The sequence below is a fragment of the Neorhizobium sp. BT27B genome, from assembly GCF_050455485.1.
In the GTDB taxonomy this organism is placed as follows: domain Bacteria; phylum Pseudomonadota; class Alphaproteobacteria; order Rhizobiales; family Rhizobiaceae; genus Neorhizobium.
In genome coordinates, this window is record NZ_JBCIYT010000020.1 from 1 (window position 1) to 47,962 (window position 47,962).

Here is a 47,962-nt window from a genome sequence, read left to right on the forward strand (position 1 = left end):
GACGCGCGCCGGCCGAACGAATATCCGACTCCGTCTAAGCCAACAGAATGGCGCAGATTAGCTGCGACACGCTCTAGGTTCTTCGCGATTATTTTTCATGCAGTTCGGCAGGTCGGACAAGCAGCGTTATCACGCACACTCAAGCATACAACGGCCTGACCGGCAGTGCCCTGCGTGAATCGACGGGAACGGAACTGGCCAATCCCGCCATTATAAAAAACAGCAGGCCCAGATCAACTGTCGAGGCAGATACCGCCGCACCCACAAGCAGACAAACGCAGCCTACTCGCGCCGCCAACCGGGTGTCCGCCTCAAAATTGCGTTGCTGCCCGCGGGGCATAATGATCGCAGAAAAAAAGAAAAGAAGAAAAAACAACGTGCCGGGTATCCCGACATTCGACAGCAGCGCCACCACGAAACTGGAGGTACGCGAGGTACCGAGACCGACACCGAGACCAAAAGAGTCGATGAAGTTGGCGATGCCGTAGCGGTTCCACATACCGCGCTCTATCCCCGAGGATGTGGTGCCTTTGCTGAAGACCAGAAGATCGAAATAATCGTAGATCTGCCTGAACAGAGTATCGTTCATGACGATCGCCATGCCGGTGATTATTATGGCCAGCGGCGCAAATATCACAATTCCTGCACTTGTCTTGGTGCCGGACGGGCCACCGCAGCGCAGGAGGCACGCCAAATAGAGAAGCACCAGGCAAACTGGCAATCCGAACAGCCCGGTTGATGAGGTCGATCGCACGACAAGGATTGAGGACATGAGAAACAGAATGAAATTGATCCGGCTATGCCGTTCGCAGATCCACATTGTTCCTGTGAAACCGATCGCACCAAGGCTGACGCCGGCAAATGTGGAGGCCTCTGGCCACGAGCCCACGACACGTTTCACACCGGCAACGATGTCTTCGTCGTGAAACGCATACGGTGCATTACGAATATAAACCAGCAATTCCTGCACCGGCGTACCATAGCTGACCAGATCTATGATCCCGAATGAAATATTGGCCGCGACGAAACACATGACGCCCGCACAGACGGCGCGAAAACCGGCAGCTGTCGATCCAAGCGCAACAACCATGACGAAAGTCACGAGATCGGCGATCAGATAGACGGCCTGGGTAAAATTGCTCGACACCGGCCCGAGAGGAACCGCACCCAGGGTCTCGGGATATTCCGTAGAACCGAGAGGAATAATATCCATGGTTCGCGCAAGCAGTCTCGGTGCGAAATAGCCGGCCAGGATCCCATATACGATCAGACAAGCAAGCCAGAATGCTGCTTTCGGAAATGCCATAGCATCAAAAACCGCCGCCAGCTTCTCGCGATATGAAACGGTGGTCAGCACCAAGAAAGCAACGAACAGATGACCAGGCTGGATGCCGGCCGAACCGATCAGAAACGCCGCCGCACCTCCAAAAACCGTCATCATCGAAAACGCGATGAAGGTTGCCCGATAGCCCGCCATCATACAGGCAAACCCAACGATCAGGGTGAAAATCCCGACGGGCTCAAGGCTCATGCATGCCACTCGGCGAATGGTTGCACACGATCGCCCTGCATCGGTTTATGGCGTGTGGTAGTGCGGCGTCGATAGAAGTGAAAAGATTACGCAATCTGAGATCAGCCCTCTCGCAACAATCCGAAAATCAGCCCTGACACCACCGTGCGCAGTACGAAGTGGCGCAATTATTCCTTGCCTGTGGCCCGATTTCCTGCACGCCCGACGGCACCGTCATCGCGCATCTTAAGCTTGTGACGCCAATTCAGCATACGTCGAATAGCGTCTCGTTGCTCAAGACTGAGGGTTGACCGCAAGAGGCTTCGAAGCGCGTGTAAAAGGTAGTCGGGCAATAGGCTTGCCGTACCTCTCCAGGTGAGCGAGGTGCGGTACTTAAGCTGCGCACTCGTGGAATTGCCCCATCGTTCCTTGTAGTCCATATGGAGCGGCCGCATGTCGAAGTCTAAATTCCGCTCAAAACACCAGCGTGTCACATTCTCCATGAGCAACATGCCGGGCGAGGATCGTGCATGCTCGGGATCGAAACTCATAATCATCCCCTCTACGCGTGTTCTGTCGACCGTTGTGACGAACGCCGCAACAATTTTTCCCGACAACATCAGGCGAAAAATGCCAACTCGCCCGAACTCAGTGTCTTCCGTCGAGATCTGAGAGAAAAACAGGGAAGCCTCGATTTTTTGAAGCCATTTGCTTTTCTTATTATGTTGCAACAGCCATCGCCGTTTCTCAGCAAGGACCCACTCAACGGTTTCTTTGCAGGTTCGGCTATCTTGAGGGCATTCAAACGAAACGTCCCCAAGTGACTGAAGGCGTTTACGGTTTTGTTTCAGCTTTGCGCGAAAATTTCCAGAATAACCACGCATCAGTGCTTCAAAGCCCTCGAAGCCTTTTCTTTCGACGACATAGGCATCGAACGGCTGCACAACATTCAGAATGCCCGCCTGCGCAAGCGCAACCTGCATCGGGGCACCGATTTTCACAAAGGGGATCTCAATTAAGTCGGCACGAGGCACCAGTAGTTGCAGGAGTTCACTGCATACGCGCGCCTGATCAACATCTGGCGCCATCAGAGGATCGCCATATTCCTCGTGCATTCCGCATCCCAACGGTTCAAGTCGGGATGAGAAACCCAATCGGGTGCGTTGAAATGGCCAGACGGCTATCAGCCGGTCGCCGGACCAGACCGTGGCGCAAAGGATCATGTCCCCGCGAAGAGGCGTCTTAACCGCCCATCCCAGCCGCGCCCATTCGAATGTCTGCGTGAAGCGCACGCCATCAACCGATCGCGCCAAGTCATTCCACGCGCTTTCCAGCTGAGCAAAATCATCGATGCCTTCAAAAAGAACGGCGCGCAGCATTCGCTTTCCCTTCGGCGTTTCTTGATCGAGTATGAGAGGCACTGCTAAAATTAATCTAAGATTGAAAATATTGGGAAGTCAATTGCCCTGCATTCATTATATTATTCTCGGGATATGTTGGTTTCCTTGATCGGAATATTATTCGGATTTGAATATACCGAGCAACGAATACCCATACCTAGAAAAAAGGGCGGCGACGTATTTATCGATCCCGATTGCCTTGCACGGCAATTTATTTTTACGGACATTCATACAAACGGTTTGAACAAAATTTATAATTCATTAATGTGTAATCTGTGTGTTACTAGGGTCGCGATCCATGAATAGTCAGTGCATCGCCTATGTTTCGGATGAAAATTACTTCTTTCCCACAGCCGTATCAGCCTTGCAGGCAAGGGCACATGCAAAGCCATCGACAGATGTGGTCATTGTGCTGGCTGACGCATTCAAGAATGCCGAAAATGCCCGGAAATTCTGCGCGGATCATCGCATAAGGCTGATCGACGCATCTGCATTGCTTTCGGAGCACTTCAAGCGGCTCAATGCCGGTTCCTTCTCTCATCGCATCACAGTCTCCGCCATGGGCCGGCTACTGTTGTCCGAAGTGCTGGCGTCGGATTATGATCAGGTGATCTACATAGATGGCGACACCCAGATCAACGGAAGCCTGGATTACCTCGAAGAATTGACGATCGAGCCCGGCAAGCTTGCAGCCGCTCTCGATTATCTTTCGCTTGTGGAACGATTTAATGGAACCGAGCAGACGGTAATTTTCAACTCTGGTGTCTTGAAGTTCAATCCTAAAGACTGGATCGGTCATGCCGCCTTCGATCACTTCGTCGCGCATGGTGGACACTTGCATGATCAGGGAGCATTGAACGCCGTTGTCGGCGATGCTCTGGTCCTGATATCGAATAAGTGGAATTTCCCGAAACAGTTCCTCCATCTCATCGACGGTTACCGCCCGACGATCGTGCATTTCATGGCTCACCCGAAGCCATGGGACGGGCGCTTTTTCCCGTGGACCAATGCCGAGACACAGGTTTATCGCGCCGCTTTGCACGCCAACCCTTGCCTGAAACCTTTTGCATCCCGGATCTCGGCATTGCGGTATTGGACCTACAGGTTCCGCTCGCTTCGTGACGAATTCCGATTTCGGTTTGGCTTCGATGGCCTCCCGTGGAACCGAAAAAACATCCAGAAAGTCCTCTCCAGTTGACCAGGCCGGGGCCAAGCAGAGCACCGATCGGTCGTGGCAGGGGCGCTGTACGCTGTAGTCTTTAATCCAAGCGAAGACATGGACTGCCCCCACGGTTCAAAACAGGTGCGACAACATTAAGCGAGGCGCCACAGGTGGGTATGATGTTCAGGAAAACCACTCTTGCCAAACTAACATTCCTTCCAATGGCGCTGCATCTGGCCCTTGCATCACCTGGGCGCACGGAACCTGTTCAAGCGCAGGCCACTTTGGATTTTCTTGAAAGCGTCGGTGTCGTTTCGACATTTCCAGACCGCGGACAGCCGATCGAACGTACTATCGAGATGCTGCGATACGTCGGTTTTCGCTGGGTCAGAGCCGGAATCGAGGGCGTGACGGAGACCGGGCCGACCACGATGGACACTTTCCTCGAATTGCACCGTTTGCTCGGTGTCAAGTTCGCATGGGGCCTGGTGAGCGGCGGGAGCGATCTCGATCAATTGATCCGAACTGGTGGCATTCTGGCGCAGCACGATGCCCTGCTTGCCATTGAGGGCAATAACGAACCGAATAACTGGCCGATCCGGCACAATGGCGAAGAGGGTGGCGGCACAGGCTCATGGCTCCCTGTCGCACGACTTCAAGCCGACCTCTATAAACGGGTGAAAGCGGATCCGCTTCTGGCGGCATACCCGGTATGGTCCCTTTCCGAGCCCGGTGCGCAAACCGACAATACAGGCCTGCAATTTCTTCAGATTCCGGATAATTCGGAAACACTGATGCCGGCGGGCACGCGCTTTGCCGATTTCGCCAATGTTCATAATTATATCTATCACCCCAACTCTCCGCATCCTGCTAACAATAAGACCTGGAACGCGGCAGACCCAAGCAAGGACTCGGCGGTGGATGGCCTCTATGGCAATTTCGGTCGCACCTGGAATAAACATTTTCGGGGTTATACGGATGAGCAGTTAGCCGTTTTGCCGCGTGTCACGACCGAAACCGGGGTTACCATCGGGGGTAAGATAACAGAGGAACTCCACGCTTCCCATCTCGTCAATATTTACCTTTCACAGTTCGCGCGCGGATACGCCCATACCTCGGTCTACCTTCTCCGAGATCGCGAAGATGAAGAGGGCAATCAGGCATTCGGCTTTTTTCGGCCAGACTACACGCCGCGAAAGGCTGCCATATACCTGCGACACCTGATGCGCGCACTGGAGGATAACGGGCGCCGCAACAGCTATGATACGCTGGATTATTCGATCCCGTTCAAGGCCGACACCGTTCATGACCTTCTGTTGCAACGAAGCGATGGGAAGTTCCAACTCGTACTTTGGGCAGAGCGTCTGGACGGTGATGAAACCGTGGAAATAATGCTGGCCCAGCCCGCTTTGCAGGTCACAATCGATGATCCCGCGACCTCCGACGATGCCGTTCGGATACTGCAGAACGTTGACGGCATCACCGTATCTTTGCGTGACAGGCCGATTGTTGTCCTTATTGAGTAGTGTTTGACGCCAAGCCGGTATCCTCGCTACTCGCGGCAATGAGCTCGCTCCCAAGTTTATCCAGTTTCGATTTCGCTCCAGCGGTTTTGGCGCTGCCGTGAAGAAATTGGCCCATAGAGTGTCCCTCTGTGATCGCGACAATAATACGCCATTACACTGTGGGACTAAACACCTCACAGATGCGTTGGCCTATCGTTCCGTGAGGAACGGGCCCATTACTCGACCTGCGCGTGCAATCTCAAAAAAGTGGAACGACCTACTGTTGAAGGCAGCTCATCTTCAGGGCGTTGCCTTAAGGCCCCTCAATCCTTGCCCCAACAAAGGGGGACTATGTGTCTTCCGATCAAAACAAGCCCTATGATATCTCATCGAGAGTTTTTTTCTGCAAACTAAAAGACTTCAAGCGCATCGCAATGAGAGCAGACAAGACAGACGAAAGCTTCTCAGCAATCATCCATCTCGCGGTAGCCGTCATAAATTCAAGATGAATACCCACAGACGTTAGATAACCTACGGAAATCGCCAATCGGGCGTCGGGTCAAGATGATGGTCGGTGGCATTGCATAGCTTCATTCGTAAAGAACGCCGGTGATCTTCCTGTTATCAATCAAGCGTATGCAGAAGGTCGGCGATAGGGATCGTCGAGAAACTGGAAAACGTATCACACACGGCATAGGGCAGAACGATCAGATCGCCGTGCCGCATACCTCCGCAGGTATAGACCACATTGGGAACGTATCCTTCGCGTTCGGATGGTTCAGGCCGAACCAGCGGCTCTCGTGAGCGAGCGATGACCCTGGAGGGGTCATTCTTGTCGAGCAGCGCCGCTCCGATGGCGTATCTGCGCACCGGTCCCACACCATGTGTGAGCAGCAGCCATCCCTCATCCAGCTCGATGGGCGAGCCGCAATTTCCCATCTGCACGAATTCCCATGGGTATTTCGGCCGCAGGATCGGCTCTCCACCATTCCACACATGAAGATCATCAGAATAGAGAAGATAGAGGTTTTCGTTATCCTGCCTGCCGATCATCGCGTATCGCCCGTCAAATTTTCGCGGGAAAAGCGCCATCCCCTTGTTATGGGAGGCCGTACCGGTCAGCGGCGTCATCGTGAACGTCAGGAAATCGCCGGTCTGCAACAGCTCTGAGCGGATCGCCTTGCCGTTATAGGCCGTGTAGGTCGCATAAAACGTCGTCTCCCCCTCGTCTTCGAACGCAACGAAGCGGGCATCCTCGATGCCGTTCGACTGCGCAAACGTAATGGGAAAGATGACACGTTCGCTGATATGCTGACCAGCACCAAAGCTCAGCCTCACCGGCTCGTCGGCCAAAAGGGGTAACGGCGTGTGAATTGTAGGTGTCGCCGCAAGCCTTGCTGTAGGCTCGATCTCGACACTGCCATCGGCGTCGATCACACCCGTTCGGAATGTCAGCGAGGAGACATGCCCCTCCCCCACCGCGCGCAGGCTCAACACGAAACGCCGACTGCCTGGTGCCACGCCGGACTGATCCGGATGCGCAACGATGCTCGGATTGAAAAGAGCAGACGCCTCGAAAGAATATTCATTAAGGAAATACGCGCCGACCAGTTGCCGTTGCGTTTTACTGAATTCTGCATGCGCCGAAAAAGCTTCTTCCATCTCGTCAGCGCGCGCTTCAAAGGTCGCCAGCAGGTTACGGTGACGCCCCTCGAAGTGTTCAAGCACATCCGCCAGCAGCGCTTCGGCTATTTGCAGATCAAGCGCCAGAACCCGGTCAGCAATATGGTTGGCCCGTGTCTTGTCGGTCGGATTGAGGTCGCGTGGCTCGGTCGCAGGTTTGAATGGTCTGACGACCACGCGTGAGGGGTCTGGACGCAGCAAGAGTGACTGACGGTTGACGATTGTGCCCTTTGACAAAGCGATCTCATTTCAATTTGATTGGAGACGAATTTCAGGCGCTCAACGCGTGCGATGGCGACGCTGTCGTCAAATGACTGTTCGCCCGCATCAGCTTGCGGAACTCAACAAGTCCAAGAAGGTAGGAAAGCAGGGATTCGGCCCCTCTGTTTTCGTTGGCGCGCGCGCGGTGCAACCCGTCCCGGCAGCTTCCGGTCTCTGTATCCACGAGCGACAGAGACAGATCGTTTTTTCCGAGGAACCAGGCCAAAGCGAGTTCGGCATGATCTTTCCATTCGGGGTGACGATCGGCGTACGAAGCGACAAGGCATGCCGAGATCGTTGCCGCCGCTTCCAGTGGCTGCTGGTCGAAACGTTGTGGCGGCATGCCAATATCACTGAACCCGTCACTCCCGATTGGACGGAAATGACCTTCTTTTGCTGTCTGGATAGTGATCAGCCACCGCAGCGTCCTCAATCCCGCAGACACGTAGTCCGCCTTTCCAGCCGCGAGGCCAGCCACCAGCAGCGCCTGAGGCAGACGCGCATTGTCGTAGGACAACCCGTCTTCGAACCATGGCCGACCCGGCTTCTCCACCTTCGCGAGAAGCGCCATCAGCCGTTCGGCAAGGCGCAATCGGACCCGCCTTGCATTGATGTCGTCAACACGATGAGCGCAGTAGCCGTCGAGCCCGAGGAGTGTAAACGCCCAGGCTCGCGGCGATGAAAAGGTCTCGACCACCGGCATGGCTTCGGCAAACAGCGCTCCAGCCCAGTTGCGGACGGAGGCTTCAGCAGCGCCCCGCGCGCATTCCCCCAGCGCCCACAAGGTTCTACCATGACTGTCCTCCGAGCCCGTGTCTTCAAGCCAGCGCCGATCAAAACTCATGAAGTTTCGAAACCGCTTGGTGTCAGGATTCCAGGCATGCTGAACAAAGGCGGCAAAACGCGTCGTTAAAATCCCAGGCAGCGGAATCTCCCCGCCGGCATCGAGCGTCACCGCCAGCAGCAAACCTCGGGCATTGTCATCGACGCAATAGCCATGTGACCGATCGGGTATTGAATGCACCGCATGTTGAAACAATCCGGTATCGTCACACATCGCAATGAAGGCGTCGAAGTTTGGCGCTGGTGATGTGTGCGTGACAAGGGCAGATAGCGCGCCTCCAACGGGGGCGATTTCGCCGGGACCGGTTCGTGGGTGGACGGCCTGCTCGAAAAGTTCCAGATAATGCTCGGCTGTGCGCTCCCAGGTCATCGATCGACTTGCCGCGTAAGCCCGAGCGCGGATAGCGTCTCGCCGAACATCGTCGGTCAGAAGTGCCGCGATCTCCGAACCGATCGCCTTCGCATCGTTGAACGGCACCAGCACCCCAAATCCGTCCACCAAAAGCTCGCGCGCATGCCAATAGGGCGTGGAAACCACCGCCTTTCCTGACCCGAAACTGTAGGCAAGCGTGCCGGAAGTCATCTGCGCCTCATTCAGATAGGGCGTCGCATAGACATCGCACATCGAAATGAAGTCCAGGAGGGTTGGCAGATCGACGAACTGGTCGAGAAAAACGACGTGGTTCTCGACGCCCAGGTCTCTGGCGCGTGTCGCAAGACGGTGCCGATAGGCTTCGCCTTCGTTGCGAACGAGATTGGGATGCGTCGCACCAAGGACCACATAGACCGCATCCTGCTGACTTTGCAAAATAAGCGGCATGGCATCGATCATCACCTCGATGCCCTTGTTCGGTGACAACAGGCCGAATGTCAAAATGACCGATTTCCCCTGAAATCCAAGCTTGGCCTTTGACGCTTCCGGTTCGCAGAAGGCGATATCGGGAATGCCATGTGCGATCACTTCGATTTTTGCGGCTGGGACTTCATAGATGTGGCGTAAAAGTTTTCGTCCATGTTCGGCCATCACCACAACTTTCGAGGAAATGTCGATAATGGTATTGAGGACACGGCGCTGCAAAGGAGTGGGCTCAGCCAGAACGGTGTGAAGAGTGGTGACGACCGGCATTTCCAGCCGTGACAGCAGTGCAAGGATATGACTGCCGTCGATGCCGCCGAAGATACCGAATTCATGCTGAAGGCAGACAAGGTCGAATTCCTCGGCATTCAGCGTGTTGGCCGCCGCGACATAGTCATCAATGTCCTGATCGGCGATCTCGATATGCACGACCTTGGGATATTGATAGGCATGTCCATGATCGGTCATGGCAACGATGGCGGTTTCGACGGATGCAGCGGAGGCCGAGACGGCCTGCTGCAAATCGGTCGTGAAGGTTGCGATGCCACAGCGGCGCGGCAGCGAGTTTCCTATAAAAGCAATTTTCCTAAGGTGGGTCATGACATCTCCTGCATTGAGCGGGACGTCGAGGCGACCGGCTTTGATTGAGTTACATCCGTCTGCCGACGGTCTCCCGCATTCCAGCGGGACGGTTGCGAGCCAAGATCGCGCATCATTCCAACGTCGCCCGTGTAGGCCAGCAGAACGACCAGCTCACTATCTCCCACGGTGAAAGAGGTTCGTCTTTCATCGAAAAAAAATGCGTCGCCGCGTTTGGCCCATGGTTTTGATGCTGTGTGCACGCTGGCATATTCGAGCATACGATATCTCCCGGATCTGCCGCTAAGACCGGAGCGATCTGAGGTCGGAACAGCGAGTGCCTTGAGGATCGAGTTGGCCGGATCGAGGCTGCAAGGAGTAGAATTTCGAGCGCTCTCGAACAAAAATCGGCGAACAAATTTTATTTCTGAAATATTTTCTATACAATTATAAATACAAGATGGTATTTACAGATCTAAATTCAACAGATTAACGATATAATAATAAATTATCGAACGTTTTTTATTCTGAATAATCGATTTATATCTCATGATATCAACGATACGGAGATGAATAATTCTCCCGATAATGGCGTCAATATTGAAATTTATTATATCGTAACGACATGAGGGCGAAGCGGTTGGCTTTGAACGCTGCAGCTTGGCGGTGCCTTGGCATGCCGCGCTAACGCCGCCCAGCCAACGAGAGTATGTTCATGACCCTGGCCTTCCCCAACAATGCGCGAAGCTATGACGAAGCGCGAAAGCGCGTACGCTTTTGTGGCCACGACGGAATGTTCGAAGTGTATTTTTTCGTGGCGGGAGAAGTGCTTGGAGGCAACTTCACCAGTCGGACGGCCAGCGAGGCGGAGTATCTTGCATCATTTGATGCCCTGAAACCGAGAATCTTAAAGGCTGCCCAAGCGGCCTACAAGGCAAACCGCAGCCAGACGATCCATCTGGATCTCGACAACTTCCGCTGAATTGACCGCAGTTGCCGGGAGGCCAAGAACGCGCATTTCACTTTGCCTCCCGAGATCTTGTTCCCAGGTACAAGACAGAGCCATGAAGTGCGTGGCGGTCCTCCATGACCGCAGCTCCGTTTAGCACTCGCCGGTGATCTTGAGGGCGAGCGAGGAGCCCAGGCCGTAAATCTGGATCAAATCTGTTCCCGTGAGGCCGCATCCCCCTGACAGCATTCGTTTGAGATCCCTTGCCATAGGTTCGGGCTCTAAGCTGTTTGTGGCTTCCGCTCCAGCCGCCCTGAAAGCCGAACTGCCGGCAGAAGGATTACGAGATAGATTATCGCCGCCAGTGTCAGCGACGAGGTGTTGAACGTCACCGAGCGTATGGTGCTGGCCGAATAGAGAAGGTCGTAAACACCAACAATCGAGACGAGTGAAGTCGCCTTCACAACCTCGATCGTATTGGACGCAAGGTCCGGCAACACGTTGCGCAACGCTTGCGGCAGGACGACATAGCGGAGGGAATCCCTGTATCCGAGGCCGGTCGAACGGGCAGCTTCCATTTGCCCTGGCGAAACCGAGCCGAGACCCGCTCGAATTATCTCGCAATAATAGGCCGTGTTGTTGAGCAGCAGTGCGATGATCGCGCACATGATTGCTGGCAGCCTGACGCCCAGAAATGGCAGAGCGGAAAATGTCACGATGATCAGCACCAGCGGCGGCATGGTGCGAAAGACGTTTACCCATGTCCTGACGATCCAGCGCAGGACCGGCGAGTGTGATTCAGACACGAGCGCAAACCCGAGGCCGATAACGAAACCGACGGGCGCCAGAACGGCCGTCAGTACGAGGGTGATCATCAGTCCGCTCATGAGATAGGGGAGCGCTTGGCTCATGATGTCGAGATTGAAGAATTGTTCGATCAGATCGTTCATGTCCGCGCCCCCCAGGCCATGCGTTTTTCAAGACTGCCTGCCAGAGCCATCAGCGGCATGAAGATGATCAGGTAGAGGATCGCCGCCATGATCAGCGGCGTCGCATTGCCGGAAAAGGACAGTGCGGTCTGCGCTTCGTTCAAAAGCTCCGGCATGCCGATTGCGGTCCCAAGCGCTGTATTCTTGGAAATTGCCAGCGCGCGGTTGGTCAGCGGTGGGATACAAAGCCGCATCGCCTGCGGCAAGACCACGTAGCGAAGGGTCTGAGCATTGGTCATGCCGGTCGAACGGGAAGCCTCCCATTGCCCTGGGCCGACCGCCGAAATCCCCGCCCAGAAAATCTCCTCGGCAAAGGCCGCAAGAATAAGGGAAAGCGTCAGCCAGAGAACCCACGGCGCAGAAAGATTGATACCGACACTTGGCAAGCCGAAATAAAGCAGCAGCACGACCGAGAGTGGCGGAACAGCACGGAAGCAGTCGACGAAAAGCCGCAGGAACCAAACGACTGCCTTGTTCGACACAAGACGGATCAGCGCCAAGGCGAGCCCGAACACGAGGCCTGCGATCACGATCGCCAACGATAGATAGATCGTGATCCAGGCGCCTCGCAGCAGATCGGGCAGATATGTTTGCGCGACCGCCCCGTTGAAGAAGAGATCGACGAGACCGGTTATATCCATCGCTCAGTGTCCGTGCGAGAGGAATTGACAAGCGCGGCTTTCTGGACCCCGGGCCAGAATTTCGGCGGGCGTTCCGATCTCGACGATCTGCCCCGCCTCCATGAAGGCGACCCGATCCGCAGCCTCGCGGGCAAAACGCATCTCATGGCTGACCACCAGCATGGTCATGCCTTCCTTTTTCATATCCATCATCGCCTGCAGAATTTCGCCGACAAGCTGTGGATCAAGCGCGGAGGTTGGCTCGTCGAGAAGCATGACCTTCGGCCCAAGCGAAAGCGCCCTTGCAATCGCCACGCGTTGCTGCTGGCCGCCGGAAAGCTGCGATGGATAATGGGTCAGGCGGGCGCCGAGCCCGACACGGGTCAACTCGCGGTGTGCGATCTCCCGCGCCTCGGTCGCGGATTTCTTCTGCACCCTCTGCAATGCCAGCATCACATTCTGTTCGGCCGTCATGTGCGGATAAAGATTGAACTGCTGGAACACCATGCCGATGCGCTGGCGCATCTTGTTGATGTCTGTCGCCACCGCTGTGATATTGATCCCGTCGACAATGATCGCGCCGTCCGATGGCTCTTCCAGCCTGTTGCAGCACCGCAGAAGCGTGGACTTTCCGGATCCCGAGGGTCCGATCAAGAACACCAGTTCACCCGGCATGACACGCAGGTTGATGTTGTTGAGAACGTTCACGCTGTTGAAAGACTTATACAGAGCATGAATGTCGAGCATGGGCTGCGCGATCGATTGCGACATGGTTCTAGGCCTTAATCAGTCTGTCTTTTTCACTTGCAAGCGAGTTCGTGCGGCGTCGCATCGTAATTTCCAAGGCCGACCGGGCCGAAACCTGCCTGCGGGGTCACTTCCAGCGATCCAGCCTCCGGCGTCACGCCAAGCCATTTTTTGTAAAGCGATGCCGCCGTGCCGTCCGACTTTATGCATTCGATGACGGTTTCGATCTGCTTGCGCAGTTCCGGCGAGGACTTGGGGATCGTATAGGCGAAATAGCGGCCTGTGGTTTCCTTCAGGTCTGCAGCCTTCAGCGCTGGGTTCCGCTTGGCGAAGGTCAATGCAGTCGGCACATTCATGATCGCAGCATCCGCCCGTCCGGCCTGAACCGCCTGTGCGGCATCGCTCAGCGACGCATAGGATTCGATCGTCCAGCCGATTTCACCGGCCTTCTCACGCGCCCACTTCTCGTCGGCATTTCCCTTGTTGGCGGCAATGACCTTGCCTTTCAGCTGGTCATAGCTTGTCAGTGCCGGCGCGCCCTTCTTGGTCACAAAGGCCAGATCAGCGGACCAGATGCCTTCCGTCAGGAGAAAGATATCAGAGCGTTCCTGTGTCACCGTCATCGGAACCGACAGCATGTCGTAAGTGCCTGCCTGCAGGGCCGGGATCAGCGCCGAAAATGCCATGGCGTCGACGGTAATCTGGCGGCCGAGGCGCTTGGCGATTTCTGCCGTCATGTCGACAGTCAGACCTTCGATGGAACCGTCCATCTTCGGTTGGGCGAACGGCGGCGCATTGCCGTCAAGCGCACTCTTCAACGGTTCCTGAGCGAAAGCGGACCCACCCAAAATGGCGAGCACGGCAGTGATGGCGTAGAGTTTCTTCATGGTCGTTCCCCTTTATATTTAGACAGGCTACAGAATTCGAATGGACATTTCAAATGGATGTTTCATCCGTCTTTTGTTATTTTTTAGAGTTCCAGATCGCGGCGCGGTCCGACCAGCGGCTGGAAGGTTTTATCCGTGACGCGTGGGATCTTGCGCCCCACTTCGAGCGCCTTGCGAAAGGTAGTCGCGGCTGCGGCCAGTTCATCGCCGGCCGGCGCCGTCTCGCCGCAAGCGGTCCAGAGGGCCTGCACGGCAAGGCTCAAATCCGTGGTATCCTGAGACATGCGACTTACTCCCCTGCCCTGGCGGCGGTTGAAAGAATATGCTGTGGCTCTGCCCGCATCGGGTTGGGGGTCAAAACCTGTTCCAGCGCCCATGCCGCCCGCATCAGCAGCGCCTCATTCTTGAAACCGGCCGCCAGCTGCACGGACAGCGGCAAGCCCTCCGGCGAAAATCCTGCTGGCAGTGCCAGCGCCGGATGCCCGGACAGCGAGAACGGGCTGCCGGCAGAACCCGCCGTATAGGAAACCACCGCCGGATTATCGTGAATAGGCGGCGCCACCCGGTAGGTCATCGGCAACAGGAGGACATCGACTTCCGCAAAAATCTCATCCGTGCGGGCAACAAGCGCACGCCGCTGGCGCAGTGCAGCCAGATAGTCCGCGGCCCGCAGATACATTCCCATGTCGAGCTTTTCGCGCAGCGAACGGCCCATAAGATGCCGATGCTCCAGATAGTCGCGCTCGTGAATGGAAAAACTTTCCGCGCGATTGATCGGCATGGCGATGGCGCGATATTCGGATGGCGCGATCGGCAGGTCGATTTCGATCACTTCGGCGCCAAGCTCGGCAAACGCCGCAGCACTTTTGGAGAGCGCATCGAGAATGGCCGGCTCCGGCGCCGCGCCACCCGGATCGAGATTGCGCACGAAGCCGACCTTCAGGCCTTTGACTCCGTTTTTCAGGCCCGGCAATGTCGGCTCCACCGGCGCGGAAAGACTGACCGGATCGCCGTCGTCGAACCCGGCAATCGTATCATAGATGAGCGCCGTATCTTCAGTGCTCAGCGCCAGCGGGCCGGGCGTATCGAAACTCCAGCAGTTCGGCATCACGCCATGACGGCTGATGCGACCGAAGGTCGCCTTCAGCCCGACCAGACCGCAGGCGGCGGCCGGGAGGCGCACAGAGCCACCAGTGTCTGTGCCGATTGCAAACAACGCGGTACCGGCCGCAACGGCTGCAGCCGAGCCGGTCGAAGATCCGCCGGTAAAATGCGCGACATTCCAGGGGTTGCGGCTCGGCGGCGCATCAAGGTCGAAGTGTACGGCACCGGTGCCGGTGCCGTATTCCCAGGTATTCAGCTTGCCGACGAGAATGGCGCCGGCCGCTTCCAGCCGTGTCACCAGCGTCGCCGTCATGTCGGGATCGTGGTGCTGCGGCACACGCGAGCCGCCGGTCGTTTCCAGCCCAGCCGTATAGATGTTGTCCTTGACCGCAAACGGAATGCCGTCGAGCGGCCCAAGGAGCGTACCGTTTGCCGCCCGCTCGTCCGATGCGGCAGCGTGTTTGCGCGCGGCATCCCGATCCATACGCAGATAGGAATGGATCACGCTGTCAACAGCGTCGATGCGGGCAAACACGGCATCCAGCAGCGCCGATGGCGTGATCTCGCCACGGGCAATCCGCCGCGATGCTTCAGCCACCGACAGCGCGGCAGGATCCGTGCCTGCCTCTGCCAAAGCTCCCATCTCTTCTTCATTTTGCATTTGCGTCAGCTCCTTGCACTGTATGCCTTGTGGCGGCTGACGTCAGCGCCATCGGCATGTTGTAATCCGAGGAAGAACAGGCCGGACACCGCAGTCAGGCCGGCAATGATGAAGATCGAAGCCGAGATCGCCTGCGCGGGCACACTCACGCCCATCGCCTGGATCTGCGCCACCAGCACCGCCGCAACGGAGATGCCGAGGCCCATCGACAATTGCTGGCCGACGCCGCCAAGCGAAGTACTGGCGCTTTGCCGCACTCTTGGAATGTCGGCGAACAACAGCGTGTTGGTCGTGTTGAACTGAAGCGAGCGCACGACGCCGAACAGGAAGACGACGCAGACGGTGATCGCAATTGGTGTATCCGGTCCGATCAGGCCGATCAGCGCGATCATCACTGCACCCAGCATGGCGTTGCCAAACAGCGTCACCTTGAAACCGAATTGCGCCAGCACCCTCCGCATCATGGGTTTGAGAGCAATCGCGCTTGCGGCGACAATAAAGACAACCCAACCGGCATCCGCAGCGCTCCAGCCAAAACCGATCTGCAATTGCAGCTGGAACAGAAAAGGCAGGGCATTGAAGCCAAGGCGCGACAGCCCTCCGCCAAAGAAACCGACCCGGAACAGACGCAGCTTCAAGAGCGTCAGGTCGAGCGCCGGCGCTGCGCGGCGGCGCATATGGCGCGCATAGGAGAACGCACAAGCCGGCAGGAGTGCCACCATGGCAATGATGACAGGCATCGGCAGGAAGACGTGAACCAGCTGATCGAGCAACAGCTGTGCCGCGCCGAGAAACGCGGCACAGACCACGAAGCCCCAGAGATCAAAATTGTAGCGTTCTCCCGGCTCGTCGGGCGGCAGCAGCCGCGCCGCGAAAAACATGCCGACAATGCCGAAGGGCATTTTCACAAAGAAGATCCACTGCCAGGACAGGTAGGTTACCACATAGCCGCCGATCAACGGACCGAGCACCGGACCGATCAGTGCCGGCGTCGACATCCAGGCGATCGCCGAGGCCAATTGATCCTTCGGCGCGGCGCGAATGAGAAGCAAACGTCCGATCGGCGTCATCAGAGCGCCGGCCACCGCCTGCAATGCGCGCATCGCGACAAGCGTCGGCAGGTCCTGCGCCAGTGCAGCGCCCACCGACATCAGCATGAATGCGCCCATCGCCCACAGGAAGATGCGTTTCGCGCCGAAACGATCGGCCAGCCATGCGCTTGCCGGGATCACGGCCGCCAGCGTCACCAGATAGATAGACAGCGCCAGATTGATGCGCAGAGGCTCGATACCGAAGTCCGCGGCAATCGCCGGGATTGCCGAGACCATGATCGTGCTGTCGAGCCCTTCCATCAGAAAGGCGGCCGAAATCGAAAGGGACAGCAGCATGAGGCTGCGCTCCCCTGAAAGGCGAGGCGTTGAGACCATCTGAATCTATCCGTTGCGTGGCGTAATGGTCGGGCGTTAAAGCCCGATCGTCGCCTCGATAATTTCGGGAACGGTGACGCTCCTGGCGCCCTCGATCGCGAAAATTTCGTCAAGTATCCGTTCGAAGGCGGCTATTCTGTAAGGTTGCCCCATGATCCAGGGCGAAAGATTGATCGTCAGAAGGCGGCCATGACCGCTTTCCTTCGCCTCTTTCGCCAGACGCCTGGCCGCTGCCACAAAGCTTGTTTCCACATCCTTGAGAGGCTGCTTGCGCACGGCAAGCATCTCACGGTCGGAAAGCTCCATCGTGGAGGGCAGAGCGATGATGGAACCAGCACCGGTATCGAAACGATAGGGCACTTCGTCATTGACCCAATCGGCCATTGCCGTCATGCCCGCTTCGAGCAAAAGACGCGGCGTGCGCGTCGATTGCGACCACGACGGCGAATGCCAGGCGACCGGCGTCACACCGAAGCCATCGAAGATGGCCAGTGTCTCGGCGATCATCTCGGCTTCGGTTTTTTCGTCCAGTCCTTCGTGGTGGATCGAACCGGCATCAAGGCTCGCCGCCACGATTTCCCAGCCTTCGCCTAAAATCTCGCGCATCAGGATCGGATAACGCTGTGCCACACGGGCATTGAGGAACGCGCTCACGCTCACGCCCCTTGCCTTCAGCGCATCCATCATCCGGTAGATGCCGATACGGTGACCGTAATCGCGCTGGGTATAGGTCTGCGTGTCCGGCCAGGCCCGGTTCGGTGCACCGACCGGCAGGAAAGGCTTGCCGGAGATATTGAGCGGAAACCACTCGACGGCGATCTGGATCCAGACACCGAGCGTGGTGTCGCCAGACCATTCAAGCCTGCGCTCGCTCCAGGTGTCGCGCCAGGCGTAAAAATCCTGGTCCATCTGCCGGTGGCGGCGCAGCGGCGTTTCGAGATAGGCGGGACCGGTCGGATGGATCATCACTGCTCTCCCTCAAGCCCGGAAAGCCAGGCGGACATCCAATCGTAATGGTTCTCGTAATACCAGTCGGCGATTTCGCGCGCCGTCGGATACCAGACCTGATCATGCGATTTGACGTAATCAAGGAATTCGGCGAATGCGTCGATGCGGTGCGGATGCCCCAGAACCAGAGGATGGATCGCAAAGCACATGACGCGGGCGCTGTCGGCGCCTTCGATATAAAGCCTGTCAAACTGCGCCTTTAGTGAAACGAACATTTCGTCCACCGACGTATTATTCCAGGCGACCATCGGAATGTCGTTCATCTCGATGGAATATGGCACCGAAATCAGTTTGCCGCTTTTCAGGTTCAGCGGCATCGGCTGCTCGTCATGGAAATAGTCGAGCGTGTAGCGAATGCCTTCCTGCGCCAGGATCTCCTGGGTTTCGAGACTCGGCGTGATGGCCGGCGTCAGCCAGCCGTCCAGCCGCTGACCGACCTTTGCCAGCGTTTCGCGGGAGTCGATGACCACCTGGCGCTGCTCTTCCGGCGTCATGCCGTAGAAATAGCGACTGTTGTAGACCCCATGGCTGAACAGCTCCCAGCCGAGATCGTTACAGCGCTGGATGATGTCCGGATAGTGGTCGCACACGGCCACCGAAAGCGAGACCGATCCGCGAATGTCGCGCTTGGCCATCTCGTCTGCAAGACGGCGGAAGCCGATGCGGTTACCGTAATCACGCGACGAATAGTAGAGAACGTCCGGCAGGGTACGGAACGGATAGCGATTGGGATTGATTGGCGGCTGCCATTCGTAGTGCTCGATGTTCGGCGCCAGCCAGAAGGCGAGGCGCGCTCCGCCCGGCATGGAAATTTTCGGCCTGCCCCGCATCGGCGCATACCGATACTGTCCCGTATCGACGCTTGCTTCCATCATGTTTTTCCCGTCACGTTCCCAGCCTCTTGGACAACATGCTTGCATCAAACATATTGTTGAAACATTTGTTTTGAACGTTATATTCAAACATCTGCTGGTGCAAGCCTGTTTTTTTCGCTAGAGCATCCCTTAACAAAGAAGACAGAGGAGACAGGGATGGAGACCTTCATGGACGAAGAAGACGCGACGAGGCGACCGAGCGAAACGCGCGATGCGATCCTGAGCGTTGCCAAAGAACTCGTCGCGCGCAAAGGCCCCAAGGGTACGACCGTGCGCGACATCACCGAGGCGTCTGGCGCCAATACGGCAGCGGTCAATTATTATTTTCAGTCGAAGGATGCGCTTGTCCGTCTTGCCACGCAGGAGATCACCGGCGACGTCAATCAGCAGCGCCTTTTACGCCTTGCCGAAATGGAAGAGGCAGCGGGTGGCACGGCTCTGACACCCCGCCAGATCCTCGAGGCTCTGATAGAGCCGATCCTGACCGCCTCCCGGTCCAACGACGGCGGCAGCCTTTACGTTCGAAACGTTTTCCAGATGCGCGTCGATGCCCGCGCCGGATATAACAATTTCACGATCAACAGCCATGCTGCACATCGCTTTATCAACGCGATGCAGAAAACCTTTCCTGAACTCGACCTGGAAGATGTCATCTGGAATTACGAGTTCGCCCGTGGCACGTCCGTCCATCTTCTAGCGAACCTCGATCCCGTCTCGCGTCGCTTCGAACAACTGATGACGCCACCCGGTGAAACCTTGCCGCAAACACCTCGGTTCGAACTCAACAAAAGCGCGGTAGAGCGCGTAATTGCAGTCATACTGCGCGGCTTCGGAAAGCCTCTCTGAGGCCAAACGAATATAGACGCGCCTAGTCTGCCTGCTTGGGCGAACCTGCTACCCTGGCGCGTGGCCGGTTGCATTCGATATATCGATAAGCTCGGGTGCAGGGGGATGATTTGGTCAACCACAGATGCGCTTCCCGCAGTGACAACGAAGCCGCCACAGACCGACCACTCGCACCGATGACGGCTTAGCTCTTGATGGGAGGAACCATAGTTCTCATTGGCAGCATCTACAACCGAGGCCGAAAATACCGCCAGAACCGCCACGCTCAGCGCGCACGCCAGTCCGATTAGCTTGTTGAATTTCATTCTAAAAAAATGCTTTTCTGTAGAGACTTGTCCTCGAAGCTGGAATCGAGTGCGACGGCCATCACATTATTCGTATCGATCGCTAAAAATCGGCGACTTGCTTTTTGATGTCAACTGCCCTTTAGTGATCACTATGGATAAGATTGTTCGGAAGCGGCGCGGCGGTCCCCGCACCTTTGACAGGAACGAGGCGGTCGATACCGCCATGCGCCTGTTCTGGCGCAACGGCTACGAGGGGGTGTCGCTCAACGACCTGACCTCGGCAATCGGCATTGCTCCGCCGAGTCTCTACGCCGCGTTCGGCAGCAAAGCAGGACTGTACCGTGAGGCGCTGGACCATTACTTCCGGATGCAGGGCGCACTGACCGATCTCGGCCTCGCGACAGATATACCACAAGCTGTCGAAACCATTCTGCGCAATGCAGTCGACGCTGTGACATCAATTGAGGGGGAACGAGGCTGTATGGTGTCGAGTGGAATGCTGCAAAGTGCGCCAGCACATTCCGAGCTGGCGAGGGACTTGACCGCGCGGCGGGATGATATGCGGCACTCAATCTCCCAAGCCCTGCTTCGCTGGATCGATACAGCTCGCGCTGAGACTCTCGCACGTTATCTCGTGACCGTCCTGCAGGGCCTTTCCGTGCAGGCTCGAGACGGTGCGACACGTGACGAATTAGAGCGGGTCGTCGATCAAGTCATAGCAGGTATCCGCGCGACGTTGCTATCCGAGCGTAGCAATCAAGCAGCTGACTGCTGAGTTGATTGGAAGCCGTGCGGGCTTCGATTTCGGCACGAATGTGCCGTTACCGCCTCCCGCCAGCCTGCAGTCGAACTAGTGCTTCTTGTTGGTACTGACATTCCAGAAATATGGCCATGGAGACGCATGCAGGCCTTGAAGCATCTTTCCCTTGGAGGCCAGGGCATTGAAATCTCCAACCTTGAAGACAGGCGCCTCCTCGTAGAAGGTCGTCTGCACATCTGCCCAAAGCGCCTTGCGCTTTTCCGGATCGGATTCCGTCAGAAAAGGTTCAATGACCTTCGCCTTGCCCGGTGTTGCCCACCAGCCAGGATAGCTGTCGGACATCCAACCGTTCAATGCGGGTTCCGGCGGGAATGGACCATGGGTGATGAAAATATCCCAGAGCGCCGGATCGGCACGGCGGGTGGTAAGCGTCGCCCAGTCGAAAACCTCCAGCTCGACCTTGAACCCTGATGCCTTTAGATACTCGGCGGCGACTTGGGCCATCTTGTAATGGAACTCGTATTGGCGGCTTGTCAGGATGCGGATCGGCCTGCCGTCATAGCCGCCTTGCTTCATCAACTCGGCAGCGGCTTCCGGATCGCCTGTACCGTATCGGGCAACGCCGGCGTCCGTGTGCCAGGCATACCCCTCGGGATAATAGGCACCCGTCGCCGTGAAGAACTCCGGATTACCGAAAGCGGCCAGCAACATGTCTTCGGGATTGAGCGCAACCTGAACGGCCTGTCGCAATTCTTTCGTGCTCAGCACCCCCTGTTTGGTGTTCATCTGCAAAATCGGCGTACCAAAGGGCTTCAGCACGACGGGGTCGGATGCCGTGGACGCGCTCAGCCGGCCGTACCCCTCAGGCGCCAGCGAGTCGGCGTAGTCGAACTGCCCGGAAATCGCGCCCTCCAGACGGGTATTGGCATCCGGAACGGGCACGAAACGGATTTCGTCGAGGATTGCCTTTCGGGCTCCGCCCAGACCGTTCGCGGCTTCCTTGCGGGGCGTGTAGCCATCGAAGCGCACCACCTGGATATACTGGTCGGCCTTGCGCTCCTTCAGCATATACGGCCCGCTACCGATGATCTTTGTCAGCGGATCGGCGAGATTGGCTTTAGGAATGATAACTGCTGCAGAATTGTTGAAAGCAAGAAGCGACAGAAGCGGCGCATAGGGCTTCTTCATCGTGATGCGGATGGCATTGTCGCCCTGCGCCCTCACGCTGTCGATATAGGCCGCTACCTGCTTGCCGCGCGAGGCAATCGCGATCCAGCGCTCGATCGAGGCGACAACATCGGCGGATGTCATCGTTGACCCATCGTGAAATTTGATCCCCTGACGCAGGGCGATATCATAGATCTTGCCGCCATCGGAGATGGCCGGCATCGTTTCCGCCAGAAGCGGCACAACGTTCCATTGCTCGTCGAAGGTGAAAAGCGTTTCGAAAATATGCTGCGTCGTCATGCCGACGATGTCCGCTGTCGACGCCATCGGATCGAGTGTCGGCGGCTCGCCGATGGTAGCGACATCTATGACGCCACCGGTCCCGGCACCGAAGGCCATGCTGCTCGCTGCAATGAGCGCGGTCGACACAAGAAATGCAAGTCTGATCTTCATGAACGTTCCCCTGTTTGTAGTTCCATGGCTCTGTAATTTCGGCATTGCCATTTGGACTGCCGTTCCTTCGCCAGACCTTGTCATTCCGGTCTGGTCGTATTCATGGGAAGTCGCCGCACACCGGTTCGGCGCATGCTTGTCCACCTTTCCCGGTCAGATGGTGACGAGAGACAGCTGTTGTGGCTCAAACCGCGGCGACGAAACCGTCACCGCCACCTCACCCGCCTGCCCCGTCGATTCCAGCCAGAATCCGACGGTGCCACCATTCAGCACGATCGTTTCGGGTCCTAGCAACCGGGCCGCGCCGGAGACGGTGACATTCACGGGCTCATCGAGATAGGGCAGGATATTGCCGGCCTGATCGAGCGCGCGGACGATGACGCGGACCTGATCCTTGGTGGCAGCCGGCAAGGTATGCTCGTCGGCCACGACCTCAAGCAGAGTTGGAACCGGATTGGCCAGCAGCCTCAAATACGCAACCTCGCGGCCATCGATGAAACCACGCAGCTCTCCATGCTGCAGTGCCATGCCCCACATGCCGAGTTCGTCTTTTGAAAAATGCCGGTGGTCGATAACGACGGGTGGGTGCGGCAGATGCAGAAAACGTTCACGGTCCGGGCCGACACGTTTGCGCACGGATCCGTAGGAGATCTCAACCTCGTCGCAATTGGTCAAAACGATAAACGGTAGGATGCCGCCGATATCGCGCTCCCCCCGCGACCAGACCGAAACAGGCTTCATGACGATCTCGTCAGAGGGATCGCACTGGCTTTTGTAGGCATAGGCAGCAAATTTCGGCTCACGAAAAATGTCCAGAACGCCATGGTGACAAATGCGATCGCCGGAACCAAAATCCTTATGGGTATTGTAATCGAACATGCACCAGCCGATCGCGCCGGATATCGACGGATCGCCGTACATGGCATCGAGAACCTCAAGATGCCGGATCGAATGCTCGCCCTGTCGCTGTTCCTGATCGTGGCGTTTGGTTGGATACATATGGCCACCGAATTCGGTGACGAGGTATGGCACCTTTTTCTCCAGCCCTGTGCATTCCCGCTGATCGCGCAGGGCAATACGGCCGTGATTTGCACCGGCCAATTCTTCAGAACCCAGCACGAAATCGTTCATCGTGTAGACGTCTTCGAGAAATTCGCTGTCGGTGATGCAGCGCACACCGCCAGTCTGGCGGGTCGGGTCGAGCGCCCGCGCGACCTTGTTGGTCTCAGCATAAAACGCATGATTGTCCGGCGACTCGTTGATACGCACGCCCCAGATGACGATCGAGGGGTGGTTCCAGTCGCGGCGGATCATGCGCTCCGCATTGCGCACGCTTTCGACCTGCCATTCCTCGCCGCCGATATGCTGCCAGCCAGGGATCTCCTCGAAAACCAGAAGCCCTATCCGATCGCAATGATCGAGAAACCACGGCGATTGCGGGTAATGCGAGGTGCGCACCAGATTGCATTTCAATTCGTATTTGAGGATCTCGGCGTCACGCTCATGCGCGCGGCGGCCCATCGCGTATCCGACATAAGGCAGGCTTTGGTGGCGGTTCAGCCCGCGGATCTTGAGCAACTTTCCATTCAGGAAAAAACCTTCCGGCGTGAAATCCGCCGTGCGGAATCCGAAACGCGACGACATATTGTCGGTGCCGCTGGCGGTAGAGAGGACAACCTCGACCTCGTAAAGAACAGGATTGTCCAGTTCCCACAATGACAGGCCAGGAATATTGACGAAAGAGACCGTTTCCGAGGTGGTGCTCACCGCCTGATCGATAGAAGCGACGACGTCACCCGCTACTCCCTTCAAGGAAACCGTCAGTGTGCCATCGACGACGCTATCCGTCGGGGCACGAAGATCGATCCTCACAGTCACCGTCTTTTTGGTGTCCAAAACAACCGGTGTTTCGATTTTCATGTTCTCGATGGACACCGGACTCGTCACCTTCAGCCATGCATCGCGATAGATGCCGGCATAGGTCAGGTAATCGATGCGACCGCCAAAGGGCGGGATAAGCGGGTTTTCCGCCCCGTCGATACGTACGGTGATCAGATTGTTGCCTTCGATCAGGTGACCGGTCAGCCGCGCTTCGAACGGTGTATATCCGTCCTTGTGGGCGACGACCTCAACACCATTTACCCAAACGACAGCATCGGCCATGGCGCCATCGAAGACGATGGAGACATCCCGGCCGGCGAATTCAGGCCGCCAGGCGAAATAACGCTGGTAGGTATAGCGCTGCTGATAGGCCTTCTCGTCAAAGTAGTTGAGCGGCAGATCGCAGGCATTATGCGGTAGGCGAACGCTCTCGCCCGAAATAAGACCGGTAGGAAATGACTGATCGAAACCTTCACGAAAAATCCAGTCGTCGTTCAAGAGATAAATGGAGCGCATCAAAAAACCTGCTTGCGTAAACGCCTGCCATACGGCGCGGCGGTCGAATCCCAGTCGCCAAAACAGCGAAGTGACTCCAGACAGCTACAGTGTGGCAGCACTGGTCATCCGCCGGGACCAGGGCAGACTATCGCAACAAGAAAAAACAACAAGATATTTTAGTAAATATTTACTTCGGAGACAAAGTCCGGACCGAACTGGTAATCACAGTTATGGATGGCGGCAGCTTTCTCGCCAAATCATGCGAGTGGGGATGATGACGCGTTTGGTGTAATCCCTGCCAGCAAGGCGTTCGACCAGCAGCTCAACAGCTGCCTCGCCGATATGCTCTCCCCGAATGCGCACACTGGAGAGGGGAGGATTGAGAAACTGCGCCACAGGAATGTCGTTAAACGACACGACGGCGATATCATCCGGGATCGAAAGACCGGCCTCCTGAAACGCCCGGTACGCGCCGATTGCCATATTGTCGTTGGCGACAACGACGATGTCCGGCCTCGTCCCCTGTTGAAGGACGTGTTTTGCGAGAGAATAGCCGGCTTCAAGGCGAAGATTTTGCCCGGTGTCGGCGACATCCCCCAGCATCAGGAGTTCGGGAGAAAACAGACCCCGGCGCTTATGCCAATCGACGTAAGCTTGACCGCGCGTGCCGTAACGGGGGATAGATAGCCCATCGGCGGGTCCACTGATGCCAATGAACCCGATGCGGCTGTAACCAAGTGCTGCGATGTCATCAAGCAGCATATGTGTGGATTCGTTCAGATCGCTGTATACACAATCCAGGTCATTACGCCTGGGTTTGAAATCGGCGAAGACGATGTTGCGGCAATTATTCTGCAGCCAGTCAATTTCGTTCTGCTTGTGCTGGCCGATGGCAATCACGCCCGACGCGCCCTGCAGGAGGATCTGATCTGGCAATTGTTCACCGTGATAGATCTTGGCGATCTCGGTGCCCATATCCTTACAGCGATTCTCGATGCCGAGACGGACGCCGACGTAATAGGGATCGGCCAATTCCTCTGTCGATTCCAGGAAATGCACCAGGACGAGGCGTGAAAGCGATGGGCCACCCGCATGGGAAGACCCATTCCCGCGATTGCGATTGCGGGGCGTCTCGTAGTTGAGCGCTTCGGCCGCCTCGATAATCGCCTGACGTTTGGTGGCGGAAACAGACAAGGTCGGATCATAATTCAGGACGCGTGAAACCGTGCCGGATGACACGCCGACGGCGTTTGCGATTTCCTTGATGGTAACCATGTCTGCCCCCCACCTGAATGTTCCTGCATCAACAATGTTTAGTAAACGTTTAATCTGCTGGCGAGGTGATAACGCGTGGCTTGACGATTGTCTGCCAGCTTGGCCAACCGTCCCAGGAAAAGACCAAGACGTGGCAGATGTTTGCGCGGATGTTTCCGGATGAGCCCGCGGCGGGACATGGCCGCGCCAATGTTGCCACACTTGGCCGCGAGCGTTAGAGCAGGTGAAATGTATCCCGACAGGAGACCTTCGCTGTGGCAGATGTCAGACCGATCCGGCGCAAAACGCTCCATAGCGAAATTGTCGACCACCTGCGCGGCATGATTGTCGATGGGCAGCTGGAGCCGGGCGCGAAGATTTCCGAGCGTGACCTTTGTCTGCTGTTCGACATATCCCGCACGCCACTGCGCGAGGCGCTGAAGGCTTTGGCTGCAGAGGGCATGATCGAACTTTTGCCCCAGCGCGGCGCCCGCGTGGTGATGATCTCCGACGAGGAACTGCATGAACTGTTTCCGATCATAGCAAGCCTAGAAGCGCTTGCCGGCGAACTGGCGTGTGAAACCATCTCACCGGAACAACTGGCAAACATCCAGGCACTGCATGTGGCCATGATTGCGGCTTACGAGCGGGCTGAGCGGCTGGAGTATTCACGCCTCAACAGGCTCATCCATTTCGCGATTTTCGAGGCCGCGCAAAACACGTCACTGACGACACTGTATGGCAATCTGGAACTGAAGATCCGCAACATTCGCCATACCGTGCGCCAGCGCCCACAGGACTGGCGGCAGGCTGTCGATGACCATGAAAATATCATCTCGGCGCTTGCCGCACGCGACAAGATACGACTGTCCGAAGTGATGCGACGGCATGTGATGAACACTGCCGAAATGGTGCGTCACTCCGTGAAGGATCTCGGCGAGGTGGTCGTGTCCGATATCTAATCGTCAGACCCAGCGCGGCTCGGGCGCCCAAAAAATCGTCTTGGACAGCACATCATACAGGCATTCGGCGACAATCTGCCCATAAAACGATCTCAAAAAATGAATTCATTATTCATTATGCAATTTCTGTTGACCGGTTTGCTCGCTCTCGTCATTTTCTCCTCGAATGTCCGGGCCACCGCTTCTAGCCGGCCAGTCAGGTCCATCGGGCTTCCAACAAAAGGGGATGACAATGAAGAAACTGACGCTTTCATTTCTTGCCGTAATGATGTCCGCGGCAACGGCAACAGCCCAGGACAGCGGCACGCTTGCCAAGATCGCGGAGCGCGGCGAGATCGTCGTCGGTCACCGCGACGGCTCCGTGCCATTCTCCTATTACGACGACCAGCAGAAGCCGATCGGTTATGCGATGGACCTCTGCGCGCAGGTCGTGGAGGCGGTCAAAACCAAGCTGGGCAAGCCCGACATCAAGGTCTCCTACATGCCTGTTACCGGCACGACGCGCATTCCGCTGCTGGCCAACGGCACGATTGACATGGAATGCGGCACCACCACCAACAATGCCGACCGCCAGAAACAGGTCACGTTCTCGACCACCAATTTCGTCGCTGGCGTTCGCATTCTGTCGAAGAAAAACGCTCCGATCGCCAGCATGGCCGATGCCAAGGGCAGGACGGTCGTCACGCTTGCCGGGACCACCAGCGTCAAGGTCATCAATGCCGCAAATACCGCCGACGGCCTCGGCCTTACCATCCTGTCTGCCAAGGATCTGGCTGAGGGCATGCTGACGCTCGAAACCGATCGCGCCGTGGCCCTGATCTTCGACGACGTCTCTATCGCCGGTGCAGCTGCGACCTCGAAAGCACCCGCCGATTATCAGATGTCGACCGACCCGCTTTCGGTCGAGCCTTACGGCATCATGCTTCGTCGCAACGATGATGCGTTCAAGAGCCTCGTCAACGCAACGCTGGAAGGTCTCTACAAGAGCGGCGAGATCAACGCGATCTATGACAAGTGGTTCACCCAGCCTATCCCCCCACGTGGCATCAACATGAACTTCCCGATGTCCGCCCAGCTCAAGAACGTCATCGCCAACCCGACCGACGATCCGAACCCGGATCTCTATCGCTAAGCGACAGAACGATGTGACGATCCGGCCCGGCAACAGGCCGGGTCGTCATCCAGCCTGCGAGTGACGGATACGGCAATGAATTACAACTGGAATTGGTGGATCTTCTTCGAGCCCTCGCTCGACGGGACAAACACCTATCTGACGACACTGTTCTGGGGGCTGGGCTGGACCATCGCCACCGCGCTCTGCGCTTTTGCGATCGCGCTCGTGCTCGGGTCGGTCGTCGGCGTGGGACGCACGGCGCCCTCTCCGTGGATGCAGCGGAGCGCGACCACCTTCGTCGAGATCTTCCGCAACATCCCGCTGCTCGTGCAGATGTTCCTCTGGTATTTCGTCCTGCCCGAAATCCTTCCGCGCGATGCCGGAATGTGGATGAAGCAATTGCCGAACGCGCAGTTCTACACGGCCGTCATCTGTTTGGGCTGCTATCACGCGGCGCGCGTCGCGGAAGTCGTTCGCGCTGGTCTCGAAAGTCTGTCCAAAGGCCAGAAGATGGCCGGACAGGCGCTCGGCCTGACTTTGCCGCAGACCTATGCCTATGTGCTTCTGCCCATGGCATACCGCATCGTGGTGCCGGCCATCACCTCCGAATTCCTCAGTTGCACCAAGAACACGTCCGTTGCGCTCGCCATCGGGCTGATGGAACTGACCGGCGCCGCCCGCGCCATGCAGGAAAACAGCTTTCAGATCTTCGAAGCGTTCACCGCCGCGACGACGCTTTATCTGGCTCTCAATCTCGTCATCGTCTTCGCCATGCGGGCTGTCGAGGGGTTGGCCGTCGTGCCGGGCTATGGCAACCGCCGCAACGCCGTGAAGGGACGCTGATCATGCTGACCGGCTTCGACCTGCAAACCGTCATCAACGCCCTGCCCTATCTGTTTTTCACGGGCATGAGCTTTACCCTGACGCTGACGGTGCTTAGCACGATTGGCGGCATCCTGTTCGGCACGATGCTGGCGATCATGCGGCTGTCGCGCTACCGCGCAATGTCGGCAATGGCCGCCGGCTATGTCAACGTGCTGCGCTCGCTGCCGCTGGTTCTGGTGATCTTCTGGTTCTACTTTCTGGTGCCGTTCCTCGCCCAGTGGCTGACGGGTGCGTCCAGCCCGGTCCGTGTCGATCCGTTCTGGTCGTCCGTGATCACCTTCACGCTTTTCGAGGCCTGCTATTTCTGCGAGATCGTTCGCTCGGGCATACAGTCGCTGCCGAAGGGCCAATCGCTGGCATCACAGGCGCTCGGCATGACCGAGAGACAGACGATGATCTATGTCGTTCTGCCGCAGGCCATGCGCAACATGCTGCCGCTCTTCCTCACCCAGACGATCATCCTTTTCCAGGACACCTCGCTCGTCTACGTGCTGTCGATCACCGATTTCCTCGGCGCCGCCGCAAAGATCGCCCAGCGCGATGGCCGCCTCCTGGAAATGTATGTGTTCGCGGCTGCCGTCTACTTCGTCATCTCGCTTCTCGCATCCCACGCCGCCCGCCGCCTTCAGAAGCGCGTTGCCATCATCCGTTAAGGCCAGAACCATGATCACACTCAACGACGTCAGCAAATCCTACGGCGACTTTCAGGTCCTGTCCCACTGCACCACATCCGTCTCGAAAGGTGAAGTCGTCGTCGTCTGCGGCCCGTCGGGGTCGGGCAAGTCGACGCTGATCAAGACTGTCAACGGTCTGGAGCCGATCGACAGCGGCGAGATCCTGATCGACGGCACCAGCGTTTCTTCCGCGAAGACCAATCTGCCGATGCTGCGCGCCCGGGTGGGCATGGTGTTCCAGCATTTCGAACTGTTTCCGCACCTGTCGATCATCGACAATCTCGTGCTTGCCCAGCGCAAGGTGCTCAAACGGCCACGGCCGGCGGCTGAAAAGAAGGGCATGGTGCTGCTCGAGCGTGTCGGTCTCATCGATCATGCGCGAAAGTTTCCCGGTCAGTTGTCGGGCGGGCAGCAGCAGCGCGTCGCCATCGCCCGTGCGCTCGCCATGGACCCGATCGCCATGCTGTTCGACGAGCCGACATCGGCGCTCGATCCGGAGATGATCAACGAGGTTCTCGACGTCATGGTGGAACTGGCGCGGGAAGGCATGACGATGATGGTCGTCACCCACGAGATGGGCTTTGCCCGCAAGGTTGCCAATCGGGTGATCTTCATGGATCGCGGCGAGATCATCGAGGATGCCGCCAAGGACGATTTCTTCGGGAAGCCGCGCAGCGAACGCGCTCAGCAGTTTCTGTCGAAAATTCTCGTCCACTAACCGCCACATGCCCGTAATGAAGGATATCGGAATGGAAATGCCCAACGAGCAGCACTTGCTGACGATGGCGGCCGCGCGCGGCGATGTGCTGGCGAACGACAGGCTGGTTCTTTATGCCGGCGCCAATCTTCCAAGTGCTGCGGCGCAACTGGCCTACACGCCGGCACTCAGCGCCTATCCTGCCATGGGGCCGAGCTTTTCCAAGGAGCAGCCGGATACGGATCTGGTCTCCGACCTGGAAGTCGCGATCCGCGCCGAGATCTGCCAGCTGTTTGGTGCGCAATGGGCCGAGCCGCGTCTGCCAAGCTGCACGATCGCCAATCTCGCCGTGTTCCACGCCTTTTCTAAGCCAGGCGACCTGCTGCTGGCACCGGCCGCCGCCCATGGCGGTCATCTCAGCCAACGGCGCGGCGGCACGCCCGAACTTGCCGGGCTGGAGGTCGAGGACCTGCCCTTCGATACAGTCAACGTCTGTCTCGATGCCCGGGCAGCGGCCGATCTCGTTCGCGAACGGCATCCCACACTTGTGATGCTTGGCCGCTCCGTGATGATCAAGCCGGACGATATCGGCCCGGTCGTCGAGGCTGCCCGCTCCGTCGGCACGAAGACGATCTTCGATGCCTCGCATGTCTCCGGCCTGATCGCAGGCGGCACTTTTCCCAACCCGCTGACGCTGGGCGTCGATATCATCACCAGTTCCACCTACAAGACCCTGCCCGGCCGGCCGCATAGCCTGGTAGCAGGCCGCGATCCGGTTGACGGCGAGCATCTGGCCCGGTTCATCGACCGCACTCTGTCGGCCAATTACGATGCAGGCAAACTGCCCGCATTCCTGACCACCCTGAAAGAAGCCACGGCGAACGGCCGGGATTATGCGCAACGAATCTGCGCGAATTCGAAGGTCCTCGCAGCCCGGCTCGCCGCCAACGGCGTGCCGGTAATCGCACCAAAGGAAGGCGAAACCTTTACCCATCAGGTTCTGGTTCCCATCGATCCCGCCACGCCGCCTGCGCAGGCGATGCTGGCGCTCGAGCGACAGGGCATCCTTGTCGGCACCTGCGCCGACCCGACAAGACCGGGCGGATATGCGCTCAGGATCGGGACTCAGTTCGTGACGGCGCAAGGCGGCAATGCCGGTACGATGACCGCAATCGCCGATCGTCTGGCTGCAGCATTGCAGCCTCATTTCAGGACCACGTAAGCGGATCGAGAACAAAAGCCCTAGGTCGGCATAATTTCATCAAAAGGCGTCCAGTAGCAACAGGTTTCGGACGACAGGACGCCGCATTGCCCGCCTTGAGGCAGGACATATCCTACAGCTGTCGATAGGTTTGAAACGGCGAGCACAGTCTTACGACCTTATCTGACCGCCATTATGCAACTCAGCTGTTGGTGCCCCGGCTCAACAAAAGGGCCTTCGAAAGAAGGGTTCCATGTCTTGTTATTCCGTTGCTCGCCACTCGCGGACTTCAATTGCGCCGCTCTCGGCCAATTCGGTACAAAGGAAATGTGAGAGCGCATCTTCGGTTATTACGGCAGCGCTCAGGCGTCCTGAGCGATATGCTCCGGTATCCAAGGCGATACGATTTGAATAGACTTCCGGCCGAAGGGATTGCGTGATTGTGTGACCATGCAAAACGATGTGGTCATGAGCGTCGACGTGGTCAAGAAAACCTGCACGGATCCACCGCAAGTCATAGGCATCTTGATTTACGAGCTGAATGCCGGGACGTATGCCGGCGTGAACGAAGCAGAAGCGCCCGATCTCGGTGAATGTCCGTGCATGATCCAGCAAATCCACATGGTGCGGAAAGGTTTGGCGTATATCTGCGGCGATGTTTTCGAATGCGGGCACTGGGTGACTGGAATATGCGCTAACCGTCGCGGTACCTCCCCAATCCATCCAGTTGACGGCATCCTCATCCCTGAGCGTCCCACGAAGGAGCTCACGTAGGTAAAAGTCATGGTTACCAAGGATCAGGCAGGACCCAGGATAGAGGTCGAGTGTCGAACAGACCTGATCCAGGACCTTTGGACTATGAGGGCCACGATCAATCAGATCGCCCAGGAAGATCACAACCGGTTTGGATTGGAGTTTATTCGATTCCTCGGCGATGTAATCGAGCATCGCGCCGAGAAGATCGGCGCGTCCATGGACGTCGGCGATAGCGTAGACAACGGGCGGAAAGTTTTCGGTGGCGCTCACAATTATTCCTGCAAATGAATGTTGAGGCCAGCAACAGCCCCTGACGTTTTCGGCCCGTCAAACTCGGAGCGGTCAGATCGGCACCAAGTTCGAGTTTGCCGGGCTTATCCCTTAACTTAGTTAGACCAAGGCGCTCCATCAAAAGGTCAGCAAGAGACTCTTCAAGACAACCAAGCTGCATATAGCTTATGTCGGGGTCACCTCAAAGACCCGCCGACATCAGCTCCAAAAAACTAGATCGGGCAGCCCGGCATGCAGCTGCCGATGGCGTCCCGCTGCAAATGTTCGTCGGGTCAGTCCGAAGAGAGTACTGGTTTCTATCAGGAAGTTTTGGACACTTATCGGTGCATAACCATCAGGATGATGGGCTTTGATAGACGTAGGCTGCAACATTCGCTGCGGCTTGCGTTTTCGAGCACTCGTCGTCACACACATCTTTTTGTTTGTGATGATCATTCGACACAAGCGCTCCTTAGAACGTCGCGCATGACTTAATTAAACGCGATTGGCTGCGGCGTGACGTCTGATCCGGTCACCAGCACCGGCACCCGTTCGCGGGTATGGTCCGTACCAGCCCAAGTCGGATCATTGCCGTGATCGGCAGTGATGATGAGAAGATCGCCTTCGCGCAGGCGGCTCGTCTTCAGGGCGCTGTCATCAAAGGCGCAAAACCTTGCCCCAACTAAGGATCGATGTCCTCGTCTCCGGAAACGCCTCTCGAACCCATGCTGTCAAAGTCCCGCGACCTGGATAACCCAACGCCCTCATCGCTGCAGAGATAAAGCGATCCTGAGTGCGGTAGTGCTCAATCGCCGCCCCCTTCTGGGCCTCGGAAAACTTCGGTGCGCGAGCCGCACAACGAACGCGCAGGTCATGATGCTGCTGGTATTCGCGATACCAGTTCCTCAGCGAATTCTGTCAGCGTGGGAATACATGAACTAACTCCTGGTGATCCAGGTTTTAGTCCGCATCCCCTTATGCGCCTAACCGGCTCAGTTCGGCGCGGAGACCAACAGGTTGGACTTTCGAGCCAGTCCACCAAACGCCGGGACCAAACACTTAGATTGCTTTCTTTAGCAGCCTCTCGAAGGTGATCAGCCGGGACGGCGACGTTGACCCAAAAACAGTCATTCCGACAGACGCATAGTTGGAGAAGTAACAAAAAATACTACCTTTAGTAGAAAATAGCTTACCGCACTGGTGATTTTTTGATAGGACAACCTCTGGTGGTTTTCTCACATTTTGGAGGTTCGCAATGTTTGGAAAGATGTTGATTCTATCGTCAGCCATTCTCGCTTTAGGCGGCACTGCACATGCCCAGTATAACCCGGCAGCGAGCTGTTCCATCGGGCCCGCAGAGTTTCAAAGTTGGTTTGCAAACAATAAGATCGCCAAGGATGGCCCGATCGTTTTCGCCAACAGTTTAGCGTTCCCCCAAAACAATACCAAGTGCGACTTTTATAAATGGGGTCAGCAGATGTTTCTCTGGCTGACCTCGCCATCCGGGAGCGGCGTCACGATAACATCTCCACAATTCTATAACGTCAACTTCAACCAGCAGGGGCAAGGCATCTATATCCAGGGCGACAACACCGGATTTTTAAGAAGCGACAAATCCGGTGAGATCACCTCGTTTCGCTCAACGGTCAATAACATGGTGGTAAAGGGTCTGCTGGCCGAGAATATTCAGCCGGGCGGCCAGGCTGGTGGCGGCGATGCTCTCATGTCGCTGAACGGCTCACTTGTCTATTATGCCGTTCACACCAATGACGTTTACGCCTGGTTCAACACCGCTGTTACCAACGGCGCTTTGCCTCAAACGTCGGAATTCCCGAATTCCGCGGCAGATTTGAATGCGTTGCTGAACTATGTGACCAGCAAGGGTGCCGCCGTAAAAGACGCTGAAGCGCTGACCATGGAGATCAAGACGTCCTGGATTGATGCCGCGAAAGTCAATGGCAGCCTGACGGACTATGTCACCATTACCGCCGACGTTCCCAATTATCAGGGTGCAATAGGCGCAGCCAAATGGACAATTGGCACGCCTGCCACTGTCACCAAACAGCTCGCACTGGTCGGCATGCATGTGGTCGGCACGGTTCAGGGGCACCCGGAAATGGTCTGGGCAACATTCGAGCACAAATCGAATGCACCGGACAATACCTATTATCTGTCGTTCATGCCTCCGCTCGACCAGCCCATTGAAGCGCCAGCCGTTCCTGTGCCCTATAACTCTGCCGGGCAGTGGAATTTCATGCAGCCCAACGGCTCGCAGGACGGGGCGCTGGTGCCTCAAATGACGGTCGATAACGCTGGCAATGTCGTCGCAACCCAAGGCAACGTCGTTGGCCCGAACAATACCTACCGTGTCAACCCTTGGGGGAGCCTGCCTGAGCCAGCGTCAGCCAACAACAACACGCAGCTTTTCACATTGAATACCAATATCGACTACATGCTCGCCAACACGCCAACCGGAAAGGACCTGCGCTCCAATTATATACAGGTTGGAGCGGTCTGGACCCGCAATGGTTCGATACCCTCCGCACCGGCCGACAATAGTCAGCAGGTCGGCTCGCTCCTTCTCGCCAATACGACGATGGAAACCTATCACCAGAAAGTAGGGCAAGGCATACGGCCCGCATTCCAGAATGGCTGTTTTGGCTGTCATAATACGTCTAAGAGCGCAAGCAATCCCAATCCGCTTCCGACATCGACCAGCCATTTGTTTTCGACCAGTAACGTTCCTCTCGTCGGAAAATGACCTGTGGCCCAAGATCTTGCCACCACGTCTAATCCAGCTGCAATGAGCGCCTTGGCGGTTCTGGATACCCCAGATGGCGAGGTTGGAGGTTCGAAACACGGCGGAACCGCGACGTTCGCACAATGCGCGGCGTTGAGCCAGTCGTGGCGCAGACCCCGGCATAGTTTGCCGGGGTCCGGTATCCGAGCGATGAGTGCGGCCGGGAAACTGTTATGATTGTCGACCATTCTGCAATCGCGCTGCAGGCATGATCCTGTCCGAAGAACAGGCTCTCACGGAGCAGGTCGTGGCGCATACGGCCGTTGAAGATCTCGCTACAGCCGTTTCGCATTCGCCTCCCTGCCGCGCGTTAGGCGTCGTCAGTTCGGGCGCGACACCCGGCCTGATGTCGATATGTTTGGCGATGCCGTATCCTCGAGGACGAGGGACGCGCTGACAATTAAGTCGGCGATGCTCTAACCCAAGTTGAGATGCACGGCGACCATGGTCGCCACATCCGCGAACGCGATGATGCCCAGCGGCGATGCCGTGACGCCCGGCCCGGTGACAAGCACGGGCACGCGCTCGCGCGTATGATCCGTCCCCGGCCAGGTCGGATCATTGCCATGATCGGCGGTGATGATGAGAAGATCGCCTTCGCGCAGGCGACGCGTCAGTTCCGGCAGGCGGGCATCGAAGGTTTCGAGTGCACGGGCATAACCGGAAACGTTGCGACGATGGCCCCAGAGGCTGTCGAACTCGATGAAATTGGCGAATACCAGATCACCGTCCTTCGCCTTGCCCGTCCAGTCAAGGACGTGGTCGAACAGGGCCATGTCGTCCTTGCCCTTGGAGACGCCGGTAATGCTCTTCATCGCAAAAATGTCGCCGATCTTGCCGACTGCATGCACGCAACCGCCGGCAGCAACCACCCGGTCGCAGAGCGTGCCGTCAGGCGGTGCGATGGCAAAATCCTTGCGATTGGCGGTGCGGGTGAAACTGCCCGGCGCTTCACCGACGAACGGCCGCGCGATGATGCGGCCGACATTGAGCGGATGGAAGATGTCCGCGGCGATCCGGCAGGTTTCCAGCAGTCGGTCGAGCCCGTAATGGGTTTCGTGCGCGGCAATCTGCACGACGCTGTCGGCAGATGTGTAGACGATCGGCTTGCCGGTCGCGATATGGTCGAGACCAAAGGCGTCGATGACTTCGGTGCCGGAGGCGTGGTTGTTGGCAAGCGTGCCGGCAATGCCGGCGCGTGACACCAGTTCCGCCATCAGATCGGCAGGGAAAGCCGGCTCGGTACGCGGAAAATAATGCCAGTCACGCTCGACAGGCACGCCCGCCAGTTCCCAATGGCCGGACTGGGTATCCTTACCGGCCGAGATTTCCTGCGCTGCGCCGTAGCGACCGGTCGGCACGGCCGACAGGCCAGGGGCTGTCTTGCCCGAGGCGCGCGTGATCGCCGCGCCAAGGCCAAGCGCATCCATGTTCGGCACCGTCAGCAGTCCGCTCCTGCCATCCTGCGCACGGCCTTCGGCGCAGGCTTCGGCAATATGCAGCAGCGTGTTGGCGCCCTCGTCACCATAACGTGCCGCATCGGGCGCACCGCCGCAACCGACGGAATCGAGAACGCAGAGGAATACGCGTGCCATTTTTTATCTCACGAAAGCTGAAACCGGCCGAGCGAACGGCGGCGGATCAGTTCGATGACTTCGTAGAAGGCCCAGCCGATCAACGACAACAGAATGACCATGCCGATGACCACCGACGTGTCGCTGTTCTCCTGACCGGACGACAGAAGATAACCAAGCCCCTCATTGGCGCCGATCAGCTCGCCGATGACAGCGGCGGTCATGGCCAACGTGGTGGCGACCGCCATTCCGGCGAGAACCGACGGCAGCGCCGAGGGCAGTTCGATATGGCGGAACCGCTGCCAGGGGCTGAGTTTCAGCACGGCGGCGAGATCGCGGAAACTGCCTTCACCATAACGCAGGCCCGTCACCATGCCGGACATGACCGGGAAGAACGTCACGATGGCGATCAGCACGATTTTGGGAGTCGGCCCGATGCCGAGCCACAACAGCAGAAGCGGCGCGATGGCGATTTTCGGGGCGGTCTGCAAAAGCAGAATGAGCGGCGTGGCAAAGCGTTCTGCCCGCGGGAAACGTGCGAAAACCACGCCGGCAAAGATACCGGCGGCGGTTCCGAACACGAAGCCCGCGACGATTTCCGACAGCGTCACCCAGATGTGGCGGGCGAGCTTGGCGTTTTCGAACAGGAAGACAATACGGTTGAACACTTCGACAGGGCCCGGCAGCAGAAATGCCGGGACATCCAAGAGATAGACGATTGCCGTCCACAGGACGAGGGTCGCGATCAGACCCGCAATGCCACGCAGAATCATCAGGCTTACTTTCCGATCATGGACGGATCGACGACGAAGTCTTCAGCCTTCGGCGCGCTGTCGATCACCTTGAACTGCACCAGGATATCGGCGTTCTTCTGCCAACCGGCGATATCGGCTGCGCCGAGACCCTTTTCCTTGGTCAGCGCGCTCTGCCAGACCGACGGAACGAAGGTCTTTTCGAAGGCGGTGGTGAGGATCGGCTTCTGATCCTTCGGCCAGGTCGGGGCGTATTTTTCGAGCGCGATGTCGAGGGCTTCCGGCACGTGGCCGTCGATGACCCATTCATAGGACTGGGTGACGGCGGTGGTGAAACGCTTCACGACGTCGGCGTTTTCGGCAAGCTTTGTGTCGCTGGTGACGACGACATTGCCGAAGGACGGCAGGAAGTCGTTGGACAGGATCATGGTGATCTTGGTGCCGTCGGCTTCGAGATTGTACTTGCGAAGCTCGGAGAAGACGATCGCATCGACCTGACCGGCCTGCAGCGACTGGACGATGGCGCCGGTGGCGACGACTTCGACGGTGACGTCATCGAGCGTCAGGCCCGCCTGCTGGAGGCCGACCTGCAGCTGCAGGTAGTTCGGGCTGGCAAGGCTGGTGACGGCGATCTTCTTGCCCTTCAGGTCCTTGTAGGTCTTGATACCGCTTGCTTCCTTGGCCAGAAGCGCGCCGATGCCGCGCTGGTAGGTCGTGTGGACGACCTTGACCGGCAGACCATTGGCGGCAGCGGCAACAACGGCATCACCGTTCGGGAAACCAAAATCGACATTGCCGGCGGCGATGTTGGTGAGGATGTCGGCGGCGGCGGCATAGATGAACTCGACCTCGATGCCGTTCTTCTCGAAGATGCCCTTCTCGACGCCGGCATAAAGCGGCGCATAAAACGGTGCGGCGGCGCCGTCGATCTGCAGGATCACCTTGTCGGCGGCTTCCGCCGTCGTGGCGAAGAAGGGCGAGGTGATCAGGGCGGCAAGGCTTGCTGCCGTGGTGACGCGGAACTTGAACATTGTTGTGATCCCCTTTTTGTTCATTGTTTCGAGAAGGCACGTCCTGCAATGCGCAGGAGATTTCGCTGGGTGGCTTCGTAATCGTCGAGCCATTCGTCCGTGGCGCGGTTTCCGTGGACGCCGAGCAGGCAACCGGTTTCGAGCCCGATGGCGCTGCCGACCGTCATGATGATCTCGCTCTCCATCTCGACGCCGATAGCGCCCTGCGCCAGAAAGCCGTCGATGAAGGCGCCGGACAGATCCTGCCCGTCATCGACGGGGCGATAACGGCGGTCCTGGCCGAAATAATAGCTGTCGGTGGAGGCGACCATGCCGGGACGACAGGTCAACCCCAGCTCGGCCGCGGCATCGACCAGACCGGACACGAGCGCGGGCGAGGCCTTGGCTTCACCGCCGGCGGCGCGGTAGGTGCGCGCGGTGCCGGTATCGCCGAGGGCGCGATCGACGGCGACAAACGAGCCGGGTGCATAATTCGCCACCAGCGCCGACATGCCGCCGATGCGCACGACGCGTTTTGCGCCGAGCATGGCCAGTTCGACCAGCGCAATCTCGGTCGAGGGACCACCGATGCCGGTGGAGCAGATCGTCAGCCGCTGACCTTCAAACGTGCCGGTGATGAGCGCGAATTCGCGCTTGCGGCCGAAATCGGTCACGTCTTCCAGCATGTCGGCCAGCAGGCGCACGCGATCGGGATCGCCGGGCGTGAGAACATTCTCGGCGATATCGCCGGGACCGCAAGGCAGATGCGGCGGGCGGCCGTTCTTCCAGGGAAAGGCTGCACTTGTCATCGCTTGGCACCCTTCCAGGACAGAAGCCGGTTTTCGAGCATGGTCAGGACGACATGCATGAGCAGGCCCAGCACGACCGTCAGCAGGACTGCGGCAAACAGCAGCGGCGTCTTGTAGGTCGCGCCGGCATAGGTCATCAGGTAACCAAGGCCGAGCTTGCCCGACATCCATTCCGCCAGCACCGCGCCGACCAGCGCCTGAACCGCGCCGATCTTGAGGCCGACAAAGATTTCCGGCATTGCCGACGGCAGCTCGATCTGGCGGAACCGCTGGATATGACCGAGACCGAGAAGTTTGGACAGATCCTTCATCTTCGGATCAAGCGTGCGGAAACCGGCGACTGCGCCGATGAACACCGGAAAGAAGACCAGCGAGAAGATCAGGATTATCTTCGCCAGGATGCCGAAACCGAACCAGACCACGAACAGCGGCGCCAGCGCGATTTTTGGGGCGGTCTGAAGGATGACAAGCGGGCCATCGACCCAGATGGCGAGCTTGGGAAAGCGCGTCATCACATAGGCGAGCGCGATACCCGTGACGAGGCCGAGGATGAGCCCCAGCACGATGTTCTGCACGGTGAAACCGAGATGCAGCCAGAGCTCGCCGCTCATCGCGATACCGGCCAGCGCATTCCAGGTGCGCAGCGGCGACGGCAGGAGATAGGTCGGCATGGCCATCGGGCCGGTGGCGAACCACCAGGCGCCGAGCAGCACGGCCAGTGCCAGCGCATAATCGATCCAAGCGGTGAAGCGCCTGATCATCAGTGCGCCCCCTCGCCCTGCGCCACACCCGGCGTGCGCAGATCGCGACGAAGCTGGGCAACCAGCGCATGATAGGCAGGATCGAGCTTGGTGTCCTCGCCGCGCGGGCGGGCCAGATCGACGTCGTGAACGCATTTCAGCTTGCCGGGACGCGCAGTCATGACCATGACGCGGTCGGCCAGATAGGCAGCCTCATCGACACTGTGGGTGACGAGCAGGATGGTCTTGCCGGTCGACTGCCAGATGCGCAGCAGCTCGTCGTTGAGCGTATCACGCGTCATCAGGTCGACGGCCGAAAAAGGCTCGTCCATCAAAAGGATCGGCGGATCGTCCGAGAGCGAACGGGCAATCGCGGCGCGCTGGCGCATGCCGCCGGACAGCTGGCGCGGCAGCGCCTTTTCGAAGCCGGCAAGTCCGACCATCTTGATGAGATCGAGCGCAACCTTGTCGGCCTCGGCGCGGGAAACGCCGGCGGTATCGAGGGGGAAGCGGACGTTTTCGAGAATGGTTTTCCACGGCAGCAGGACGGGCTCCTGGAAAACGAAGCCGACCGGGCGCTTGCGACCGGCGGTATCGAGCGTGATCGTGCCGCCGCTGGCGTGATCGAGTCCGGAAATCAACCGCAGTAGCGTCGACTTTCCGCAGCCGGAAGGACCGACAATCGAGATAAACTCACCCTGCTTGATGGTGATCGTGACCGGCTCGAGCGCCGTCACCGTTCCGTGGTCCGCGACGAATGTCTTGTGGACACCCGCGATATCGATCATCCGCTCAGATTGCGACACCCAAAAACTCCGTATCTCAGAAACGGGAAGATCAATGGCGATATCAAGAGGACCCTGCCCTCTCGTGTCGCCAGTTTTCCCGGGAAAGGCCGCAAGCTTTCACAAAACATTCACCCACGCAACAAAAATTCTCAAAGATGAGATTTGTATCAAAAGAATATCTTTTTACGCGCAATGCGAGAAAGATTCATATCTTGACCTGGCGTTGTAAAACGGTCTTTTCGATAAAATCCGCCGCCTGATCGCCCTTGAGACTGCGCCGCCACAACTGGTCGGTCATGCTACCGTAAAGCTGCACCGCCTCAGTGGCGGCAGTGACGGTGGCGACGCCGACACGGATATTGGCGAAGGAGCCAAGCCGGAACGGACTGACGGCGACCTGCGCCCGGTCTGCCCGCTTGAACACCTGGAAACTGGCGCCCGGCATTGAATCGATCACCACGCCGATCTGCACGCCGATCGGCTGTTCGCGCAACATGCGGACGATGTTGCGGATCTCTTCATGCGCCGCCGCCTGCCGCTTGGCCAGATCGACATCGGGCGGATTATGGGCGCCGACAAAGCCGACGCGCGCGAATTCCTCCAGTTCGGCGGCCGATACGAGGCTGACGATATTGGGGCTGCGGCGACGAAAATTCTCCTTGCGGGCCTTGAGGATATCCATCAGCGCGCCGATATCGCGCAGCGCCGCCGGCCGGTTGTCGACATCCTGTGGGATGCTTTCATCGAAAATCTTCGGTAGCAGTTCGTCGTATCGGTCCGTTGTCAGCAGGTAGGAAATCGGCCCGAACATCACGGTGATCTGGTCGACATCCTCTTCCATCTGGCGCATGCGCTCGAAGAAGCTGATGGCGGATGCGATATATTCAACCCCGACGCCCAACAATGTCGGCAGGGAAACACCGAGGAGATCGGCAATCTTGCCGAGTGTATCGACCTTCGGAGGTTTTCCGGATTCGTATCGATAGATGGCGGCGCGTGACACGCCTGCCCTGATTGCCAGGTCTTCGGGCGTGAGGCCGGCCCCCATACGAAAGGCGCGCAGGCGACGGCCGACATCCTCGGTGGAACTCACAAAGTCCATGGCGATTCCCCCGTTCGCGGATTGATAAACCTTCGAATGCCTAAACAAACTCGGGACAATTCGCAATGCGGATATTTTTCATGCGAAAAATCTCATTTTTGAGAATCATCTTGACAGCATCCGCGGTTCCAAAATAGGCTTTGTTTTTGAACGCATGGAGAGCCCTATGACGTCCGATCGCCTTTTCGCCCGACGCTGATCCTCAGCCACCGGCCGCGCGCGACGACGGGCATGCCCCAGCTGTCGCAAGCCTCTTTCCATGACAGAAACGTCCTTGAGCAGCGGTCAACCGCTGCCGGGCATCCCATTTCCCCTTTTCTTTCCGGAACCGCCATGTCAGCCAGCCTCCGTGCCATTTCCGATTCAGCCTTTGCGCCCGCTGGCCTTGTGCGGCAGCCTTCCATTCATGAGCTGGAGGCCCGCATCAAAAGCCACGAATGGGTGAACGGCCAGTACCGCCTGATGGTTCTTGCCGCGCCCGATTGCGTGCTCGATTGCCGGCCCGGCCAGTTCTTCCACCTGCTCTGCCCGCAGACGGATCGTTTCCAGCCCTATTTCCGCCGGCCGATGAGCATCTACGGCTATGACCGGGAAAGGGGCGAACTGTCCTTTCTCTACAAGGTCGCAGGCACCGGAACCGGGGCGCTGGCCGAACTCGAGGCGGGCGACACACTGAATATCGTCGGCCCGATCGGCCAGGGTTTCGAGATCCGGCCGGAATGGCAAAGGCCGCTGCTCCTGGCCCGTGGCGTCGGACTGGCAACGCTTGCGCCGTTGGCAAAGGAATGCGCCAGCCTCGGACGGCCACTGACGGCGATCTGCAGCGCCCGTTCTCCCGATCTGCTGATGTCGACCGACCTTTTTCGAGACTGCGGTGCCGAGGTCATCACCGTCACCGACGAAGAAGGCAATTCCGGCGTCGAAAGCCTGACGGCCTTGATCGAAGGGCTGATCGCAACGCGCGGCATCAATGCCTTTTTCACCTGTGGTTCCGCGCGCCTGATGCGCATGCTGCAGGATATCGGCACGCGCCACGGCATCGGTGGACAGGTGGCGCTCGAACAGCACATGGCCTGCGGCATCGGCATGTGCCAGGCCTGCGTGCGCCCCTTCCGGCGCGCCGATGGCGCGGTCAACCTGCGGGTCTGCCGCGAAGGCCCGGTTTTCGATCTGCAGGAGGCGATGTGATGGCCGACCTTTCCACCCGGATCGGCGCATTGACGCTGAAAAACCCGATCATGCCGGCCTCCGGGACGTTTTCCGAGGAACTGGCCGAGGTATTCGATCTCGACTGCATCGGCGCGCATGTCACCAAGACGATCACCCGCGAAAAACGCTCCGGCAATCCGGTGCCGCGCGTCTGCGAGGTCAATGGCGCGATGCTGAATTCGATCGGCATTCCGAGCAAGGGCGCCGACTTGTTCGTGAAAAACACCATGCCGTTCTATGCCGCTTACGAGGCTCCGCTGGTGATCAGCATCTCCGCCAATACCGCCGACGACTTTGCCCGTTTTGCCGAAGAGGTGAGCGCGCCGGGCGTGGCGGCGATCGAGGTCAACATTTCCTGCCCGAATATCGAAGACCATGGCAAGGCCTTTGCCATACGCCCCGGCTCCACCGAGGACGTCATCCGCAAGATCCGGTCCGCCACCCACCTGCCGATCTGGGCAAAGCTGTCTCCCAATACAGGCGAGGTGGTGGAAGTGGCGCAGGCGGCGGAAGCTGCCGGTGCCGATGCGCTGGTGACTGCCAACACCATGCTGGCCATGGCGATCGACAGCCGCAGCGGCGAAATCAGGCTGGGCAATGTCATGGGCGGCCTGTCCGGCCCGGCACTGAAGCCGATCACGCTGCGCATGACCTATCAATGCGCCAAGGCCGTTGCTATCCCGGTGATCGGCTGCGGCGGCATTTCCAGCGTCGATGACGTCATCGAATACCTGATGGCCGGCGCCCGCGCCGTGCAGGTGGGCACCGCAACCTTCATCAGCCCGAACACCATGCCGCGTCTGGTGGCAGAGCTTGAGGCAACGCTTGCCGCACGTGGCCTCGCCTCGCTCGACGCGCTGATCGGCGCGGCACGACTGGCCGACGAAACCATCACCCTTGCGGAGTATGCCTGATGCCTGCCGCCCTTCTCAAGACAGCGGAAGCTTTCGACCTGTTCGCCGTGGCCGAGCGCCTGTTTGCCGAGATCGCCGCCCACACCGCCGACGTCGACGGTGTCAGCCGCCCGGCTTTTTCAGAGATCGAAGCGGCCACACTGGAATACCTGATCGATTTCGCGCAATCGGAAGGCCTGGTGGCGGAATGGGATGCCGGCCGCAACGTCGTCTTCAGCCTGCCCGAACACCGGGCAGCACCGCGTTTCACGCTGGTCGGCTCGCATGTGGACAGCGTACCGCGCGGCGGCAATTTCGATGGTCTCGCCGGCGTTATTTCGGGCCTTCTGTGCCTGGTACGCGCTTGCCGGGAAGGATTTATCTTTCCCGCTCCCGTCAAGGTGATTGCCATGCGCGGCGAGGAAAGCGCCTGGTTCGGCCCCTGCTATATCGGCTCAAAAGCGCTGCTCGGCGCCCTTTCTGCCGATGAGCTTTCTGCACGCCACCGGGCAGACGGCCGCACGCTCGACGAACACATGCAGGCCACCGGCATCGACATGGGACCGGTGCGCGCAGGCAAACCGCTTCTCGATGGCGCGACGGTCAGCGCCTATCTGGAAGTGCATATCGAACAGGGCCCGGTGCTGATCGAGCGCAATCTGCCGGCGGCGATCGTTTCGGGCATCCGCGGCAATTTCCGCTACAGGAAGATCGCCTGCTTCGGCGAGGCCGGTCATTCCGGCGCCGTTCCGCTGGCCTACCGGCATGACCCGGTTCTGGCCATGGCCGAACTCCTCAATGTGCTCGATGCCGCTTGGCACGATTTCGTCGCCAAGGGCCGCGACCTCGTCGTGACCAGCGGCATGGTTTCCACTGACCAGCAGAAACACGCTCTTTCCCGCATTCCCGACAGTGTGGAATTCAGCCTCGACATTCGCAGCCAGGACAGCGCGATGCTGGAGACGATGCACGCGCTTGTGCTCTCCCATGTCGGGCGCATCGAGCGTGAACGTGCCGTCCGTTTCGACCTCGGCCAGGCGCTGTGGACCAGCCCCGCGCTCTGCGACGAAAGGCTGATCGCCATGCTGCAAACGGCATCGGAGACCACCGGCGTGCCGGCAACGGCCATTCCCTCGGGCGGCGGCCATGACGCGGCCGTGTTTTCCAAGGCCGGCATTCCCTCGGCGATGATCTTCATTCGCAACCGCAACGGCTCGCACAATCCGCAGGAAGCGATGGAGATCGACGACTTTGGCCTCGCAACCGGCATTCTTTATCAATTCCTCGGCGGCTTCACAGGTACGGCCGAGCGGGCAACAGTTTCAAACCAGACAGGAAAGGCGAAAGTTTCCATGTTCAGCAGCATCACCGATATCATCCGCGAGAAGGGCAATGGTGCACGTGCCTATCAGGCAGCGGCAGTTGCAGCACGGCAGGCAGCCCTGGCGGAACCGGATCGAGCCGCCGGCTATTTTATTCTCGCCACCGCAGCGCAGGAGTTCGGCGATCTGCATTACGACGGGGGGTCTCATGCGAGCGTATTCGAGCAGGAACTCGAACGTTTTCAGAGCTACGTTGATATGCTCGACGAGGCCTTCGAAGATTCTGACACTGAGCAGCGTCTGAACGTAGTCTCGAAGATTGCAACCGGCTTGATCAAAGACAGGACTACCGAGCATCGATGGTAGAACGATCAATGGGAGCGCCGCTCGATATCAGCCGCCGGTGTTGAGTCCAGCTGCTTTTACCTTGGATTCACGGGATCACCGCTGGATAGGCATGACTGAACGCGGATCCCGCCCCCACTACGGCAAGCGCGCGTGCCCATGTAAAAACGTCTTTCAGCACTTTTCGACTTGTTCGCCGCAGGTCGAGGAGCGGACGACGTACGGTCTGGGCCAAGCGGCTAATTAGGAAAATCATCGCTTTCCGCCTTGGTTGCTGTTCGCAGCAACCTTCGCCACAGCAAGTTTTGCCGCCGGCGGACTGTTGAAGGGGGACACTCGTCTTGCTCGACCAGTCGCCTTGCATCCGGTCATTTGCATTCCGTCGCATATGTTGGTGATGCGATGCTTGGCAGCCTACCGGGGCGAGAAAGCTCGCCCCGAAGCCGATCACTTTGCGTACGGGATAGATTTCCGGAATTCTGAGAGATCTCTGTTGAAGCGGGCCGCTTCTTCTAAAAACGGTGCATGGCCCGAATTCGGATAGATCTTCGCGACAATGCTAGGATTGAGGTCTTTTGCGCGCGCGATACTGGGGCCTGTCATGACCAAAGTGTCTTCACCGCCATATAGCAACAAGACAGGCACCTTGGCTTTGGGCAGGCCGGCCGCAACAGCGACCGTCATGGAAGGAACCGTTTTTGTCATAACCCAGGACGCCATCGCGGCATTCGACAGAAGTCGCTCGAAGGTTGCCGCATCGGGTTGCGTCTGGAAACACAAGGCGAGAAATGTTCGAACCGCATCAAGGTGCGTTTTCAGATCGTCGGATGCAAGACCGGCATAGACGTCACGATGTGGTGTGATGAGAGCGGAATTGAGCTCGATAACACCATCCACATAGACGACACCTCCTAGATTTTCGTCGCCATATGCAGCAAGGTAGTTCGAAATAACGACACCGCCGAGCGACCACCCGACAACCACCGGCTTTTTGGCGTCGCTCGCCTTCAGCACCGCCGCAAGATCATCGGCCCAGAGCCGCCCATCTCGATAGGATTCCGCATTATCCGGCTTGTCCGATTGCCCATGGCCACGCAGATCATAGGTAATCATCCTGTACTGTTGCAGTTCCTCACTGCTTGTTTGCTCTGCCCAGTTGAGGCGGCTGCCGAGCAGACCATGGATGAAGACGATCGGTTTGCCTTCAGGGTTTCCGCTTTCCTGAACCGCGATTTCGACCCCATCCGGCGACTGTACGGTGTAGGTCTTTTCGGCAGCATTTGCCGCCGACGCCAAAAACATCATCAGAACCAGGACGCCTAGCGCGTGTACCAGTCCGGTAAACTTCTTCAATCTCATCCAATGGAATCCTTGGCTGGTTGCCGGGACCCCTTTCCATGAAGCTGGAATCAGGGGCCACGACGGACGAAAAACGGGCGCGACGGCCATCGCCTTATTTGTATCGATCGATAAACACTAACGGCTTGATTTTCGCTGTCAACTAATCTTTAGTGATCACTATGAATAATCTCATTGGGAGCCGGCGCCGCGGTCCGGTCAAACGCAAAAAGCTCCTCGGCTATTTTGCTGAGGAGCTCGAATGTAAAAAGCTGGAGTGGGGTAATTTACAAGTGTCGGTGGTTGCGGTGGCAGGACTTGAACCGTCCTTCGAACCCTTCAGGTTATGGACCTTGAGGACGATGAGCTACCATCACTAGGGAAGATGAAGTCTTCCCGCCAGCGATCACCCTTGGCATTTCCTTGGAATGTTTGGTTGCGGGGGCAGGATTTGAACCTGCGGCCTTCAGGTTATGAGCCTGACGAGCTACCGGGCTGCTCCACCCCGC

At 58.0% G+C, this 47,962-nt stretch carries 42 protein-coding genes and 3 pseudogenes; 16 read left to right on the plus strand and 29 right to left on the minus strand.

What is annotated here, in order from left to right; all coding sequences use genetic code 11:
- Positions 1–139: 139 nt before the first annotated feature.
- Together AAIH70_RS29375 and AAIH70_RS29380 are read right to left on the minus strand one after the other, a co-directional pair.
- A complete protein-coding gene (locus AAIH70_RS29375; protein WP_132278154.1) occupies positions 140–1,531 on the minus strand; it encodes a hypothetical protein in 1,392 nt (463 codons plus the stop codon).
- A 167-nt stretch (positions 1,532–1,698) separates the two neighbouring features.
- Complete coding sequence (locus AAIH70_RS29380; RefSeq protein WP_132278152.1) at positions 1,699–2,889, minus strand: GNAT family N-acetyltransferase; 1,191 nt, start codon at positions 2,887–2,889, stop codon at positions 1,699–1,701.
- A 319-nt stretch (positions 2,890–3,208) separates the two neighbouring features.
- Between AAIH70_RS29380 and AAIH70_RS29385 the strand changes: the two genes are divergently transcribed.
- From AAIH70_RS29385 to AAIH70_RS29395, 3 genes and pseudogenes are all read left to right on the plus strand, one after another.
- Positions 3,209–4,108, plus strand: coding sequence for a glycosyltransferase family 8 protein (locus tag AAIH70_RS29385; protein WP_165932101.1), 900 nt, complete (start codon positions 3,209–3,211; stop codon positions 4,106–4,108).
- A gap of 143 nt (positions 4,109–4,251) precedes the next feature.
- The gene (locus tag AAIH70_RS29390) at positions 4,252–5,598 is read left to right on the plus strand and encodes a glycosyl hydrolase (RefSeq protein WP_132278148.1); all 1,347 of its coding nucleotides are present in this window, start codon (positions 4,252–4,254) and stop codon (positions 5,596–5,598) included.
- Positions 5,599–5,978: 380 nt separating this feature from the next.
- Positions 5,979–6,086 (plus strand): annotated as a pseudogene (locus AAIH70_RS29395) (transposase); the annotation flags it as partial.
- Positions 6,087–6,201: 115 nt separating this feature from the next.
- Here the strand turns inward: AAIH70_RS29395 and AAIH70_RS29400 are convergent.
- Genes AAIH70_RS29400 through AAIH70_RS29410 form a run of 3 tightly spaced genes read right to left on the minus strand, consistent with a single transcriptional unit; the run spans position 6,202 to position 10,080 of the window.
- The gene (locus AAIH70_RS29400) at positions 6,202–7,497 is read right to left on the minus strand and encodes a glycoside hydrolase family 130 protein (RefSeq protein ID WP_132278146.1); all 1,296 of its coding nucleotides are present in this window, start codon (positions 7,495–7,497) and stop codon (positions 6,202–6,204) included.
- Between the two features lie 34 nt (positions 7,498–7,531).
- Positions 7,532–9,820, minus strand: a complete 2,289-nt coding sequence (locus AAIH70_RS29405) for a glycosyltransferase family 4 protein (protein ID WP_132278144.1) — start codon at positions 9,818–9,820, stop codon at positions 7,532–7,534.
- The gene (locus AAIH70_RS29410; protein ID WP_430037551.1) at positions 9,817–10,080 is read right to left on the minus strand and encodes a hypothetical protein; all 264 of its coding nucleotides are present in this window, start codon (positions 10,078–10,080) and stop codon (positions 9,817–9,819) included. Before AAIH70_RS29410 ends, AAIH70_RS29405 begins: the two co-directional genes overlap by 4 nt.
- 434 nt (positions 10,081–10,514) lie before the next feature.
- Here AAIH70_RS29410 and AAIH70_RS29415 point away from each other — a divergent pair, with 434 nt between their 5' ends.
- A complete protein-coding gene (locus tag AAIH70_RS29415; RefSeq protein WP_132278140.1) occupies positions 10,515–10,781 on the plus strand; it encodes a DUF1488 domain-containing protein in 267 nt (88 codons plus the stop codon).
- A 248-nt stretch (positions 10,782–11,029) separates the two neighbouring features.
- Here AAIH70_RS29415 and AAIH70_RS29420 read toward each other — a convergent pair whose 3' ends face one another.
- The 9 genes from AAIH70_RS29420 to AAIH70_RS29460 form a co-directional block, all read right to left on the minus strand.
- Positions 11,030–11,698: an amino acid ABC transporter permease gene (locus tag AAIH70_RS29420; protein WP_132278138.1), complete on the minus strand. Its 669-nt coding sequence runs from the start codon at positions 11,696–11,698 to the stop codon at positions 11,030–11,032.
- Positions 11,695–12,378: an amino acid ABC transporter permease gene (locus AAIH70_RS29425; RefSeq protein ID WP_132278136.1), complete on the minus strand. Its 684-nt coding sequence runs from the start codon at positions 12,376–12,378 to the stop codon at positions 11,695–11,697. Before AAIH70_RS29425 ends, AAIH70_RS29420 begins: the two co-directional genes overlap by 4 nt.
- Before the next feature lie 3 nt (positions 12,379–12,381).
- On the minus strand, positions 12,382–13,128 hold the full coding sequence (locus AAIH70_RS29430) for an amino acid ABC transporter ATP-binding protein (RefSeq protein WP_132278134.1): 747 nt from the start codon (positions 13,126–13,128) through the stop codon (positions 12,382–12,384).
- Positions 13,129–13,157: 29 nt separating this feature from the next.
- On the minus strand, positions 13,158–13,991 hold the full coding sequence (locus tag AAIH70_RS29435; RefSeq protein WP_132278132.1) for a substrate-binding periplasmic protein: 834 nt from the start codon (positions 13,989–13,991) through the stop codon (positions 13,158–13,160).
- An 83-nt stretch (positions 13,992–14,074) separates the two neighbouring features.
- Complete coding sequence (locus tag AAIH70_RS29440) at positions 14,075–14,275, minus strand: hypothetical protein (RefSeq protein ID WP_132278130.1); 201 nt, start codon at positions 14,273–14,275, stop codon at positions 14,075–14,077.
- 5 nt (positions 14,276–14,280) lie between these two features.
- Positions 14,281–15,756 (minus strand): amidase, encoded by a 1,476-nt coding sequence (locus AAIH70_RS29445; RefSeq protein ID WP_207908294.1) that lies wholly within the window; start codon positions 15,754–15,756, stop codon positions 14,281–14,283.
- 5 nt (positions 15,757–15,761) lie between these two features.
- Positions 15,762–17,144 carry an MFS transporter gene (locus AAIH70_RS29450; protein WP_207908293.1) on the minus strand — a complete coding sequence of 461 codons (1,383 nt, stop codon included), beginning with the start codon at positions 17,142–17,144 and terminating at the stop codon, positions 15,762–15,764.
- Between the two features lie 75 nt (positions 17,145–17,219).
- The gene (locus AAIH70_RS29455) at positions 17,220–18,149 is read right to left on the minus strand and encodes a polysaccharide deacetylase (protein ID WP_132278126.1); all 930 of its coding nucleotides are present in this window, start codon (positions 18,147–18,149) and stop codon (positions 17,220–17,222) included.
- Positions 18,149–19,066, minus strand: a complete 918-nt coding sequence (locus tag AAIH70_RS29460) for a polysaccharide deacetylase (protein WP_132278124.1) — start codon at positions 19,064–19,066, stop codon at positions 18,149–18,151. Before AAIH70_RS29460 ends, AAIH70_RS29455 begins: the two co-directional genes overlap by 1 nt.
- 168 nt (positions 19,067–19,234) lie before the next feature.
- Between AAIH70_RS29460 and AAIH70_RS29465 the strand changes: the two genes are divergently transcribed.
- Positions 19,235–19,912, plus strand: coding sequence for a TetR/AcrR family transcriptional regulator (locus AAIH70_RS29465; protein WP_165932100.1), 678 nt, complete (start codon positions 19,235–19,237; stop codon positions 19,910–19,912).
- Positions 19,913–20,128: 216 nt separating this feature from the next.
- Positions 20,129–20,974, plus strand: coding sequence for a TetR/AcrR family transcriptional regulator (locus AAIH70_RS29470; RefSeq protein ID WP_348639731.1), 846 nt, complete (start codon positions 20,129–20,131; stop codon positions 20,972–20,974).
- Between the two features lie 75 nt (positions 20,975–21,049).
- Here the strand turns inward: AAIH70_RS29470 and AAIH70_RS29475 are convergent, their stop codons facing one another.
- The 3 genes from AAIH70_RS29475 to AAIH70_RS29485 form a co-directional block, all read right to left on the minus strand.
- Positions 21,050–22,579, minus strand: a complete 1,530-nt coding sequence (locus tag AAIH70_RS29475; protein WP_430037560.1) for an ABC transporter substrate-binding protein — start codon at positions 22,577–22,579, stop codon at positions 21,050–21,052.
- A 153-nt stretch (positions 22,580–22,732) separates the two neighbouring features.
- On the minus strand, positions 22,733–24,976 hold the full coding sequence (locus tag AAIH70_RS29480) for a glycoside hydrolase family 2 protein (RefSeq protein ID WP_132278118.1): 2,244 nt from the start codon (positions 24,974–24,976) through the stop codon (positions 22,733–22,735).
- Between the two features lie 210 nt (positions 24,977–25,186).
- The gene (locus tag AAIH70_RS29485) at positions 25,187–26,233 is read right to left on the minus strand and encodes a LacI family DNA-binding transcriptional regulator (RefSeq protein ID WP_132278116.1); all 1,047 of its coding nucleotides are present in this window, start codon (positions 26,231–26,233) and stop codon (positions 25,187–25,189) included.
- Between the two features lie 254 nt (positions 26,234–26,487).
- Here AAIH70_RS29485 and AAIH70_RS29490 point away from each other — a divergent pair, with 254 nt between their 5' ends.
- The 6 genes from AAIH70_RS29490 (at position 26,488) to AAIH70_RS29515 (ending at position 31,766) form a co-directional block, all read left to right on the plus strand.
- Complete coding sequence (locus AAIH70_RS29490; RefSeq protein ID WP_207908292.1) at positions 26,488–27,174, plus strand: GntR family transcriptional regulator; 687 nt, start codon at positions 26,488–26,490, stop codon at positions 27,172–27,174.
- A gap of 226 nt (positions 27,175–27,400) precedes the next feature.
- A complete protein-coding gene (locus AAIH70_RS29495) occupies positions 27,401–28,306 on the plus strand; it encodes a transporter substrate-binding domain-containing protein (RefSeq protein ID WP_207908291.1) in 906 nt (301 codons plus the stop codon).
- 75 nt (positions 28,307–28,381) lie between these two features.
- Entirely contained in the window at positions 28,382–29,131 is a 750-nt protein-coding gene (locus tag AAIH70_RS29500; RefSeq protein ID WP_132278112.1) for an amino acid ABC transporter permease, read from the plus strand.
- 2 nt (positions 29,132–29,133) lie between these two features.
- Positions 29,134–29,826 (plus strand): amino acid ABC transporter permease, encoded by a 693-nt coding sequence (locus tag AAIH70_RS29505; RefSeq protein ID WP_132278110.1) that lies wholly within the window; start codon positions 29,134–29,136, stop codon positions 29,824–29,826.
- A gap of 10 nt (positions 29,827–29,836) precedes the next feature.
- On the plus strand, positions 29,837–30,565 hold the full coding sequence (locus AAIH70_RS29510; protein WP_132278108.1) for an amino acid ABC transporter ATP-binding protein: 729 nt from the start codon (positions 29,837–29,839) through the stop codon (positions 30,563–30,565).
- Positions 30,566–30,596: 31 nt separating this feature from the next.
- Positions 30,597–31,766 carry a glycine hydroxymethyltransferase gene (locus tag AAIH70_RS29515; protein WP_132278106.1) on the plus strand — a complete coding sequence of 390 codons (1,170 nt, stop codon included), beginning with the start codon at positions 30,597–30,599 and terminating at the stop codon, positions 31,764–31,766.
- A gap of 240 nt (positions 31,767–32,006) precedes the next feature.
- On the opposite strand, the gene AAIH70_RS29520 is transcribed toward AAIH70_RS29515, so the two are convergent.
- From AAIH70_RS29520 to AAIH70_RS29530, 3 genes and pseudogenes are all read right to left on the minus strand, one after another.
- Positions 32,007–32,771: a metallophosphoesterase gene (locus tag AAIH70_RS29520; RefSeq protein ID WP_132278104.1), complete on the minus strand. Its 765-nt coding sequence runs from the start codon at positions 32,769–32,771 to the stop codon at positions 32,007–32,009.
- A 491-nt stretch (positions 32,772–33,262) separates the two neighbouring features.
- A complete protein-coding gene (locus AAIH70_RS29525) occupies positions 33,263–33,418 on the minus strand; it encodes a hypothetical protein (protein ID WP_430037575.1) in 156 nt (51 codons plus the stop codon).
- Between the two features lie 31 nt (positions 33,419–33,449).
- Positions 33,450–33,689: pseudogene (locus AAIH70_RS29530) on the minus strand (IS3 family transposase); the annotation flags it as partial.
- Between the two features lie 337 nt (positions 33,690–34,026).
- Here AAIH70_RS29530 and AAIH70_RS29535 point away from each other — a divergent pair.
- Entirely contained in the window at positions 34,027–35,532 is a 1,506-nt protein-coding gene (locus AAIH70_RS29535) for a hypothetical protein (protein WP_132278102.1), read from the plus strand.
- A 32-nt stretch (positions 35,533–35,564) separates the two neighbouring features.
- Here AAIH70_RS29535 and AAIH70_RS29540 read toward each other — a convergent pair.
- From AAIH70_RS29540 to AAIH70_RS29575, 8 genes and pseudogenes are all read right to left on the minus strand, one after another.
- Positions 35,565–35,878 (minus strand): annotated as a pseudogene (locus AAIH70_RS29540) (integrase core domain-containing protein); the annotation flags it as partial.
- A 109-nt stretch (positions 35,879–35,987) separates the two neighbouring features.
- Positions 35,988–37,166, minus strand: a complete 1,179-nt coding sequence (locus AAIH70_RS29545; RefSeq protein WP_132278098.1) for a phosphopentomutase — start codon at positions 37,164–37,166, stop codon at positions 35,988–35,990.
- 8 nt (positions 37,167–37,174) lie between these two features.
- On the minus strand, positions 37,175–37,918 hold the full coding sequence (locus tag AAIH70_RS29550) for an ABC transporter permease (protein WP_132278096.1): 744 nt from the start codon (positions 37,916–37,918) through the stop codon (positions 37,175–37,177).
- Between the two features lie 5 nt (positions 37,919–37,923).
- Positions 37,924–38,928 (minus strand): ABC transporter substrate-binding protein, encoded by a 1,005-nt coding sequence (locus AAIH70_RS29555; RefSeq protein WP_132278094.1) that lies wholly within the window; start codon positions 38,926–38,928, stop codon positions 37,924–37,926.
- 20 nt (positions 38,929–38,948) lie between these two features.
- On the minus strand, positions 38,949–39,716 hold the full coding sequence (locus AAIH70_RS29560) for a nucleoside phosphorylase (RefSeq protein WP_132278092.1): 768 nt from the start codon (positions 39,714–39,716) through the stop codon (positions 38,949–38,951).
- Positions 39,713–40,477 (minus strand): ABC transporter permease, encoded by a 765-nt coding sequence (locus tag AAIH70_RS29565; protein ID WP_132278090.1) that lies wholly within the window; start codon positions 40,475–40,477, stop codon positions 39,713–39,715. Before AAIH70_RS29565 ends, AAIH70_RS29560 begins: the two co-directional genes overlap by 4 nt.
- Positions 40,477–41,262, minus strand: coding sequence for an ABC transporter ATP-binding protein (locus tag AAIH70_RS29570; protein ID WP_132278088.1), 786 nt, complete (start codon positions 41,260–41,262; stop codon positions 40,477–40,479). Before AAIH70_RS29570 ends, AAIH70_RS29565 begins: the two co-directional genes overlap by 1 nt.
- Before the next feature lie 187 nt (positions 41,263–41,449).
- Positions 41,450–42,346 carry a helix-turn-helix domain-containing protein gene (locus AAIH70_RS29575; RefSeq protein ID WP_132278086.1) on the minus strand — a complete coding sequence of 299 codons (897 nt, stop codon included), beginning with the start codon at positions 42,344–42,346 and terminating at the stop codon, positions 41,450–41,452.
- Between the two features lie 333 nt (positions 42,347–42,679).
- Here AAIH70_RS29575 and AAIH70_RS29580 point away from each other — a divergent pair, with 333 nt between their 5' ends.
- Genes AAIH70_RS29580 through AAIH70_RS29590 form a run of 3 tightly spaced genes read left to right on the plus strand, consistent with a single transcriptional unit; the run spans position 42,680 to position 46,136 of the window.
- Entirely contained in the window at positions 42,680–43,534 is an 855-nt protein-coding gene (locus AAIH70_RS29580; protein WP_132278084.1) for a dihydroorotate dehydrogenase electron transfer subunit, read from the plus strand.
- The gene (locus AAIH70_RS29585; protein WP_132278082.1) at positions 43,534–44,469 is read left to right on the plus strand and encodes a dihydroorotate dehydrogenase; all 936 of its coding nucleotides are present in this window, start codon (positions 43,534–43,536) and stop codon (positions 44,467–44,469) included. The genes AAIH70_RS29580 and AAIH70_RS29585 overlap by 1 nt, the downstream gene beginning before the upstream one ends.
- Positions 44,469–46,136, plus strand: coding sequence for a hydantoinase/carbamoylase family amidase (locus AAIH70_RS29590; RefSeq protein ID WP_132278080.1), 1,668 nt, complete (start codon positions 44,469–44,471; stop codon positions 46,134–46,136). Before AAIH70_RS29585 ends, AAIH70_RS29590 begins: the two co-directional genes overlap by 1 nt.
- Positions 46,137–46,562: 426 nt before the next feature.
- On the opposite strand, the gene AAIH70_RS29595 is transcribed toward AAIH70_RS29590, so the two are convergent.
- Positions 46,563–47,474 (minus strand): alpha/beta fold hydrolase, encoded by a 912-nt coding sequence (locus tag AAIH70_RS29595; protein WP_132278078.1) that lies wholly within the window; start codon positions 47,472–47,474, stop codon positions 46,563–46,565.
- Positions 47,475–47,962: the final 488 nt, after the last annotated feature.

Coding starts and splice junctions, on each gene's coding strand:
- AAIH70_RS29375 (WP_132278154.1), bottom strand. CDS start 1,531: ATGAGCCTTGAGCCCGTCGGGATTTTCACCCTGATCGTTGGGTTTGCC.
- AAIH70_RS29380 (WP_132278152.1), bottom strand. CDS start 2,889: ATGCTGCGCGCCGTTCTTTTTGAAGGCATCGATGATTTTGCTCAGCTG.
- AAIH70_RS29385 (WP_165932101.1), top strand. CDS start 3,209: ATGAATAGTCAGTGCATCGCCTATGTTTCGGATGAAAATTACTTCTTT.
- AAIH70_RS29390 (WP_132278148.1), top strand. CDS start 4,252: ATGTTCAGGAAAACCACTCTTGCCAAACTAACATTCCTTCCAATGGCG.
- AAIH70_RS29405 (WP_132278144.1), bottom strand. CDS start 9,820: ATGACCCACCTTAGGAAAATTGCTTTTATAGGAAACTCGCTGCCGCGC.
- AAIH70_RS29410 (WP_430037551.1), bottom strand. CDS start 10,080: ATGCTCGAATATGCCAGCGTGCACACAGCATCAAAACCATGGGCCAAA.
- AAIH70_RS29415 (WP_132278140.1), top strand. CDS start 10,515: ATGACCCTGGCCTTCCCCAACAATGCGCGAAGCTATGACGAAGCGCGA.
- AAIH70_RS29420 (WP_132278138.1), bottom strand. CDS start 11,698: ATGAACGATCTGATCGAACAATTCTTCAATCTCGACATCATGAGCCAA.
- AAIH70_RS29425 (WP_132278136.1), bottom strand. CDS start 12,378: ATGGATATAACCGGTCTCGTCGATCTCTTCTTCAACGGGGCGGTCGCG.
- AAIH70_RS29430 (WP_132278134.1), bottom strand. CDS start 13,128: ATGTCGCAATCGATCGCGCAGCCCATGCTCGACATTCATGCTCTGTAT.
- AAIH70_RS29435 (WP_132278132.1), bottom strand. CDS start 13,991: ATGAAGAAACTCTACGCCATCACTGCCGTGCTCGCCATTTTGGGTGGG.
- AAIH70_RS29440 (WP_132278130.1), bottom strand. CDS start 14,275: ATGTCTCAGGATACCACGGATTTGAGCCTTGCCGTGCAGGCCCTCTGG.
- AAIH70_RS29445 (WP_207908294.1), bottom strand. CDS start 15,756: ATGCAAAATGAAGAAGAGATGGGAGCTTTGGCAGAGGCAGGCACGGAT.
- AAIH70_RS29450 (WP_207908293.1), bottom strand. CDS start 17,144: ATGCTGCTGTCCCTTTCGATTTCGGCCGCCTTTCTGATGGAAGGGCTC.
- AAIH70_RS29455 (WP_132278126.1), bottom strand. CDS start 18,149: ATGATCCATCCGACCGGTCCCGCCTATCTCGAAACGCCGCTGCGCCGC.
- AAIH70_RS29460 (WP_132278124.1), bottom strand. CDS start 19,066: ATGATGGAAGCAAGCGTCGATACGGGACAGTATCGGTATGCGCCGATG.
- AAIH70_RS29465 (WP_165932100.1), top strand. CDS start 19,235: ATGGACGAAGAAGACGCGACGAGGCGACCGAGCGAAACGCGCGATGCG.
- AAIH70_RS29475 (WP_430037560.1), bottom strand. CDS start 22,579: ATGAAGATCAGACTTGCATTTCTTGTGTCGACCGCGCTCATTGCAGCG.
- AAIH70_RS29480 (WP_132278118.1), bottom strand. CDS start 24,976: ATGCGCTCCATTTATCTCTTGAACGACGACTGGATTTTTCGTGAAGGT.
- AAIH70_RS29485 (WP_132278116.1), bottom strand. CDS start 26,233: ATGGTTACCATCAAGGAAATCGCAAACGCCGTCGGCGTGTCATCCGGC.
- AAIH70_RS29495 (WP_207908291.1), top strand. CDS start 27,401: ATGACAATGAAGAAACTGACGCTTTCATTTCTTGCCGTAATGATGTCC.
- AAIH70_RS29500 (WP_132278112.1), top strand. CDS start 28,382: ATGAATTACAACTGGAATTGGTGGATCTTCTTCGAGCCCTCGCTCGAC.
- AAIH70_RS29505 (WP_132278110.1), top strand. CDS start 29,134: ATGCTGACCGGCTTCGACCTGCAAACCGTCATCAACGCCCTGCCCTAT.
- AAIH70_RS29510 (WP_132278108.1), top strand. CDS start 29,837: ATGATCACACTCAACGACGTCAGCAAATCCTACGGCGACTTTCAGGTC.
- AAIH70_RS29515 (WP_132278106.1), top strand. CDS start 30,597: ATGGAAATGCCCAACGAGCAGCACTTGCTGACGATGGCGGCCGCGCGC.
- AAIH70_RS29535 (WP_132278102.1), top strand. CDS start 34,027: ATGTTTGGAAAGATGTTGATTCTATCGTCAGCCATTCTCGCTTTAGGC.
- AAIH70_RS29545 (WP_132278098.1), bottom strand. CDS start 37,166: ATGGCACGCGTATTCCTCTGCGTTCTCGATTCCGTCGGTTGCGGCGGT.
- AAIH70_RS29550 (WP_132278096.1), bottom strand. CDS start 37,918: ATGATTCTGCGTGGCATTGCGGGTCTGATCGCGACCCTCGTCCTGTGG.
- AAIH70_RS29555 (WP_132278094.1), bottom strand. CDS start 38,928: ATGTTCAAGTTCCGCGTCACCACGGCAGCAAGCCTTGCCGCCCTGATC.
- AAIH70_RS29560 (WP_132278092.1), bottom strand. CDS start 39,716: ATGACAAGTGCAGCCTTTCCCTGGAAGAACGGCCGCCCGCCGCATCTG.
- AAIH70_RS29565 (WP_132278090.1), bottom strand. CDS start 40,477: ATGATCAGGCGCTTCACCGCTTGGATCGATTATGCGCTGGCACTGGCC.
- AAIH70_RS29575 (WP_132278086.1), bottom strand. CDS start 42,346: ATGGACTTTGTGAGTTCCACCGAGGATGTCGGCCGTCGCCTGCGCGCC.
- AAIH70_RS29580 (WP_132278084.1), top strand. CDS start 42,680: ATGTCAGCCAGCCTCCGTGCCATTTCCGATTCAGCCTTTGCGCCCGCT.
- AAIH70_RS29585 (WP_132278082.1), top strand. CDS start 43,534: ATGGCCGACCTTTCCACCCGGATCGGCGCATTGACGCTGAAAAACCCG.
- AAIH70_RS29590 (WP_132278080.1), top strand. CDS start 44,469: ATGCCTGCCGCCCTTCTCAAGACAGCGGAAGCTTTCGACCTGTTCGCC.
- AAIH70_RS29595 (WP_132278078.1), bottom strand. CDS start 47,474: ATGAGATTGAAGAAGTTTACCGGACTGGTACACGCGCTAGGCGTCCTG.